Source organism: Mesorhizobium salmacidum (SeqCode) (genome assembly GCF_037179605.1).
GTDB lineage: Bacteria > Pseudomonadota > Alphaproteobacteria > Rhizobiales > Rhizobiaceae > Mesorhizobium > Mesorhizobium salmacidum.
Map to the genome: position 1 here is coordinate 114,219 of NZ_JAPYKS010000007.1, position 56,856 is coordinate 171,074.

Here is a 56,856-nt window from a genome sequence, read left to right on the forward strand (position 1 = left end):
CGAGAAATCAGCGCTCGATGCCGATCCGGCAATCGCCACGCGCGGTTTTTCGACGCTGACCGGGCATATGAAGGAAGCACAGTTCCCCTTCGCCGTGGCGCTGGCGGCATTGGCTGTCGACCGCAAGGCCGCCTACCCTGTTTTTGACGCTACGGCCGAAAAGCCATTCGAAGGCATTCCCGCGAGCGTCCTTGCGACGGCGATCGGCTATCACCAATTCGAGGGCATGGCGCTGGTCAACGCCGCCTGAGGCGGCGTTTCCCGATCATGCCGCAGAGATTAAGAGGGGCTCCCGGATGGCCAAGTTCAGAGATCACATGGGCAGGCCCGTTGTCGCCGTCACCGGCATCGGGGTGGTGACCTCGCTCGGCGTCGGCAAATCAGATAATTGGGCAGCGTTGACTTCGGGCAAGTCGGGCATCCACCCGATCACCCGTTTCCCGGTCGATCACCTCAACACGCGCATCTCCGGCATGGTCGACTTTCTGCCGTCGAGCTCCAAGGGAGCAAGCCTCCTCACCTACGAGCTGGCGGAAACCGCGGCGACGGAGGCCGTTGGCGAAGCCGGGCTGAATTCCGGTGATTTCGGCGGCCCTCTGTTCCTCGCCTCGCCACCGGTCGAACTCGACTGGCACGACCGCTTTTCGCTCTACAATTCCGACAAACAGGATTCCGGCGCCGAAAGGCTGCTGCGTGTGGCGCGCGGCCTGAAGGAGCTTGATGTCTTCGAAACCACCCAGTTCGGGTCGATCGCCGACCGGCTCGCCGACCGGTTCGGCACGCGCGGCCTGCCGATCACGCTCTCGACGGCTTGCGCTTCCGGCGCGACCGCCATCCAGCTCGGCGTCGAGGCGATCCGCCGTGGCGAATGCGACCGGGCCCTGTCGATCGGCGCCGACGGTTCGGCAACCGCCGAGGCGCTGATCCGCTTCTCGCTGCTGTCGGCTCTTTCCACTCACAACGACAATCCGGAAAAGGCTTCCAAGCCGTTTTCCAAAGACCGTGACGGCTTTGTATTGGCGGAGGGGTCCGGCGCTCTGGTGCTGGAATCGCTGGAGGCGGCGCTCGCCCGTGGGGCCGCCGTTCTTGGCATCCTCAGCGGCTGTGGCGAAAAGGCCGACGATTTCCACCGCACCCGCTCCAAGCCGGACGGTTCGCCGGCGATTGCCGCTGTCCGGGCCGCACTTGCCGATGCGGGCCTCGGCGAAGACGAGATCGACTATGTCAACGCCCACGGCACCTCGACGCCGGAAAACGACAAGATGGAGCACCTGTCGCTGTCGACGGTGTTTGGCGAGCGCATCGGCTCTATGCCGATCTCGTCCAATAAGTCGATGATCGGCCACACGCTGTCGGCGGCGGGCGCGGTCGAAGCGGCGTTTTCGCTGATGACGATGCGCGAAAGCGTCATTCCCCCGACCATCAACTATGACAATCCCGACCCTGCGATCGTGCTCGACGTCGTGCCGAACAAGAAGCGCGATGCACAGGTTCGCACTGTACTGTCGAACTCCTTCGGCTTCGGCGGCCAGAACACTTGCCTTGTCATGGCGCGGGAACCGGTCTAAGCGAGCCCTTTCCGCTTAACAGAACCGACAGGCTCCATGCGCGCACTGCAACTTATCGAGGACCGCCGCCTTGAAACGGTGGACCTGCCATCTCCGCCACCCCCCGCGCTTGGCGAGGTCACGCTGCGCATCAGGGCAGTGGCGCTGAACCATATCGACGTCTGGGGCTGGCGTGGCATGGCCTTCGCCAAGCGCAAGCTGCCGCTGGTCGTCGGCGCCGAGGCTTCCGGCGAGGTCGAGACGGTCGGTCCCGGCGTTTCCAGCCTGCTTCCCGGACAATTGGTGTCGATCTACGGCGCGCGCACCTGCGGCCTCTGCCGCGCCTGCCACGAAGGCCGCGACAATCTGTGCGAACATGTTTCGGGCGTTCACGGCTTCCATCTCGACGGCTTCGCGCAGGAGAAGATCAACCTGCCGGCGCGCCTGCTGGTCCCCGCCCCGCCCGGCGTGACCGACATCGGGGCCGCGGTAGCACCCGTTACTTTCGGCACCGTCGAGCACATGCTGTTCGACAATGCCAGGCTGCAGCCCGGCGAGACGATCCTTGTCCATGCCGGCGGATCGGGCATCGGTTCGGCGGCTATCCAGTTGGCCAAGCGGATGGGCTGCACGATCATCACCACGGTCGGCTCGAACGACAAGATCGACAAGGCCAAGGCGCTCGGCGCCGACCACGTCATCAACTACCGCGACGACCGCTTCGAAGGTGTCGTGCGCAAGCTGACGAAGAAGAAGGGCGTCGACGTCGTGTTCGAGCATGTCGGCACCGACACCTTTGCCGGCTCGATGCTGTGCCTGAAGCGCGGTGGCCGCCTAGTGACCTGCGGCTCGACCTCGGGCGTGTCGACGCAGATCAACCTGATGCAGCTCTTCCAGCAGCAGTTGAAACTGCTCGGATCCTTCGGTTGCCGCATGGAGAACATGGCCAACGCCATGCAGAAGATGGCCGCGGGGCAGGTCGCGCCTGTCATCGACACCGAGGTCGGCTTCGACGATATCGATGCCGCGCTGAAGCGCATGGAAGGCCGCGACGTCTTCGGCAAGATCATCCTGCGCATCGCCTAGAGCCTCGATTTCCGTGCTCAAGAAGGTTCGCCGGGATCTGACATTTCGCTATGGCAGACAACTGCGCCAGATGAATTACTGGCTTGTCGCGCGCGCGGCGATGATCATCATGTCGCTGCTGCGCCTGCTGCCGGTCGACAGCGCGCTGAATTTTGCCGACCGCACGGCTCGCCTCATCGGCCCAAGGGTCGGGCGCCACCAAGTCGCCATCGACAATCTGCGCAAGGCCTATCCGGAAAAGAATGATGGTGAAATCCAGGCCATCGCGTCCGACATGTGGGGCAACATGGCCCGCCTTGCCGCCGAATATATCTTTTTGGACGCCCTGTTCGACTATGACCCCGCCGGCGGCAAGCCGGGTCGGGTCGAGGTCAAGGGAACAGAGCATTTCGTCGAGATCGCGGCCGAGAAGCAGCCGCATATCGTCTTCACCGGCCATCTCGGCAATTTCGAGCTGCTGCCGGTGGCGGCCGCGACCTTCGGCATGAACATCACGGCGCTGTTTCGGCCGCCCAACAACCCCTACCTGGCCGACTACATCCTTTCGACAAGGCGGTCGACCATGGGAGGCTTGCTGCCTTCGATGGCTGGTGCCTCGTTCGCGCTAGCGGGAGTCTTGGAGAATGGCGGCAATATCGGCGTTCTCGTCGACCAGAAATTCTCCAACGGCCTGGACACCACCTTCTTCGGCCGTCCCTGCCAGAGCAACCGCGTGCTCGGCACCCTTGCCCGTCACTATGACTGCGATGTCTATCCGGCGCGTTGCGTCAGGTTGCCGGGCAACCGCTTCCGGCTCGAGATCGAGAACAAGCTGGTCTTGCCGCGCACCGCCGACGGCAGCGTCGACGTCCACGCCACCACCCAGATGCTGAACGACGTCGTCGAGCGCTGGGTGCGCGAGGATCCCGGCCAGTGGATGTGGTTCCACAAAAGGTGGGAGATCAGCAACTGGCGGCGAAAAAAGCGGCCGAACCCGGCTCCCGCCTCAGATACCTGAGCAAGCCGCTGGCGGGAACGTGAGTTCCTCCGCCAGCAGACAAAGCCAATATCAGTGAACCGCCAATTGCCTAATTGGTGACGACAATGCGCGTATTGCCGAATCCGACCTCGCGCACCATCGAATAGAATGCCGCGGCATTTGCCGTATGCAGCCTCACGCAGCCATGCGAAGCCGGGCGGCCGAGCTGCCTGACGGCGCCTGTTCCATGGATGGCATAGCCGCCATGGAAGAATACGGAATAAGGCATCGGCGACATTTCGTATTTGCGCGAATACCACATCCGCGCCGTGCGTTGCGGCCGGTAGGTGCCGCGTGGCGTGAAATAGCCTGGCCGAGCGGTCGACACGGCCCACCGATAGACCGAAGCGCCATAGCGGACCGTCATTGTCTGCGACGACACGTCGATATTCGCCACCAATGTGGCCGCCTCACCTGCGACCGATGCGCCAAACAGCGCAACAACCAATACTGCTGCCTTGAGAAATGACATTTTCATGCGATCAAACCCCTTTGATTGCCCCTTGCCTGCTCGCCATCACGTTCTTTTTCACCTTTTTAATGGCGGTGAACGGATAACACACAGTCCTTGATCAATTCGCCAATCCAAAGCAGCTAATTTGAACGATTTCCCGCGATAGTTGCCGCAGGGACACGTTGCACGGTTTGATCGACGGGCTTGCAAAACCACGGCGATCGCTGCTCAAATCGCGGCATGAACGAGCGACTCCTCAAGGCAATCGATATCAGGCGCGACGAGTTGGTGGCGCTGACCGCCGACCTGATCCGTTTTCCGACCGTCAATCCACCCGGCGAAGCCTACAGGCCATGCGCCGACTATATCGGTGCGCGGCTAAGGAAACGTGGCTTTGAGACCGAGTTCATCCGCGCCGAAGGCACGCCCGGCGACACCGATCGCTATCCGCGCGTCAATGTCGTCGCCCGTTTCGACGGCCGGTCACCCGGCGCCTGCGTCCACTTCAATTCGCATATAGACGTGGTTGAGGCCGGCGAGGGCTGGACCGTGGATCCCTTTGCCGGCGTCATCAGGGACGGCAAGGTCTATGGCCGCGGCGCCTGCGACATGAAGGGCGGCCTCGCCGCCTCCATCATCGCTGTCGAAGCCTTCATGGAAGTCTTCCCCGACTTTCCCGGCGCCATCGAGATCTCAGGCACGGTCGATGAGGAGTCCGGCGGCTTCGGCGGCGTCGCCCATCTGGCCAGGCTCGGCTATTTCTCGAAACCCAAGGTCGACCACGTCATCATCCCCGAGCCGTTGAACAAGGACCGCATCTGCCTTGGCCATCGCGGCGTCTGGTGGGCGGAGATCGAGACCAAGGGAGAGATCGCGCACGGTTCGATGCCGTTTCTCGGCGACAATGCGGTGCGCCACATGGGCGCCGTCCTGCGGGCCTTCGAGGACGAGTTGTTTCCGGCGCTCGACCGCAAGATCACGCGCATGCCGGTGGTGCCGGAAGGCGCCAGGCGCTCGACCATGAACATCAATTCCATCCATGGCGGCCAGACCGAGGATTTCCGGCCCGGCCTGCCCTCGCCCAACGTGCCCGATTCTTGCCGGCTGACCATCGACCGCCGCTTCCTGCTCGAGGAGGATCTCGCCACGGTCAAAGCCGAAGTGACCGGCATTCTCGACCGACTGAAGCGCGAGCGCGAAAAGTTCGATTATGAAATCCGCGACCTGATGGAAGTACTGCCGCTGATGACCGAGCGCGACGCGCCCGTGGTCAAGGCGGTGGCGCAAGGCATTCATGCAATCTTCGACCGCGAGCCCGACTATGTCATTTCGCCCGGCACCTATGACCAGAAGCATATCGCTCGCATCGGCTACCTCTATGACTGCATCGCCTACGGACCCGGCATTCTCGATCTCGCCCACCGGCCGGACGAGTGGGTCGGCGTATCGGACATGGTGGAATCAGCCAAGGTGATGGCGATCGGGCTCAACGTACTGCTGCGTGGCACTGCCACGGAATAACCCAGCATCGCGACAAGCTTCGACCTGCCGACAGAGCTGGCACAGCAAAAACATTCCCGGCCATCCTGCCCGGCAGCACGAAACGCAATTTACTCCCGCGCGAAATCACGCTTCTATCGCCCGGTTTGAGCACGTGTCCTGAACGCATGGGAGTTGCATGATGAGACTGTGGAAAACCATTCTGGCCGCGGCGCTCCTTGCGCTGGCCGCCGGAAGTCAGGCCTTTGCGGCCCGGACCGACCTGGTCATCGGCATTCCGCTCGAACCGCCCCATCTCGATCCAACCGCGGGCGCCGCGGCGGCGATCAAGGAAGTGCTCTACGCCAATGTCTTCGAGGGTCTGACCCGGATCGGCCCCAATGGTGAGGTTCTGCCGGATCTGGCCGAGGGCTGGACAATTTCCGATGACGGCAAGATCTATACGTTCAAGCTGCACACCGGCGTCAAATTCCACGACGGCGCCGATTTCAGCGCCGACGACGTGAAATTCTCGCTCGACCGGGCCCGCGCGGACAATTCGGTCAATGCGCAGAAGGGCCTCTTCGCGGCCATCGACAAGGTCGAGATCATCGATCCGGCAACGGTCAAGGTCACGCTGAAGAACCCGCAAGGGTCTTTCCTCTACAATATGGGATGGGGCGACGCGGTGATGGTGTCCCCCAAATCCGCCGATACCAACAAGGAAAAACCTGTTGGCACCGGCCCCTTCAAATTCCAGAACTGGGCCAAGGGATCATCGATCACTTTGGTAAAAGCCGACCATTACTGGGGCGCTCCGGTGTTCCTCGACAAAGTCGAGTTCCGCATCGTGCCGGATGCCGCGGCCTATGTGCCGGCGCTGCTGTCCGGCGACATCCAGGCCTTCCCCTTCTTCGATCCCGACAGCCTGGCACAGATCAAGGACGACCCGCGTTTCAAGGTGGTGATCGGCTCGACCGAGGGCGAGACCATCCTGGCGATCAACAACAAGAAGCCGCCTTTCGACAAGCTGCAGGTCAGGCAGGCGATCTCCTACGCGCTCGACCGCAAGGCGATCATCGACGGCGCCTCGGCCGGCCTTGGCCTGCCGATCGGCTCGCACATGTCGCCAGCCAACAAGGACTATGTCGACCTCACCGGCCTCTATCCGCACAATATCGACAAGGCCAAGGAGTTGCTGAAGGAAGCCGGGCTGGAGAACGGCTTCAAGGCGACGCTGAAACTGCCGCCGCCCAGCTATGCACGGCTGGGTGGCGAGATCATCGCCTCGGAACTTCGCGATGTCGGCATCAACCTCGAGATCATCCCGGTCGAATGGGCGCAGTGGCTGGACCAGGTGTTCACCAAGAAGGACTACGACCTGACCATCGTCTCCCACACCGAACCGAACGACATCGATATCTATTCGCGCAAGGACTACTACTTCAACTACGACAATCCGACCTTCGACAAGATAATTGCCGACCTCAACCTCACCTCCGACGAAGCCAAGCGCAAGGAACTGCTTGGCGAGGCACAGAAGATCCTGGCCGACGATGCCGTGGTCGGCTTCCTCTACGAACTGCCCAAGATCGGCGTCTGGGACGCCAAATTGCAGGGATTATGGGAGAACGCCCCGATCCAGGCCAATGATCTCACCAAGGTGAAGTGGAGCGAGTGAGGTTCGTTTCGTCATCCTAGGGCGTAGCAGGCGCGCAGCGCTTGCGCAGACCCTAGGATCCATTCCGTGACTTACGAGCACCGCTGCGGTGCAGAATCTGGGAGACGCGACAGTGGAGACAGAGAAACGCGATGCAGGTCTGGACCGTCGCGCGCTTCAACTTCCGTCACGGCATGGATCCTGGGGTCTCCGCGACGTCGCTTCGCTCCTGCTTCGCCCCAGGATGACGAAGTCGTGGTGAGCCGCCCTCAAAACAGAAGATGCGATGAGGCACCGGCGCGGCTTTTCCACGGGATCAATTCGGCCCCACGCCTTCCATGACAGCCTACCTCCTCAAGCGCCTCGCCATCGCCTTCGCAACGCTGGTCCTCGCCTCGATGGTGGTGTTCGCCGTGCTGGAGGTCCTCCCCGGCGACCCTGCGCGGCTGATGCTGGGTATGAATGCCAGCGCTGATCAGGTCGAACTCTTGCGCAACCAGATGGGTCTCAACGCGCCACTTGTCCTGCGCTACCTGCATTGGGCCGGTGGCCTGCTCAGCCTCGATTTCGGCCGCTCCTATACCTATTCGGTGCCGGTCATCGATCTCGTGCGTGAACGGCTCGCCGTCTCGCTGCCGCTGGCGCTGATCGCGCTGGCGCTCTCTACCATCATCGCCATTCCGGTCGGGCTTTATTCCGCCAGCCGGCGCGGACGGGCCGGCGACACGATTTCAATGGGCGTGGCGCAGCTTGGCGTCGCCGTCCCCAATTTCTGGTTCGCGCTGATGCTGATCTATATCTTTGCCGTCTGGCTGCGCCTGGTCCCAGCCGGTGGTTTTCCCGGTTGGGCAGCCGGCGCCTGGCCCGCGCTGAAATCGCTGCTGTTGCCGGCGGTAGCGCTTGCCCTACCACAAGCGGCGATCCTGGCGCGCGTCACCCGCTCGGCGCTGATCGAGGTGCTGAACGAGGACTATATCCGCACCGCCCGCGCCAAGGGCCTGCCCTATCGCGCCGTGCTGTGGCGGCACGCGCTGCGCAACGCCATGATCCCGGTGCTGACCATTCTTGGCCTGCAATTCGCCTTCCTGCTCGCCGGTACCATCATCATCGAGAATGTCTTCTATTTGCCCGGTCTCGGCCGGCTGGTGTTCCAGGCGATCACCCAGCGCGACCTGATCGTCGTCGAAAGCGTGGTCATGCTGCTGGTCGCCGCCGTCATTGCCGTCAACCTCGTCGTCGACCTTTCCTATGCGGCGGTCGATCCTCGCCTGAGGACCCGGCAATGACGCTGCGCATCGACATCCCCGAAGAGACGTTCCGCAGCATCCTGGCCAAGGCGTTTGGGAACGCCGCATTCGTCGCCGGCTTCGTCATCACGGTGCTGATCCTGGCAATGGCCATCGTCTCCTATGCCTGGACACCTTACGATGTGACAAAGCTGGTCATAGGGGACAAGACGCAAGGCCCCTCGCTGGCGCATTGGTTCGGCACCGACCATTTCGGCCGCGATATCCTGTCGATGATCATGGTTGGCGCGCGCAATTCGATTGCCGTGGCGCTGGTCGCCGTCGGCATCGGCATGGGGGTCGGCGTGCCGCTTGGCGCCTTCGCCGCGGCGCGCGGCGGCCTCGTCGACGAGGCGCTGATGCGCGTCAACGATCTCGTCTTCGCCTTCCCCGCGCTGCTGTCGGCCATAATGATCACCGCCATTTTCGGGCCGGGCGCCATCAACGCCATCATCGCCATCGGCATCTTCAACATTCCGGTCTTTGCCCGCGTCGCCCGCGCCGGCGCGCTTGCCGTCTGGCCGCGCGAATTCATCCTTGCCGCGCGCGCCGCCGGCAAGAGCAGCACGCAGATATCGATCGAACATGTGCTGCCCAATATCGCCACGCTGCTCCTGGTGCAGGGCACAATCCAGTTCGCGCTGGGCATCCTGGCCGAAGCCGGGCTTTCCTATCTCGGCCTCGGGGCGCAGCCGCCAATGCCGAGTTGGGGCCGCATGCTGTTCGACGCCCAGACGCGCATGGTGGTGGCGCCGTGGATGGCGATCTTCCCCGGCATGGCGATCGTCGTCACCGTGCTCGGCCTGAACCTCCTGGGCGACGGCATCGCCGACATTCTCGACCCGAAATCGCGGCGGCAGCGATGAGCCTGCTCGAAATCGACAATCTGTCGCTGACCATCGGCGACACGCAGGTCCTGAAGAACATTGAGCTCTCCGTCGCGCCCGGCGAGGTGATGGGACTGGTCGGCGAATCCGGCTCCGGCAAATCGATGACCGCGCTGACGGTGATGCGGCTCCTGCCCCATGCCGCACGTGCCACCGGGCGCGTCACATTCAACGGCATCGACATTCTGAGGGCAACCGAGGACCAGATGTGCGCCCTGCGCGGCGACGACATCGGCATGGTGTTCCAGGAACCGATGACAGCGCTCAATCCGGTCAAGACGATCGGCGAACAGGTCGCGGAAGGCATACGCTGGCACACCAGGGCAAGCCGTGCCGAGGCCGAGGAGCGCGCGCGAAAAATACTCGACCGCGTCGGTCTGCCCTCGGCAAAGTTCCCGCTGTCGCGCTATCCCCACGAACTGTCAGGCGGCCAGCGCCAGCGCGTCGTCATCGCCATCGCCTGCGCGTTGAAGCCGAAGCTGCTGATCGCCGACGAGCCGACGACGGCGCTCGACGTGGTGCTGCAGGCGCAGATCCTGGACCTCCTGCGCGACCTCGTTGTGGAGAACCGCATGGGCCTGCTGCTGATCTCGCATGATCTCGCTGTCGTGACCGAGATGGCCGACCGCATCACCATCCTGCGCCATGGCGAGGTGATGGAAGCAGGCGACACGGCGCGCACGCTCTCCGGTCAGCTTCATCCCTATACGCGCCAGCTGGCGCAGGCTTCGATGCATGTACCGACGCGTGCCAAGCCTCACCGTGTCGGGACGGACCAACCCTTGCTCCAGGTCGAAGGCGTCACCCGCGACTACCCCGGCCGCCGCATCTCGCTGTTCAGCCGTGCGCCGGCGATTCCCGCCGTCGACGACGTCTCCCTTTCGATGGCGCCGGGCCAGTCGGTGGCACTGGTCGGCCGCTCCGGTTGCGGCAAGTCGACCCTTGCCCGCATGATCCTGGCACTGGACCGGCCGGGTTCGGGCGCGATCCGGTTTCGCGGCGAAGCCATCACCGGCAAGAGCGAAGCCGAGCTGAAGCCGGCCAGGCGCGATATGCAGGTCGTGTTCCAGGATCCCTACGGGTCCTTCGATCCACGCCAGAAGGTCGAAAAACTGGTTGCCGAGCCGCTTCATGTCCTGGAGAAAAAACCGACGCGGGCCGAACGCCGCGAGATGGTGGCGCACGCGCTCCACGAGGTCGGCCTCGACCAACGCGACATGGACAAATACCCGCACGAGTTTTCGGGCGGCCAGCGTCAGCGCCTGTCGATCGCCCGCGCCATCATCACCCGCCCGAAACTGGTGGTCGCCGACGAGCCGGTCTCGGCACTCGATGTCTCGATCCGTGCCCAGATCCTCGACCTGTTCGCCGATCTCAACCAGAAGCTTGGCATCGCCTATCTCTTCATCACCCATGACCTTACCGTCGCCCGCGCCATCACGGACGAAGTGCTGGTCATGCATGACGGCAAGATCGTCGAGCGCGGCAGAACGAGCGAAGTGCTCGACCATCCACAATCCGAAGCCGCAAGGGCGCTGGTCACCGCCGCCCCGGATTTGCATCGCGCGATCGCTCGACGGATGCAGGAACAGGGCTGATGCATGTCGCCCAAAGTGGCGCCGCTTTGGTACCCTCTCAGATCATCTGGAATTTTCCGGTGGTCTTGAACCGGAGATAGGCGTCAACGCTGCGCGCCATGTTTGGCAGCATCTCAGGCAGGCTGTCGACCGTGAACCAGCCGACGGCGCTGCTCTCGTCGTCGGTGACGGCCGGCTCGCCTTCAAAGCGGCGCGTGTAAAACATCAGTGCGAAGAACTGCGCGCGATCGCCATTCGGGAACTGGAAGGTTTCATAATTGGGGTCGCAGCCGAACCCGAACGGCTCGACACCGCTGACGATCAAGCCGGTCTCCTCAAGTACTTCTCGGACCACCAGGGTTTCCAGGCCCTCGCCTTCCTCGGCATTACCGCCGGGCAAGCCCCACAAGCCAAAATCGATTCGTTTCTGCAGGAGAATGCTGCCGTCTGCGCGTTCGATGACGATACGAGCACCTGGCATCAGCACCAGACGGTCGCCGATCAGCACCCGCAATTGTCCGAGGTAGCTATCGGCAAAGCTCACACAAACAGCCCCTCGGCGCTGGCGATTGGTTGTCTCATGCAGTGTCAACCTTCCGGCTTCACCACATCGACCGGGCTGATGTCGAGCAAATCGAGCGTGCGGCGGAGCAGCCGCACCTCGGTTTCGGCCAGCTGCGAATCCGCCTTGGCGATCTCCGCCATATGCTGCGCCAATTGCTTGCGCCGCTCGACGTCGAGGTCACGGAACAACGCGATCGCCTGCGAGCCGTTGGTCTCGTAGCCGAATTCGTTGAGGTATTCGATGACGGCATCGATGCTGGTCTCCGGAATACCGAAGGCATCCTTGCAGATGCGCCGGAAGGCAACCATCTCGCTCTCGCTCACTGTGCCATCTGCCAGGATCATCCGGAACAGCATCAGCAGTTCCGCCGAGAGGACGGGATCGTCCGCGACCTTGCGCACGCCCGGGTCGCCGTCGAAGATCGAGCGTATCTGGTCCAGCAACGCGAATGCCATGAACGGCCCCTTTCCGATTCCTCTTCAATAGAATTAGCGCGGAATCGGCCTTGCGCAAACGGGGTGGTCGTGGTCGAACGCGCGCTATCTCAGCCGACCGGACATCTCGACAGATCAGATGATCGACCTCAGCATCCAGTCCATCGCCATGCTTGCCCTCGCGGCTTTTGCCGCGGGCTTTGTCGATTCGATTGCCGGCGGCGGCGGACTGATCACCATTCCGGCGTTGCTGCTTGCCGGTTTCTCGCCGGTCGAGGCGCTTGGAACCAACAAGCTGCAAGGCATGTTCGGCTCCGGGTCGGCGACGATCCACTATGCCTCGAAAGGCCATGTCGACCTGCGCCGGCAATTGCCATCGGCGCTGCTGGCACTTGCCGGCGGTGCCGTCGGCGCGTTGCTGGCCACGATCGTGCCCGGCGACCTGTTGCGCGCGGCCCTGCCGCTGGTGCTGATCGCCATCGCGCTGTATTTCGCGCTCAAGCCCAACATGAACGATGTCGACCGGGCCGAGCGCCTGTCGCCCTTCCTGTTCGGCGTGGCCGTGGTGCCGGCCATCGGGTTCTATGACGGCGTGTTCGGGCCGGGCGCCGGTTCCTTCTACATGCTGGCCTTCGTGACGCTCGCCGGCTACGGAGTGCTCAAGGCGACGGCGCACACCAAACTGCTCAATTTCGCTTCCAACATTGGCGGTTTCATCGTCTTTGCCGCCGTCGGCGTCATCTCCTGGAAGATCGGCCTGATGATGGGCGTTGCCCAGTTCCTCGGCGCCCGGCTTGGTGCCAGTCTCGCCATGCGCATCGGCGCCAAACTGATCAAGCCGCTGCTGGTCATCGTCTGCGTGGCTCTGGCGGTGAAGCTGCTGGCGGATCCGGCCAACCCGCTGCGTGTCATGATTGGTGTGTGATCACGCGCCTGTTACAATATCGCTGTTCGAATCATGTTGGAGGAGCCAGACATGAATCTCAGCGCGCCTACCCAGATTGTTTTCATCATTTCCCTGGTCATCGCCATCATCGGCATTCTTGCCGCGCTTGGCGTTTTTGCGTTCATTCCGCTCGCATCGGTGTGGATCGTGCTCGTCGCCTACATCGTGCTCGCCGCCGGCTGCCTGATGCGCGGCGCCTGACAAGTTTCCCTCGACAAGTGGGGACCGAGAGCGCCCGGCCAAAAGCCGGGCGTTTTTGATTTTGATGCGGGCTCTGCTAGATTTGGCTTGGCGGAAGGATGGCCAATGCCAATCGAGATGCAGCGCCGGAAAGAACTGGATCGCTCCATATCGGGGCTATTCGAAATGCGCCGGCGTTTTCCCGATCCTGCGCTCGAGGGCGTGGTCATCGACATCTGCGGCTATCGCGAGACGGCGGCGGGCCATTTCCGCAATGTCGAATACGCGTCGCTGACGGTGCCGTTGGTGATCAGCTTCGCCGAGCCCTTCGCCATCGGCCTCGGCAGGACGCCTGGTGACAATGACCGCTTCGCCAGTTTCGCCGCCGGCCTTTTTGCCGGTCCGGTAATGATCGAATCCTTCGGCGGCGCCTGCTGCATCCAAGTCAATTTCACCCCTCTTGGCGCACGCCGCTTCTTCCGCCTGCCGATGAGCGGCTTGACCGACAGCATGGTCGTGCTCGATGACGTGCTTGGCGCGGAAGGCATGGCGCTGCGCGAACAGCTCGGCAACGCGCCTGACTGGACGGCGCGTTTCGATCTTGCCGAGGCCTTCGTCGCCGCTCGTCTTGAGAGCGCCGCTGAGACGCCGCTGGAAATCGCCTGGGCTTATGACCGTATCATCGCGTCAGGCGGCCGGACCCGGATTGCATCGCTTGCCGAACGGCTGGGCTGGAGCCGCAAACACCTTGCCGACAAATTCTCCGACGCGACCGGCATTGGCCCCAAGACGCTGTCGCGAATCGTCCGCTTCAACCGGGCGCTCGGCCTGTCGAGGCAGCCAACCGCCGACTGGGCCGATATCGCCGCCGATTGCGGCTATGCCGACCAGGCGCATCTTGTGCGCGAATTTCGCGAGTTTGCAGGCGAGACGCCAACGGCACTTTCGGTCAGGTAACATTTCTTCAAGACGCTGGAACGGCCTTCGAACAGAGTGATGCATGTCGCCCAAATTTGCGCAGCAGTTTGGGACAACACATGCACAAACAGGGATTTATCGATCAACCCACGAAGGAGGTTCCCATGCCCGCCATCCCTGAAGCACCCCGGCTCTACCCTGCTTTGCGCTACAAGAATGCGGCAAGGATGATCGACTGGCTGGGCGAAGCCTTCGGCTTCAGCGTCCGTGCCCGCTATGGCGAAGGCGATGTCGTGCATCATGCCGAACTGGTCTTCGGCTCTTCGATGATCATGCTGGGCACGGTGCGCGACGACGACTACGGCAAGATGGTCGGCGAACCCGGTTCAGGCGGCGGCAAGTCGATCTATATCGCCGTCGACGATGCCGACGCCGCTTACGCCAAGGCCAGGAAGGCCGGCGCGACGATCATCCAGGAACTGACGAACCGCGATTACGGCAGCCGCGAATTCATCTGCCGCGATCCCGAAGGCAATGTCTGGTCGTTCGGCACCTACTGGCCGAAAGCAGATGAAAAGGCCTGATTTTGACCTTCAACGTGCCAGCGCGAAAATCGCATCGCAGTCGAGATGGTTCTCCAGCTCGGCCGCGACCTCGTCCAGCGCCCGCTCGACCTCGGCGCGGTAGTCGATGCCGCCGCCCCTGATGCCGAGGCTTTCGAGGAATTTTCCCCGAAAGGCATCGGCGCCGAACAGGCCATGCATGTAAGTGCCGATCACCTTGCCATCGGCGGAGATCGCACCATCCTCGATGCCGTTGATGATCGCCGACGGCCGCACGGTGTCCGGGCCGGTGGTGCGGCCGAGATGGATCTCATAGCCCTCGAGCGGCAAGTCAAACGGCACAGAGCGGGCACTGACATTGCGCACCGTCTTTTCCGGCTCCATCACCGTTTCGATATCAAGCAAGCCCAGCCCTTCGGCATCGGTGACGCTGCCTTCGATGCCGTTGGGGTCGCGCACCGTGCGGCCTAGCATCTGGAAACCGCCGCAAATGCCGATGACATGGCCGCCGCGCTTGCGGTGCGCCGCCAAATCCCGATCCCAGCCATTCTCGCGAAACTTCAGGAGGTCGCCGATCGTCGACTTGGAGCCGGGAATGACCACCAGCCCGGCATCGGCCGGCAGCTTCTTCCCCGGCGGCACGAACACCACCTCGACCTGCGGTTCGGCCTTGAGCGGGTCGAGATCGTCGAAATTGGCGATGCGGCCAAGCATCGGCACCGCCACTTTCAACGCGCGCGCCTCACCGGACGCCAGCCGCTCCAGCACCACGGAATCCTCCGATGGCAGCCGCGCCGCCGCCTTCAGCCACGGCACGACGCCAAAACAGCGCCACCCGGTGAATTTCTCGATCGCCTTCAGGCCATCATCGAACAGCGAAACATCGCCCCGGAACTTGTTGATGAGGTAGCCGACGATCATGCGCCTGTCCTCTTCCGGCAGGATCAGATGCGTACCGGCGACCGAGGCGATAACGCCGCCGCGATCGATGTCGCCGACCAGCACCACCGGCACGTCGGCGCGCGTGGCAAAGCCCATATTGGCGATGTCGCGGCTCCTGAGGTTGATTTCGGCCGGCGAACCGGCGCCCTCGACGATGACGAGGTCGGCGCCCTCGCCGACCTTGCCCCAGGAATCCAGCACCGCGTCCATCAGCCGGCCCTTCAGCGCCTGATAGTCGCGCGCCCGCGCTTCGCCGAACACCTTGCCCTGGACGATGACCTGGGCGCCGACATCGGTCTGCGGCTTGAGCAGCACCGGGTTCATATGGACCGACGGCGCAACCCCGCAAGCGATCGCCTGCAGCCATTGCGCACGGCCGATCTCGCCGCCGCCATGGTTGTTGTCACCGGGAATATCGGCAACGGCAGCGTTGTTCGACATGTTCTGCGGCTTGAACGGCCGCACCTTCAGGCCGCGATTCCTGGCGACGCGGCACAGCCCGGCGACCAGCACCGTCTTGCCGACATCCGAGCCCGTGCCTTGCAGCATGATCGCTTTGGCCATCAGCTCTGGCCCTGCGTTGCGGTTCCGGTGACCGTGGACTTCTGCGCCAACGGCCCGCCGTGCCAGATATAGAGCGCCAGCAGCGGTTCCTTGCCAGTCCGCATGGCGTGGTTGACATTGGAGGCGTGATGGACGACCTCGCCGGCTTCACGCGTGCGAAAACTGCCCTCGCCCATGCGCCATTCCGTACCGCCGGTCAGCGGAATGTAGATCTCCTCGGCGACGTGATGATGGTCGGGATAGACGATCCCGGGCCCAAGGATCAGCAGCCCGGCCGCAACCTCGTCATTGGCGAAATGGCCGCGCGTGCCGAACATTTCCAGCCAGCCATAATTGTCGATGAAATCTTTCCCGAGATCCGCTTCGCCGTAAGTCTGCCCCCAATGGAGGTCGTTGCGCCGCCGTGCCAGCAATTGCACCAGGGGTTTCGCGGCCATCGGCGCCAGCTCAGCCGCGCGATCGAGATGGCGCAGGCAACCAAGCGCATACGGCTCCAGATCGCGGGCCGGCATGTCCCAGCCTGTGCGCGCCACGGCCTCGCGCACCAGGGCGTCGTCGACGGAAGCAAGGTAGGCGTGGAACTGTTCCAGCAGTTCGTCGAATTTTGTCGTCACATCTTGCTCCGGCCATGCATTGGTGCACAGCCGCTCCGCGGCGGGTCGGGTTGCGCGGCGGCATCATTGGTCTAGATTGGTGCGCGCGCAAAGCCAAAAACGACAGGCCAGCGGGCTAGCTGGCCAACATATAGGGAGCACGCCATGGACGCCGCGGTCGATGCGAGCACCAGCCAGTTCGAACTCAACGAGGAACAGCGCGCCATCCAGGAGATGGCGCAGGCCTTCGCCGCCGATCGCGTTGCGCCGAATGCACTCGACTGGGACCGCAGGAAACACTTCCCCGCCGACGTGATCCGGGAAACGGGACCGCTCGGCCTCGGCGGCATCTATATCAAGGACGACGTCGGCGGTTCCGCACTCGGCCGACTCGACGCGGTGCTGATCTTCGAGGCGCTATCACATGCCGATCCGGCCTTTTCGTCCTTCATCTCGATCCACAACATGGTGGCCTCGATGATCGACCGTTTCGGCAATGAAGAACAGCGCCAGCGTTTCCTGCCGAAGCTCACCTCCATGGAATGGCTGGCGAGCTATTGTCTGACCGAGCCGGGTTCCGGCTCCGATGCCGCTGCATTGAAGACCCGCGCGGTGAAGAGCGGCGGCGACTATGTTCTCAATGGCGCCAAGCAGTTCATCTCGGGCGCCGGCGACAGCGATGTCTACGCCGTCATGGTACGCACCGGCGCCGACGGCCCGAAAGGCATCTCCACCATTGTCGTGCCCAAGGATGCGCCCGGCCTCTCCTTCGGCGCCAACGAGCACAAGATGGGCTGGCATATGCAGTCGACCCGCCAGGTCATCTTCGAGGACTGCAAGGTGCCGGCGGAGAACCTCCTGTCGGGCGAAGGCGCCGGTTTCGGCATCGCCATGGCCGGGCTCGACGGCGGCCGGCTGAACATCGCCGCCTGTTCGCTGGGCGGCGCCCAGTCGGCGCTCGACAAGGCGCTGGCCTACACGGCCGAACGCAAGGCCTTCGGCTCGAAGATCAACCAGTTCCAGGCGCTGCAGTTCAGGCTAGCCGACATGGAGACAGAGTTGCAGGCCGCGCGCATCTTCCTCTATGCGGCGGCCTCGAAGCTCGACCGCAAGGCGCCGGACGCCGGCAAATGGTCGGCGATGGCCAAGCGCTTCGTCAGCGACACCGGCTTCGACGTCGCCAACGATGCGCTGCAATTGCTCGGCGGCTACGGCTATCTGCACGACTACGGCATCGAGAAGCTGGTGCGCGATCTGCGCGTGCACCAGATTCTCGAAGGCACCAACGAGATCATGCGCGTGATCATCGCGCGCGCGTTGATCGGCCGCTGAAGCCAGCAAGCTCCGGGAGAGAGACAATGACCACCATCGCCTTCATCGGCCTCGGCAATATGGGCAATCCAATGGCCGCAAACCTGGTCAAGGCGGGCCATACGGTGCATGGCTTCGATCTGATGCCGGAAAACCTCACCATCGCGCGCGAGCATGGTGTCGTCGTCATGGCCAACGCGGCCGCCGCGACAAAGGATGCCGATGTGGTCATCACCATGCTGCCCGCCGGCAAGCACGTGCTGTCGGTCTATGAGGACATCGCTCCCAAGGCTAGAAACGGCGCTTTGTTCATCGATTCCTCGACCATCGACGTGGACTCGGCACGCAAGGCGCATGCAATTGCCGCGAAACACGGCCTGCTGTCGATCGACGCGCCGGTTTCCGGCGGCACCGGTGGTGCCACGGCCGGTACATTGACCTTCATGGCCGGGGGTTCCGACGAAGCTTTCGCCGCCGCCGAGCCGGTCTTGAACGCGATGGCCGGCCGCATCGTCCATTGCGGCGGTGATGGCGCCGGGCAGGCCGCCAAGATCTGCAACAACATGATCCTCGGCATTTCGATGATCGGCGTCGCCGAGGCCTTCGTGCTGGCGGAGAAACTCGGCCTGTCGCATCAGGCGCTGTTCGACGTCGCCTCGACGTCGTCAGGCCAGTGCTGGTCGCTGACCACCTATTGCCCGGTGCCCGGCCCAGTTCCCACTTCGCCCGCCAACAAGGATTACAAGCCGGGATTTGCTGCGGCTCTTATGCTGAAGGACCTGAAATTGTCCCAGGAAGCAGCGCTTGGCGCCGGCGCGGTGACGCCGCTCGGCGCCGAAGCGGCGCAGCTCTATGCCTTGTTCAACGCCCAGGGACATGGCGGCGCCGATTTCTCCGGCATAATTAATTTTCTGCGCGGCAATTCAGCGTAAGCGGCGGATTCCATAGAGCTTTTTCGGATATTCCCAGGGAAAGAGCGGCAAATTTAGATTTGCTTAAGCTCTCGATAACTCCGCGGTAACGATGTCCCTATAAAACGGATTGCGAGGCGGACATATCGCATCCGCCCGGCGCTCCGGATCAGGTCTCGCGTACCGGAGCCCGTAAGTTTCGCAAGTGTCTTCGTAGCGAAACGCCATGCGTATCTGGCAAAGCCGCGTTCCCGATGGGGCGCGGTTTTTGCGTTTCCGACCCCTTTATCATCGACGATCCGTCTATATTCCGATCGCCGCGCCCGGGATCGGCACGTGATCTTCATTGGTCAGCACGATCGGTGCATCGACGCCGTCCACGCGGACCACAAGCAGGCGCGTGGTCCAAGTGCCCGCATTGCGAACCAGATGGGAAAACACGGTGCCCTTGCCCGTGGCGCCGTGGACGGGAATGCTGAACTGGGCATCGCCCGCCCCATTCGCATTAACGTTGAGGTGGCCTCCGACCCAGAAATTGTCGGTCACATCGTCGCCAATGGCGGCCTTCACCCGGGTGTCGGCGCGGACGGCGTCCATAGTCATTCGGAAGGCGTCGCTGCCTTTGAGCACGAAGGGGATGCTGCCGACCATGGTCGCACAGCCGCCGATGCTGACCACCCAGACGGCAAGGCCGGCAATCGCCCAATTGCGCTGCGTCTTGCGGAACTGCTCGGCGTCGCGCCAGGCACGGTTCCGCCAGGCCCAGCGGCTGCCGCGCGCGCCGAGCACGAAGATCATGATGAGGTTGACGACGGGGATCAGCGCCAGCAGCGCGATGAAAGTGCTGTTGCCGATGCCCCAAATCCAGTTGAGGAAGAAGGCGCCCCAGTTCCAGCGATCGAGTTCGGCTGGAATTTCAGCCGGCTGGTTGAGCGGTTGTCCGGCCATGTTGTCCCCCATCGATGCGTATGCCGATCGGTTCTAGCGCATGACTTCGACGATGCGCAAAGAAGTTCCGCGACGCCCGCTTCAACCCTTTGTCGAAAGCCGGCGAAAATTTGCCTTCACGGCGCGGCCGGCCGGCATCAGCGCGGCACTGATCGACCGTTCGGCCGCGACGCCGTTGAAAAGCGACGACGTGCGGCCAGAAGAGAGCGCCCGATCAACGGACGCCCGGTTCCGTTTTACCGCTTGCGCAGGTCCGCCTGCGCCAGGTCGAGCGCCTTGCCGATGCGCTCGCAGGCCATGTCGATGGTGTCGCGGGTCCAGATCAGCGGCGGCGACAGGATCATCGTGTCGCCGGTGGCGCGCAGCATCATGCCATTGGCGATTGCATGATCGCGCACCGTCACCGCGGCACTTCCCGACGGCAGGAAGCGTTCCTTCGTCGCCTTGTCCTTGACGATCTCGATCGCACCCATCAGGCCGATCGAACGCACCTCGCCGACCAGATCATGCCCGGCGATACGCTCCTGCAAAGCCTTGGCGAAATACGGTCCGGTGTTGTTCCTGACGCGATCGACCAGGCCTTCCTGTTCGATAATCTCGAGGTTCTTCAGCGCCACGGCGCAGGCCACTGGGTGCCCCGAATAGGTGTAGCCGTGGTTGAACTCGCCGCCCTTCTCGACCAGCGTCGAGGCAATGCGATCGCCAACCAGCAGCGCCGAGAGCGGCTGATAGCCCGATGTCAGCGCCTTGGCCGTGGTGATCGTATCCGGTTCGATGCCGAAGGTCTGGGCCGCGAACCACTCACCTGTCCGGCCATAGCCGGTGATGACCTCGTCCAGCATCAAAAGCACGTCGTATTTGCGGCAGATGCGCTGCACTTCGGGCCAGTAGCTCGCCGGCGGGATCTTGACGCCGCCCGCCCCCATCACCGGCTCGCCGATGAAAGCCGCGACCTTGTCGGCGCCAGCCTCGATGATGGCATCCTCGACGGATTTTGCCGCGCGCAGGCCGAAATCGTGATCGCTTTCGCCAGGCAGAGCCAGCTCATAAGCATAGGGCATCATCACATGGACGATATTGGGCACCGCGCCGTTGAGCTGCTTGTGCATGGCATCCATGCCGCCGAGCGAAGTGCCGGCGATGGTCGAACCGTGATAGGCCATCTTGCGCGAGATGACGCGGTTCTTCTCCGGCTTGCCTTCCAGCACCCAATAGTGGCGCACAAGGCGCAACGCGGTGTCGTTGGCCTCCGAACCGGACGAGCCGTAAAAAACCTGGTTGACGTTGCGTGGCGCGATCTCGGCCAGCTTTTTCGACAACAGCACCGGCGTCGGCGTCGAACATTTGAAGAAGGAATTGTAGTAAGGTAATTCCTTCATCTGGGCATAGGCGGCCTCGGCCAGTTCGTCACGGCCGTAGCCGATATTGACGCACCACAGGCCGGCCATGCCGTCCAGCAGTTCCGTCCCTTCGGAATCGTAGATGAACGGGCCCTTGGCGTGGGTGATGACGCGCGCGCCGGCCTCACGCAGCTCCTTATGGTCGGTGAAAGGATGCAAGTGATGCGCGGCGTCGATCTGCTGAAGCTGCTTCAGCGAATAATTCTGATAGGTCATTGATTTGATCTTTCCTCTGAAATCATTCCGGCGTTGCCGGGGCGAATTCGTCAGAGGACGGCAGGTGGCGAATAACCAATACGGGCGCACAGCCGCAAAAGCTCGGCGCGCAGCGTGCGTGACGATGGCGTCACCGCGACCCGGAATGCGCGAGCTGATAATCTAGCGAGAGCCATGAAGGCACCTTAGAGCAAAGGGCGGTCGAGGTGAACCACCCTTTGCTCAAGTGGCGCCATGGCATGATGTCAGGCTTCGCCGCTCAGCGCCCGCTGCAGGAACACATACTTCATCGCCGTCTGCGCCGCCTGCGGCCGTCGGTCGCCGCGCCCGCCATGACCGCCTTCGGTCTCCTCGAAGAACAGCGTCTTGCCGTGTCCGGCTTCCTGCAGGCGGGCCGCCATCTTGCGCGCATGGCCCGGATGGACCCGGTCGTCCGCGGTCGAGGTGGTCAGCAGCACCGGGGGATAGGCGGCATCCGCCTTGACATGCTGGTAGGGTGAATAGGCGGAAAGCCATTTGGCGTCTTCAGGCTTTGACGGATCGCCATATTCGGCCATCCACGAAGCGCCCGGCGGCAGTTCGGTGTAGCGCAGCATGTCGAGCAGCGGCACCTCAATGATGACGGCGCCGAAAAGCTCGGGATGCTGCGTCAGGGAGGCGCCCGTCAGCAAGCCGCCATTGGAGCCGCCCTGGATGCCAAGCGAGGCAGGCGTTGCGATGCCACGCCTAACGACATCCTCAGCCACCGCGGCAAAGTCGTCGAAGCCGGTCTGGCGCTTGCCTTTCAGCGCCGCCTGGTGCCAAGCCGGGCCGAATTCGCCACCGCCCCGAATACACGCTTGCACATAGGCATTGCCCTTCTCCAGCCACAGCCTGCCGCGCACGCCGGCATAGCCGGGCAACAGCGGCACTTCGAAACCGCCATAACCGTAGAGCAGCGTCGGCACCGGCCCATTCTGGTCGCGCCGCCTGACGACGAAGTAAGGGATCATCGTGCCATCTTTCGAGCGCGCCTCGAACTGTTCCGAGACAAGCGGCGAGGCATCGAAGCGCGCCGGCTGCGACTTCACGGTGGCGAGCGTCTCGCCACCGTCATCGGACCAGATGATCGAACTCGGCGTCAGGAAATCGGTGAAGGAGAAGGAGACGGTGGAGCCGAAATGCTCGGCATGGCTGATGCCGACAGTGCCGTTTTCGGGCAGCGCGACAGGTTTCAGCGACCAGGCGTCGTCCCTACGCTCGCAAACGAGAACCTTGCCACGCACATTGTCCATCAGGTTGATGAACAGGCGGTCCTGCGTGCGGCTGATACCGGCGATCGAGACGCGATATGCCGGCGCCAGCAACGTCTCGATCGGACCAAAACTGCCGGTTTCGATCCAATACGCGAAATCGATCGAATAAAGCCCGTCCGGCTGGCATGCGGTGCCGTCCGGCGCCGTCCATGGCGCCCGCACTCCAAACACCAGTTGATCCCTAAAGAGCGCGGTGTCGGTGACGTCGTCGGGCAGGGGGATGCGGCGGTTCTCTCCCGAAGGGAGGCGCAGGAAACTGTGCGACGCGAAGAAGTTGAGTGTCCGCGCCAGAAACAGGTGACGCTTCTCGCCATCGAACTCGACCCCGGCGCCAACGGCAAGATCCTCGGTCTTTCCCTCGAAGATCGGCGTCGCCTCTTCCAGCCTCGTGCCGCGCTTCCAGAGCTTGACCACGCGTGGATATCCGGACTCGGTCTTGTCGGCCTCTTCGAATGCGGCCGAGACGATCACCGTATCCTCGTCCAGCCAGCCGAAGCCCGATTTCGAGGCCGGCGCCTGAAAACCGTCTTCGACGAAGGATTTGGCCGCGATGTCGAACTCGCGCATCGCGCTGGCGTCACCGCCATCGGGCGACATCGAGACCAGGCAGCGATTGAAATCGGGGTAGAGCCTGACAGCGCCGCCGAACACCCACTTTATCCCCTCCTTCGCCGCCAGTTGATCGAAGTCGATGATCGTCTCCCAGTCGGGCTTGTCGGTTTTGTAGGAAGCTATCGTCGTGCGCCGCCACAGGCCGAGCGCATTGTTCTTGTCCTGCCAGAAATTGTAGACATGGCCAGCGATTGCCGCGCCAACCGCGATATTGTCCTCGGCCGTCATCAGGTCGAGTGCCGTCTGGAAGGAAACCTGGTAGGATGGATCGCCCTGCAATTCCGCCACCGTGACCTCGTTCTGGCTATGCACCCAGTCGAGCGACTGTTTGCTGGTCCTGTCTTCCAGCCAGAGAAAGGGATCGCCGGCCTTCTGAGAGGGCTGGGCTTTGGTCGTCGAAAAGGTCATGCAGGTCTCCGGGGGATTCTGGGCGGCCTTGCCTACATCGCGTTGGCGGCGCCGACATTCAAGATGCGATATGGTCTTTTGCGGTCCGCATCACATTGCTTCACAGCACCCGCCGGCGGATGATCGTCGCCAAGGCCAGCGTAGCGCAGATCGCACCAAGCGTGACCGGCAGGCCGACCGCGCCAAACACATCCATCACCCCGCCGGTAAGCGGCGGGACCAGAATGCCGCCGACGCCCCACATCAGGGAGAATGCCGCATTGCCGGCAACCAGCGCCGAGCCGGTAAAGCGCTCGCCAAGCTCGATGATCGACATCGTGTAGATACCGTAGGACACCGCGCCCCAGACGAAGACGCTGGGCCAGATCAGCGGGGTATCGATCAGCACCGGCAGCAGCGCACAACCCAACAGCGTCAGCGAGACGCAGATGAAGCGCACCAGGCGGGCCGTCAGCCGCTCGGCCAGCAGGCCAAGCGGCACCTGCATGGCAATGTTGCCGGCAATCATGACCGACAGCAGCGCGGACATGCGAGCCTCCGCGATGCCATGATACGTGCCATAGACAGGCAGCAGCGCCAGCACCGCCTGCTCGAAGCCGGCGGCCACGACCACCGCCGACAGAAGCAGCCAGGCGAGAGGCATGAAACCCATCACCGAAACCTGATGCCCTGCCTCGTCCACCCTGGGCAGCCGCGGCAGAACCGATGCCAGGCAGAAGCCGCAGAGCACGAAGGCGCCAATGCCGACAAGGAACGGCGGCCAGCCTTCCGTGCCGACGGCAAGCAGGCAAAGCGGGCCGGTCGCGAAGCCAGCGGAAATGATCGTCGAATAGAGACCCATGATGCGGCCGCGCCGGGCCGGCGGTGCGAGCGCGATCACCCAGATCTCACTGAGCACATAGAGTGGGTTGGTCACTACGCCGATCAGGAAGCGCAGCGGAAACCAGAGATAGACGTTCTGCGTCCAGCCGATCAGCGCCAGCACGACAGCCGAGAGTGCGGCACAGGTGAGCGCCGTGCGCCCTGCCCCGAACCGCCTTGCCAGGCCAGGTATCAGTGGCGATGACAGGATGAAGCCGACAGGCGTCATTGCCGCCGACAGGCCGATCATCGCCGGCGAGACACCCTGGCGCTGCAGGATGAAGCTCAACAGCGGGTAGGACAGGCCCTGCGCGATGGCGAACACGGACACGGTTGCGATCACACCGGTGATCGCCGCCCACTGCATCGTCTCGTCGCTTCTCGTGTCCACCAAGTCCATGATCCATAATGCTGTCGTGGCTGCAGACTTAGCGGTTCGGTCAGACGTCTGTAAGCCCTGCGGCCCGAACGGACGCCCGGCTCCAGCCAGACCCTGTCAGGAGCCTCTGCGGCTGCCCGATCTAATAGACAGCGAAGGCTACCAGCAAAGCGTCGAGGGCGACAATCGCGGTGCCGGCTAACCTCCCTGCCGACAGGCCTCATTAGCTACGGGTTCGATCGGCGGAAAGAAAGGGCCGGCAAGCAAGATCCGCTTGCGCCAACGGATGGATGATCAAGGCGGATGTCGCGTCCACGCAACTGCCGTTCCGGCATGTCGCTTCCCTCGCCCTAGTGGTCGCCGCCTCCGCAATGGCCGGGCGGGCGCCGGTCCATTATGCCGCCCGTTATCGCATTCTACGAGGACCATCATGACCGCCGCCCTACAACCCTCAGAGCCGGCTTTGGCGCCCGACCGTGCCCGCCGGGGCGGTCGCGCCGGAAAGCGCGCCGGTGGCTCGGCCGCGTTCGAGCAGCCGGCTTTCCGCCAGCTGAAAAATCCGCTGACGCCGACCAAGCTGGTTTCCGAGGACGAGCTGGAATCGATCCACCTCGCTTCCTTGCGGGTGTTGCGCGAAATCGGTGTCGACGTTCTGCACGACGAAGCCCGCAGCATCATGAAGGCGCATGGCGCCGATGTGCGCGAGGGCTCGGAGCGCGTGCGCTTCGACAGCGACATGATCCTGGAGCTGGTGTCGAACTGCCCGTCCGAATTCACCATCCACGCCCGCAACCCTGCCCACAATGTGCGCTTTGGCGGCGACAATCTGATCATCTCGATGATGGCGTCGGCGCCCAATTGCTCCGACATCGATCGTGGCCGCCGGCCGGGCAACCAGCAGGATTATCGCAATTTCCTGCGGCTGGCCCAGATGCACAACATCCTGAATTGCACGGGCGGCTATCCGGTCGAGCCGACCGACATCCACCCGTCGGTGCGCCACCTCGAATGCATCCGCGACCTCGCCACGCTGACCGACAAGGTGTTCCACATCTATTCGCTCGGCAAGGAGCGCAATGTCGACGGCATCGAGATCACCCGCATCGCGCGCGGCATCAGCCATGAGCAGTTGCTCACGGAGCCATCCGTCTTCACCATCATCAACACCAATTCGCCGCTCAAGCTCGACGTGCCGATGATGGAAGGCATCATCCAGATGTCGAGCAAGGGCCAGGTCGTCATCGTCACGCCCTTCACCCTGTCGGGGGCGATGGCGCCCGTCACCATCGCCGGCGCGCTGGTGCAGCAGAATGCCGAAGCACTGTCCGGCATTGCCTTCGCCCAGATGGTCAGGAAGGGCGCGCCGGTCGGCTATGGCGGCTTCACCTCCAATGTCGACATGAAGTCCGGTTCACCGGCTTTCGGCACGCCCGAATACATGAAGGCGCAGCTGGTCGGTGGCCAGCTTGCCCGCCGCTACAACATTCCCTACCGCACCTCCAACACCTGCGCCGCCAACACGGTCGACGCGCAGGCCGCCTATGAAAGCGTGTTCTCGCTGTGGGGCGCGGTCCAGAGCGGCGGCAATCTGATGATGCATGCCGCCGGCTGGCTCGAGGGCGGTCTGCGCTGCTCCTACGAGAAGACCATTCTGGATATCGACCTCTTGCAGATGGTGGCCGAATTCCTGACCCCGCTAGACCTCTCCGAAGAGGCGCTCGGCTTCGATGCCATCCAGTCGGTCGGCCCCGGCGGCCATTTCTTCGGTACCCAGCACACACAGGACCGTTACAAGACCGCCTTCTATTCGCCGGTCCTCTCGGACTGGCGCAATTTCGAGACCTGGGCGGAAGCCGGATCGCCGACGGCGCTGGAAAAGGCCAACAAGGTCTGGAAGGAGCGGCTGGCGTCCTATGACGAGCCTTACATGGATCCCGCCATCCGCGAGGAGCTCAACGCCTTCGTCCAGAAGCGCACGGCCGAAGGCGGCGCGCCGACCGACTTTTGACCTGTATTGATTTGATGAATAGTCGACCCCCACTCCGTCGAGCTTCGCTCCCCACCTCTCCTCCGATCGGCGGGGGAGAGGAAAGGCGCGAGCTTAGGCCGTCTGGCGCCCTTCCTCTCCCTCCGGAGGGGGGAGAGGTGGCGCTGCGAAGCAGCGACGGAGTGGGGGAAGGCGCTCCCAGAACGCGCAGCCGCCGCAATGCTGGCACAACGCAGCGAGCGCGAAAGCTCCGCCAAGCGGGCAACCAAGCAGAGGCATTGCCTTGGCTTGAACTGAAAGCGCGCAAACTTGGCGGTCATCGCTTTACCCGTCAGCTCTCCATCGGCCCCTTCTACGCAGACTTCGCATGCCGCGAAAATCGGCTCGTCATCGAGGTCGATGGATCCCAGCACGCCGACAGTCCCTATGACCGCCGCCGCGACGATTTTATGCGCGCGCAGGGCTACTTGATCCTGCGTGTCTGGAGCCACGATGTCCTGAAACATCGTACTTCCGTCTGTGAGACCATCCTTGCCGCGCTTGATGGCAGGCTCTCCGAAAACATTGCTGCATCCGACCTGAACTTTGGTTTCACGCCCCATTCATTCGATTCAATCTCTTCAAAAACGGATCTATCTTCATGAAATCCCATGTAAAAGCGGTTGTCATCGGCGGCGGCGTCGTCGGCTGCTCGGTGCTCTATCATCTGGCCAAGGCCGGCTGGACCGACATCATGCTGATCGAGCGCTCGGAGCTCACCTCGGGCTCATCCTGGCACGCGGCCGGCGGCTTCCATACGCTGAACGGCGACCCGAACGTCGCCAAGCTGCAGGCCTATACGGTCCAGCTATACAAGGAAATCGAGGAGATCTCGGGCCAATCCTGCTCGCTGCACCTGACAGGCGGCGTGATGTTGGCCGATACGCCCGAGCGCATGGACTTCCTGCGCCTGGCCCACGCCAAGGGCCGCTATCTCGGCATGGACACCGAACTGATCACGCCGTCCGAAGCCAAGGCGATGTTCCCGCTGATGGACGAGACCAATTTCGTCGGCGCCATGTGGGATCCGGTTGAAGGCCATCTCGACCCCTCCGGCACCACCATCGCCTATTCCAAGGCGGCGAAAAAACTCGGCGCCGAAATCGTGCTGCGCAACCGCGTGGTCGACCTGACGCAGCAGCCGGACGGCACCTGGAATGTCGTCACCGAACAGGGCACGGTTCACGCCGAGCATGTCGTCAACTGCGGCGGCCTGTGGGCGCGCGAGATCGCCCGCATGGTCGGCGTCGAGCTGCCGGTGCTGGCCATGGAGCACATGTATCTGCTTACCGAACCGATGCCGGAGGTTGAGGAGTTCAACAAGTCGACCGGCCGCGAAATGATCGGCGTGCTCGACTTCAAGGGCGAGATCTACACCCGCCAGGAGCGCAACGGCATCCTGCTCGGTACCTATGAAAAGGCCTGCAAGCCGTGGTCGCCGGTCAACACGCCGTGGGATTTCGGCCATGAACTGCTGCCGCCCGACCTCGACCGCATCGCACCGTCGCTGGAAATCGGCTTCAAGCATTTCCCCGGCATCGAGAAGGCCGGCATCAAGCAGATCATCAACGGCCCCTTCACCTTCGCGCTCGACGGCAACCCGCTGGTCGGCCCGGTTCAGGGACTGACCAATTTCTGGTGTGCCTGCGCCGTGATGGCCGGTTTCAGCCAGGGCGGCGGCGTTGGTCTCGCTCTGTCCAACTGGATGGTCCACGGCGACCCGGGCTTCGACGTCTGGGGCATGGATGTCGCCCGCTTCGGCGAATGGGCCGGCCTGCGCTATACCAACGCCAAGGTGCGCGAAAACTATTCGCGCCGCTTCTCGATCCGCTTCCCCAACGAAGAACTGCCGGCCGCCCGCCCGGCGCAGACGACGCCGCTCTACGATACCATGCTCGCCAACAATGCCGTCATGGGTGATTCGTGGGGCCTCGAAACCCCGCTCTGGTTCGCGCCCAAGGGCAAGGAGCCGAAAGACGTCGTCTCCTTCCACCGCTCCAACGATTTTGGGCCGATCGGCGAGGAAGTGCGCGCCACGCGCGAGCGCGTCGGCGTCACCGAGATCGCCAACTTCGCCAAATACGAAGTGTCGGGACCGGGTGCGGAAGAGTTCCTCAACCGGCTGATGACCAACCGCATGCCAAAGGCCGGCCGCATCGTGCTGACGCCGATGATCAACGAGTTCGGCAAGCTGATCGGCGACTTCACCATCGCCAAGGCCGGCGAGGACCGCTTCATGATCTGGGGTTCGTCGGCGGCGCAGAAGTACCACATGCGCTGGTTCGAAAAGCACCTGCCCAAGGACGGATCGGTGCGCATCCACCGTTTCGACCAGACACTGGTCGGCCTCTCCATCGCCGGTCCGAAATCCCGCGACCTCTTGCAGAAACTGGTCGATGTCGACATTTCGACCAAGGCCTTCCGGTTCATGGATTTCCGTGAGATGGCGGTCGGCGGCGCGCCCTGCCTGGTCAACCGCATCACCTACACCGGCGACCTCGGCTATGAGATCTGGATGGCGCCAGCCTATGAGCGCCTCGTCTATAAGGCAATCAAGGATGCCGGCGAAGAATTCGGCGTCGTCGATTTCGGCATGCGCGCCTTGCTGTCGATGCGTCTGGAAAAGAACTTCCCGACCTGGTTCCGCGAGCTACGGCCGATCTACGGGCCCTTGGAAGGCTCGATGGACCGCTTCATCAAGCTCGAGAAGAACGACTTCATCGGCCGTGAAGCGGCCGCCAAGGAACAGGCGGAAGGGCCAAAACTGCGCCGCGTCTCCTTCATCGTCGATGCAGCGGACGCCGACGTAATGGGCGACGAGCCGATCTGGGCCAAGGTCAGCAAGGATTATGGCACGGTGGAAAAGCCACATGGCTACGGTGCGCCGCGCTTCGACACATCAGGCCAGGAAATACGCGGTTCAAAGGCCGCCGAAGGCGCGTCCGCCGTGCGCGGCATCGTCGATGGCGACTGGCGTGTGGTCGGCTGGGTAACGTCGGGCGGCTATGCGCATTACGTGCAGAAGTCGATGGCACAAGGCTATGTGCCGGCAGCCCTCGCCGAGGATGAAAGTGCCGGACTGTTCGAGATCGAGATTCTTGGATCCCGCCGCCCGGCCCGCATCAATGTCGAAGCGCCTTTCGACCCCAGCGGCGAGAAGATGCGAACCTGAGGTTTCGTCATGGATAGCGGGGCGCCAAAGGGAAGCTTCGGCCGCCACCGCAAGATCATGCCGTTTGTATCAGGCTCGATCGAAGCGTTGCGCGAAGCCTCCCGCGAGAAGGCGGCTTCGCTCAACCAGCATGTGCTGGGCTATGGTGCACAAGCTGAAGCGGAATGGGCGGCGGCAGGTATTGCCGCGCCCGACCTGTCGGCGATGCGAAAATACCGGCTCGAGCGCATCCGTGCCGAGCTGAGGCGCCGCGGCTACGCCGGCGCCTTGCTCTACGATCCCGTCAACATCCGCTACGCGACCGACTCTACCAATATGCAGCTCTGGGTCGCGCACAACCCGACGCGGCATTGCTTCGTCGCCACCGCCGGGCCGGTGGTGCTGTTCGACTACTTTTCCTGCGAGCACCTGTCAGACCATTCCGGCATCGTCGACGAAGTGCGGCCGGCGGTGTCGTGGATGTATCTCTACAGCGGCGAACTGACCGAGCAAAAAGTCCGCCGCTGGGCCACCGGTATCGCCGATCTGGTCAGGGAGCACGGCGGCGGCAACAGCCGCATCGCCGTCGACCACATCAACCCGGAAGGCGTCGAGGAACTGGCGCGCTTTGGTGTTTCAATCGGCAATGGCGAAGCGGTAATGGAGAACGCCCGCTTGTTAAAATCGCCGGACGAAATCCTCGCCATGCGCCGCGCAATCGTCGCTTGCGAGGCGGCCATGGGCGAGATGGAACATGCGCTCAAGCCCGGTATCTCCGAAAACGAATTGTGGGCCGAACTCCATCGCGGCAACATCGCGCGCGGCGGCGAATGGATCGAAACGCGGCTGCTGACGTCGGGACCGCGCACCAATCCGTGGTTCCAGGAATGTTCGTCGCGGAACATCGAGACGGGCGACCTCGTCGCCTTCGACACCGACCTGATCGGCCCCTACGGCTTCTGCGCCGATCTCTCGCGCACCTGGCTGTGCGGCGATACAAAGCCGACCAACGAACAGCGCGACCTGTTCCGCATCGCAGCCGACCAGATCGAACACAACATCGCGTTGATGCAGCCCGGCGTCTCGTTCCGCGACCTTGTCGAACGCTCAGCCATCCCGCCGGGAGACTGCTTCCCGACCCGCTACGGCGTGCTCTACCACGGCGTTGGACTGGCCGACGAATATCCAACCTTGCCACATGCCAGTGACTGGACGCCAGACACGCCCGATGGCGTGCTTGAACCAGGCATGGTGCTGTGCGTGGAAAGCTATATCGGCCGGCTGGGCGGCCGCGAAGGTGTCAAGATCGAGGAGCAGATCCTGATCACCGAAACCGGCAACGAGAAGCTTTCAACCTACCCGTTGGATGCGAGGCTGCTCGGCTAGTCCGGCAAGCGCTTCGCGCATCGAGTGCACGGTCTTTTCCGGCGTCGTCCTGGCAGTGATGTAAGGCAGGCCTTTGCGTCGTGCCGTCCAGCCGACGATCACGACCTTGCGCGCCGCCGGCTCGAAACGCTGCGCCAGCGTCCAGCTTTCGCAGTCGATCGCCGCGATATCCGCTCTGCCTTCGGCGACCGCCACGATCGAGTCGCGATGGCCGCCGCTTTCGCCGCTCGATGAAAATATGTCCAGGTTTTCGCCGGCCGCTTCAAGGTCGCGCGTCAGCGCGATGATGCCCGACATGGAATCGAGGCTGTTGAAGGTAAAGCGCCTGTCTCGGATGAGATCGAGCGGCAGCAAGGCCTTGCCGTCGGCGGGCGACCGAACCTCCGGTCCCTCGCCTGCCCGCATAACCAGCGCGCTCGAATAGAGTTCGCCCTGTCCGCCCTCATAGGCGTCATAGCTTGGCTGGCCAACCACCTGCACATGCCGGGACAGGCCGAGTTCCATCGGCCCCCAGCAGGCCTGCGCGAACAACAGTGCCGGATGCAGCCAGAGCTTATGGGAATCGAGTTCGTCCGGCGGCAGCGTCGCCGGATCGGGCGAGATGAGGTTGCCTTCGTCATCCCAAATGCCGCCCGACACGATCGGCAGGTCGCCATTGCGGCGCACGATGGATTGCGGTGCATCGATATCCTTCCGCCGGAAGGCATCGCGCAACGACGTCCATTGCGCATCGACTTCCCCACGCATTTCGGGCCAGTCGTACATTGGCAAAGCCGCAATCAATTCGCTCATGCCGATATCAAACCACGAAGTCCGGAGAAAGGATCGCAAAAACGCGGCGCCCAATCAGAATTGGCCGACACGGTATCCACGCTATCCGCGGATGCTATTCCTTGGGCGGCTCGGCCGGGACCGGCACCGTGCCAAGCCCATTGATGTTGCGCGCCCTGACACGCGGCTTGAACGCCCTGCCCGGCTCGGGCGCGCGCCGCAGAACCGGGTGCACGATCGGCTCCTTGGCCTTGAAGGCATAGGCTTTGACCAGCGCGAAATAGTTCGGGTAGGCATAGCCATTGTTCATCCGCAGCCAATCCTCGCGCCGGTCACGAAACAGCTTCGGTAGCCGGTACCAGGCGATGGTCGGGCTCTTGTGATGGACAAAGTGCAGATTGTTGTTGAGGAACAGGAACGACAGCGGCGAGCGCTCGACAATCACCGTGCGGCCTTCCGGATGCTCCGACCACTGATGCTCGGCATAGGTGCGGATCGAGATCAGCGACTGGCCGAGCCAGACCGGCACCAGCACATAGAGCCAAACCGGCATGCCGAACCCGAACTCTACGACCGGCAGCACCACGACAAGGCCGATCGCATGCAGCAGCCAGGCCTTGCGGATCGCCTTGTCTCCGGCGATCGCCTGCTTGGCGTCATCGATGAAGAAGCCGATGCAGGACAGCCATGGTCCAAGCACGAGGCGACCGGCCATGGTGTTGTTGATCTTCAGTACGAATTTCATCAGCGGCGGCAATTCTTCGTGATGCCACAGAGCCTTATAGTAGCTCTCGGGATCGTCCAGCGGATCGGTCAGCCGCTCGTCCGCATGGTGGCGCAGATGAATGGTCTTGAAGCGGCGGAACGGCCAGGCAAGGCCGATCGGCAGGAAGACGAAGGCTTCGTTGACGAGGGCGTTGCGGGTCGGGTGACCGTGCAGCACTTCATGCATGATCGAGGACTGCAGAGCCAGTGTAACGGCCATAACGACAAGAGCCAGGATGGGATAGGATGGCCAGAGGAAGAGACCGGCGGCGAACCATGTGCCGTAGCAAAAGAATGCGAGAACCACGGTCGGCCATTCGATGGCCGGTCTGCTGCTTCGCCGAATGCTCTTGCCAGTCATGCTATCGACCACTGTCCCTCAGTCGCCGGAACCCCAACTGGTTCCTGACAGCATTGTGTCAGGAGAAGTGATCCCACTCAACGCGACAAAGTGCACAAAATGTTGCGATTGCGCATTTTTGACCGCATATATTGCACATTGTAAACAGACTTAGGGATTCGTTTACGCCTCAAGCGCCTATTCACTTGGCTTGAGCGCAAATTTTTCCTCCAGAAGACAGGAGCAAAGGCATGGACAAGCGCGATCTGTCGACGATCTTCCGGGAGCGTCTGAAGCTCCTCCTGACAAGGTCCGACCTCAACCAGTCGGCTTTCGCGTCAGCAGTCGGCATCGATCGGTCGGCGCTGTCGCAACTGATGTCGGGCGCCTCGACGCGCCTGCCGCGCGCTGAAACGCTGCTCAACATCGCCGCCGAATTCAAGGTGTCGCTGGATTGGCTGCTTGGCCTCAGCCAGGACGAAGGCGTGACCGGCGAAATCCGCGAAAGCCTCGAGATCGAGGAAGCGCCCGACGGCTTCGACCGCACGCTGCTGGCAAAATGGTTCGCTGAAGCGGCCGGCACCAAGATCCGTTATGTGCCGGCCGGCATTCCCGATCTCCTGCGCACTCGCGCGCTCGTCGACTACGAGGCCAACATCACCAATAGGAGTCGCCTGGCGCAGGCCAGCGAGACGCAATACCGCATCGAATACAACCGGCGTCCGGAAACCGACATGGAAGTCTGCATGCCGCGCCACACGCTGGAGATTTTCGCCCGCGGCCTCGGTGTGTGGGACCGTTTCCCGGCGGCAGACCGCCAGCAGCAACTTGCCCATATGGCGACGCTGCTCGACGACCTCTATCCGACCTTCCGCCTGTTCCTCTACGACGGCCGCATGCGCTATTCCATCCCGCTCACTATCTTCGGCCCCTATCGCGCTGCCATCTATGTCGGAGACATGTATGTGGTGCTGAACGCCACCCAGCCGGTCCAGGCCCTGACCCGACACTTCGACAATCTGATCCGCGCCGCCGACATCAACCCGCACGAAGCGGCCGCTTTCGCACGCAATCTGGCCGGTATGTCGTTCGCAGCAGGCACTGTCTGAGCGCGCTGGATACCGCGGGATCGTCAGATCCGCCTCTATGCCTGCCATTCCGACGTCGCAATTTGATTGACTAGACATAAAGATTTCTTTATATCTTTATTCGAATTCCAGGACATGAAAGCCAATCCGATGACGATGCCCAATCCGATCGATGCGCTGCTGGCGGAAAAGGGTGTGCTGCTGGCCGATGGCGCCACGGGCACCAATTTATTCGCCATGGGTCTGGAGGCCGGTGAGGCGCCGGAACTGCTGAACGAAACCGCGCCCGACACCATCACCCGCCTGCACCAGAATTTTGTCGACGCCGGCGCCGACATCATCCTGACCAACTCCTTCGGCGGCACCCGCCACCGGCTGAAGCTGCACCATGCGCAGGATCGCGTGCATGCGCTGAACAAGCGGGCGGCCGAGATTGCGCGGGCCGTTGCCGACAAGGCCGGCCGCAAGGTGATCGTCGCCGGCTCGGTCGGCCCGACCGGCGAATTGCTGGTGCCGCTTGGCGCCATGACCTATGACGAGGCGGTCGACGCCTTCGCCGAGCAGATCGAGGGTCTCAAGGAAGGTGGCGCCGAAGTCGCCTGGATCGAGACCATGTCCGCTCCCGACGAGATCCGCGCCGCCGCCGAAGCCGCCATCCGCGTCGGCCTGCCCTACACCTATACCGGCTCCTTCGACACCGCCGGCCGCACCATGATGGGCCTGCTGCCGAAGGATATCCACGACGTCGCCGATGGCCTGTCGCAAGCCCCGCTCGGCGTTGGCGCCAATTGCGGAGTCGGTGCCTCCGACATTCTGGCCTCGCTGCTCGACATGACCGAGGCGAAGCCCGAGGCGACCGTCATCGTCAAGGGCAATTGCGGCATCCCTGAATTCCGTGGCACCGAGATCCATTATTCCGGCACGCCGGAATTGATGGCTGACTATGTCCGGCTCGCCGTGGATGGCGGAGCCAAGATCATCGGCGGCTGCTGCGGCACCTCGTTTCAGCATCTTGCCGCGATGCGCAAGGCACTCGACGCCCACACCAAAGCGGCTCGTCCGACGGTCGAAAAAATCGTCGAGCGCATCGGCCCGATGCGCAACAAGGTGGCGACGGCAAACACGGCCGAGACCAGCGAAGCCCGCCGCGAGCGGCGGCGCACCCGCGCCTGACGCGATTTCTTTTGCGGTTATTCGCTGTTGTCGGCGTAGCTCGACTGCGCCGACCTGAAATCGACGACATTGTCGCAGCGCATTGTTGCAAGCGCACCCGATGCGCCGGGATCGGCAATCTGCTCCAGCATGGCGCCGAAGCGGTCGTTGGTCAGTGCCGACATGGCGGTGTGACGGGCCTGCGCGACATCATCGCTGATGCGTCTGGATTCGGCTGACGGGGCTGATGAAACCGCCGAAGCATCCCGTGCCGGCGGAGTAGAGTTGGCGATGGTTCTGATCTGCAATTCGGGCCCCCTCAAGCCTTGGACATGACCGGTGTAGCGAGAGGAAATTGCGATCCGGTACCGGAAATGCAGCGCAATTTAACGATCCGGCGCGCTGCCCTAGGATCTGTTGGGATTCAGGTCAGGCCGAGCCGAAAACAGTGACTTTCGAGAACCGGAGCGGAGCGTACTCAAGTACGTGAGCACCGGAAGCGCAGGAAGACACTGTTTGCAGGCCGGCATCACCTGAATATCGACAGATCCGAAAAGAGACCGGCAAGGGAAAGTATCCCTCGCCGGCCTGCCTCACCCGCCCGTGGGCCGGTTATCAGAACGATCCCATCATCTGAAAGAAACCGGCCGTCATCGCCACTACCGGTTGCCGCCCAGCGCCGAGGCAAGGCGCACAAGCGAAAGGAACTCGGACCTATACCCAAACGGGTCGGCTCCTCGGGCGGCAGTGGCAATCTCCATGATCTTGTCGTAGCCGAACTTCGCGGTCGCATCCTCGTCGCGCAGCTTCTGGCCGAAGGCCGCCACCGCGACGGAGAAACGCTGGTCGGTGCTCGCCTGGTCGAAGGACGCCACCTCGTTGGCCGAGGTCACCGGCGTGGTGATCAGCTTCGAGACGTCCTCGTTCGGCAGCTTGTAGCGGATCTTGACGAAGGCATATTCGTCCGCATTGGCAACGCCGCCATTGTTCACCATGGCCTGGCCATAGCGTAGCGGATCGATCTGCTCGCCACCACCGCCCTTGGGCGTGATCTCATAAATCGCGGTGACCGAATGGCCCGAGCCGATATCGCCGGCATCGACGCGGTCATTGTTGAAATCCTCGCGGTTGAGCGCCCGGGTCTCGTAGCCGATCAGTCGATATTCGGAGACCTTGTCCGGGTTGAACTCGACCTGGATCTTCACATCCTTCGCGATGGTGAACAACGTCGAGGAAGCATCCTCGACCAGCACCTTCTCGGCCTCGGCCAGCGTGTCGATATAGGCGGCGGTGCCGTTGCCGTTCTGGGCAATGGTCTGCATCATCTCATCGTTCAGATTGCCGCGGCCGAAGCCGAACACCGACAGGAACACGCCGGTCTTGCGCTCGCTCTCGATCAGCCGCTTCAGGTCGTCGTCATCGGTCTGGCCGACATTGAAGTCGCCGTCGGTGGCAAGCATCACCCGGTTGACGCCGTCCTTGATGAAGGACTGCTGAGCAAGCTTATAGGCTTCCTTGATGCCGGCCTCACCTGCCGTCGAGCCACCGGGCCGCAGATTGTCGATGGCATTGAGGATCTTGTCCTTCTCGGCAATCTTTGTCGGCATCAGCACGGTGCCGGCGTCACCCGCATAGGTGACGATCGAGATGGTGTCGTCGGCCTTGAGCTTGCTGACCAGCAGCCGGAATGCCGACTTGAGCAGCGGCAGCTTGTCCGGTTCGTCCATCGAGCCCGACACGTCGATCAGGAAGACCAAATTGGCCTTCGGCTGCTCGGTCGGCTTGATGTCGAAACCCTTGATGGCGACATGCATCAGCTTGGTGTGCGTGTTCCACGGCGTCGGCATCACGCTGACTGTCGAGTTGAACGGCGTCGATGCCGAGTCCGGCCCCTTCCAGTCATAGGGGAAGTAATTGATCATCTCCTCGACGCGGACCGTATCGGCCTGCGGCAGGTATCCCTGCTTCAGCGAGCCGCGCACGAAGGAATAGGAAGCGGTGTCGACATCGATCGAGAAGGTCGAAACCGGGTCTTCCAATGCGGCGTGCACCGGATTGGTCTTGAAATCCTGGACGCGATCGCGGTTTTCCTCCTGCGGCGCGATCTGGTCGGCCGGGATGGCCGCCGGCTGCTGCGGGGCCACAAGCTTGGACTCAGCTCCCTGGACGCGACTGGCCCGCGCGGCATTGGGCGCGCTTGGCATGAGACCGGCAATCTCACCGCTGGGTGCAGGGGCCGGCCTGGAGGCTGGCAAAGTCCCATACTCCATCTCCTTGCCGCTGTAGGTCTTCAGGTCAAGCCTCGACGATACAGTGGGGCTCACCGGCGCGTTCGGTTGTGCTGCGCCGCCGGCGGCAGTCGATTCGGATTTCGGCGGCGCGGCCGACGCAAGGGCGTCGCTGGCATCGCGATCTTCCACATCCGCGCTGACCTTCTTGTCCTTCGCCGGCGCGGTGGTCACGGTCGGCTCGTTGATGGCCTGATCTCCCGGTGCCTGCTTGGCCAATGGCTTCAGCGTCGCCGGCTTGCCGGCCAGCGTCTCGGTGATCTTCTCGTCGCCGCCGAACGGCGACGGCTGTTCCCTCAGCAAATGGAAGGTGGCGTATCCGGCGATCGGCAGGGCGACGAGCCCGGCAATGGCCGGCGTGGCAATGAGTTTCTTTTGCATGATCTCGCTCCAGAGCTTTTGTGCTCGCTCTGTGAGACGAAGGCCGCCGACCGATCCTTGGGTGACGGCGGAAATATTCTGCTGGTCATAGGCGCGCAGGGCGGCCTCGAAGGCGCGCGCCTTCGCGCTCTCGCCGGGCGCCGGTATTGCTGCGTCGCGCAGCTTTCTGAGTTCGTTGTCGTCGACCATGGTCACACTTCCCCGGCTGAACGCATCACTGTCTTCAGCCGTTTCTTCGCTTCATGGATGTGCCAGGAAACCGTCATCTCCGAGATCGCCATCGCCTCGGCGGCGGCCGCGTGGCTCAGACCTTCGCCATAGACAAGCATCACGGCATCGCGCTGCTTGTCGGGCAATTGCCGCACCGCCGCCCACAGCGCCTCGGCAGGGTCTTCGCTCTCGGCCAGGGCCTCGCCCGAAATCAGTGCATGGACGCCATAGGCCTCGGTCTTGACCGTCTCGCGCGCGGTCTTGCGGATCATGTCGCGCGCGGCGTTCATCGTCATGGTATAGAGCCATGTCGTGAACGCGCCGCCGCCGCGATAATCGCGGATCGCCTTGCCGAGCCGGACGCAGACTTCCTGGGCGATGTCCTCGGCATCCGCCTTCCTGCCGCACCAGCGATAGGCAGCGCGATAGACGAAGTCGTAGTGGCGCTCCAGCAATTTGCCGAACGCCCCCCGGTCCCCGCCCTTCGCTCGGCCGATCAGTTCGGCGTCGGAGGCTTCGCTCTCATCCAGCATCATCGCCATCATTTGCCTGTTGGACGAAGGCTAATGGCTAATCCTTGGGGTGATGGAAAGATTCTTTTTGGAATTGGGACCTTTGCAGCTGGGGGCGGATTGAGATTCAGGTCAGGCCGGCCTCACCTGAATGTCAACATGCCTGGCCCGCCACCCAGCCCGACGACCACGCCCATTGGAAATTATAGCCGCCGAGCCAGCCGGTGACGTCGACGACTTCGCCGATGAAGAACAGACCGGGTATCGATTTCGCCTGCATCGTCTTCTGGTCGAGGCCGTTGGTGTCTACCCCGCCGAGCGTCACTTCGGCCGTCCGGTAGCCTTCCGAACCGGCTGGCTTGATGCGCCAGTCGTTGACCGCGGCCTCGACGGTTTTGATCTGGACCTCTGAAAGATCGGCAAGATTGCCGTCGAGCCCGGTTCGCTCGGCTATCGCCTGGGCCAGCCGTTTCGGCAAATGATTTGCCAGCACGGTCTGCACCGCTTGCCGGCCATTGTCACGTTTGGCGGCGCGGACGAACTCAGCCACATCCACGCCCGGCAGCATGGCGATGCGGATTTCATCACCCTCGCGCCAATAGGAGGAGATTTGCAGGATGGAGGGCCCGCTGACACCGCGATGCGTGAACAGCATCGCCTCGGAAAACCGCGTCTTGCCGCAGGCAATCTCGGCGTCGACGGCGTTTCCGGCCAGGGGCGAAAGTCGCTCAAGCGTTTTTGCATCGAAGGTCAGCGGCACCAGGGCAGGTCGTGTTTCGACGATGGCAAGGCCAAACCGTTCGGCAAGCTCGTAGCCGAAGCCCGTCGCGCCCATCTTGGGGATCGACTTGCCACCACAGGCCATAACCAGGGACTGGCAAGAGACCGCGCCGGTGGAAAGGGCGAGTTCGAACCCTTGCTCGGTTTTGCCGACCGTCTCAACGCGGGTCGACAATACCAGCTCGGCCCCCCTGCCACGCATTTCCGAGACCAGCATGTCGATGATCTGCCGCGCGGAGCCGTCACAAAACAGCTGTCCCAGTGTCTTCTCGTGATAGGCAATGCCGTGGCGTTCGACGAGCGCAATGAAGTCGCGTTGCGTATAGCGGCTGAGCGCCGAGATGCAGAAATGCGGATTCCTCGAGATAAAATTCTTCGGGCTCGTATGGATGTTGGTGAAATTGCACCGGCCGCCGCCGGAGATACGGATCTTTTCGCCAGGTGCCGCCGCATGATCGAGGATCAGCACGGAACGGCCGCGCTTGGCGGCCTCCACGGCGCACATCATTCCGGCGGCGCCGGCGCCGATGATCACGACATCATAGGATTGCATCAGGCTGATCGTTCCCGCATGACCCCGCGCCGCACTAGCCGGGCGAGCCGCTCATTCGGCCTTGATACCTCCAATGTGCCGCGCGGCCAACAGGGTGGCGAAGGCTCAGACCAGCGTTTCTGCGAACAATTCAGTCAATCGCTTCCAATGCCGCTCGGCGCCGGCTGCATTGAAGACGCCATGGTCGGACACGCACCAGCCATGTGCCATGCCGACATAATTCTCGATCAAATGGTCGACTTCAGCATTCCGCAGTGCCTCTTCCAGCCGCGTCGACTGCTCCGGCGGAAAGCTCCGGTCGACGCCCGCCATACCGACATAGACGCGCGCCTTGATGGAGGCCGCCTTGCGGTGCGGGCTGTCGGCGGCATCGCTGGCGAGATTGCCGCCATGGAAACTGGCGGCGGCCTTGATCGTATCTGGATAGGTCGCAGCGGCGTTGAGCGCCCGCGCTCCGCCCATGCAATAACCGACGGTGCCGATCGGCCCGGTGACGCCTTCGGCGGACATTGCCTCGAGAAACGCGCCGCTGTCGCTGATGGTCATCTCCTGCGTCGTGCCGGTGACCAGCGCCATCAGCGCTGTCTTGGTCTTTTCCACGGTGAAGGCGGTCTTGGCGTCGAACGGACCGTAAGGCGCATTGCGATAGAAGAGGTCCGGCACCAGCACCGCATAGCCCTCGCCCGCCAGCCGTTCCGCCATTTGGTCAAGCGCCGGCCGTGGACCGAAAGCGTCCTGATAGAGGATGATGCCGGCTTTGGCTGGAGAGACCTTGGCCGAGCGGAACAGGCCAGCCTTCGCCACGCCGTCACGGGTCTTGATCTGAAGGTCCTGCTTCGCCATTGCCTGCTCCGTTGATCAGATGCGCGATACATATCCGCGCAAGCGGCCACGGCAAGGCGGTTGCCTGAACCCGCCAGTCAACATTTCGTGGGACCGCGTGACGCGCTAAAGACCAGCGAACGCAGCCATATGGAAGGCCTGAACCTCTGCCGGATAGCGGTAGCTTGTGCCATAGGGGCAGGCATTGCGGTCAAGGCAACCGCCAGTGCGGCACGGCCCGCCATTCGCCCCGCGCACATGCGCCAGGCAGGGCTGGTAGGCGAATCCTTCCGTGGAATAGGCATCGATCGGACAGGATTTCAGACAGGGTTTCTCGACACATGCGTCGCAGAGGTGGATCGCCTCGCACGGCTCCGGAAGCGCTATCTCCTCCTCGAACAGCAACGCACCGCGATAGGCATGCCAAAGCCCGTATTGCGGATGCATGAGGATGCCGAGCGGCGACGGCTTCAGCCCCTCCGCCCGAACAGCCCATTGCTGGAACGGCAGGTAAGGCTTGTCCGACGGCGAAACGGCGCGCGCGCCAAACTTTTCTGCCACAGCGCCAATCACCTGCCGCGACCAGTTGTCGAGCGGATTGGCGATCGCCTGCGGCTGCTCTTCCCGCCAGCGCAGGAAATGCGGCCAGGGCGCGGCACTCGCTTGCCCCACCAGCAGGACGGACTTTGCCGGCGCGCCCGAGACGCCATGAGGGGCACCGTCGTGATGGGGGAAAAGAAAGCCGCCACGCAGGATGAGGCCGTTGGCGCCAAGCGCGGCCGTGATCTCCCCGATCATGCCGCGCACGCAATCATCCCTTCTTGTCCGGATCGGAGAAGGCGCTCCGCCAGACTTCCTTGTGGATGATGTTGGCGACTTTAGCCCCGCCTGACTCGGGCTCCTTTCAGGTGAAGGCGTCGGGCATCGACCCCTTCTTCTTGGCGATGAAGTCCTTCAGGGCTTCGTCAATGCCTTCATCAAGGTGCGGCGCCTCGTAAGACTCCAGCCAGCGCCGCGCCAGATCGTTGGCGCGCTGCGGCGCGGTCTTCTGACCCTCGGCCAGCCACTGCTCATAGGAGTTGTTATCGGCGATCGACGAGCGGTAGAAGGCGGTCTGGAAATTGGCCTGGGTGTGGTCGCAACCGAGATAATGGCTGCCCGGACCGACCTGGCGGATGGCGTCCATCGCTTGGCCGTTTTCCGAAAGATCGACGCCTTCGGAGAATTTTTGGGTCATGCCGAGCTGGTCGATATCCATCATGAATTTTTCGTAGCAGGACGCCAGGCCGCCTTCGAGCCAGCCGGCCGAATGCAGCACGAAATTGGTGCCGGCGAGAATGGTCGAGTTCAGCGTGTTGGCGCTCTCATAGGCTGCCTGTGCATCCGGCACTTTCGAGGCGCAGAGCGAGCCGCCGGTGCGGAACGGCAAGCCGAGACGGCGTGCGAGTTGTGCCGCGCCATAGGAGACCAGCGACGGCTCCGGAGTGCCGAAGGTCGGCGCGCCCGACTGCATGGAGATCGAAGAGGCGAAGGTGCCGAACAGCACCGGCGCGCCTGGCCGGATCAGCTGCGTGAACGATGCGCCGGCCAGCACTTCGGCCAGCACCTGCGTCAGCGTGCCGGCGACCGTCACCGGGCTCATCGCGCCGGCCAGGATGAACGGCGTGACGATGCAGGCCTGGTTATGACGCGAATAGACCTTCAGGGCGCCAAGCATGGTCTCGTCGAACACCATCGGCGAGTTGGCGTTGATCAGGCTGGTCAGCACCGTGTTGTTCTCGACGAAGTCGTCGCCGAAGACGAGCTTGGCCATCGCCACCGTGTCCTCGGCGCGCTCCGGCGCGGTCACCGAACCCATGAACGGCTTGTCGGAATATTTGATGTGAGCGTAGACCATGTCGAGATGGCGCTTGTTGACCGGCACGTCGACCGGCTCGCACACCGTGCCGCCCGAATGGTGGATCGACGGCGCCATATAGGCGAGCTTCACGAAATTCTGGAAATCCTCGATCGTCGCATAGCGCCTGACGCCGTCGAGATCGCGCACGAAGGGCGGACCATAGACCGGCGCGAAGACGGTCGCATTGCCGCCGATCTGCACCGAGCGTTCTGAATTGCGGGCATGCTGGGTGTAAATGGAGGGCGCGGTCTTCAAGAGCGAACGGCAGAGCCCCTTGGGAAAATGCACGCGCTCGCCCTTGACGTCGGCGCCGGCCTCTTTCCACAACTGCAACGCTTCCGCGTCATCGCGGAAAATAATGCCGATCTCTTCCAGCACCGTGTCGGTATTCTTCTCGATCAGCGCCAGGCCTTCCTCGTTCAGCACCTCGTAGACGTTGATCTTGCGCTTGATGTAGGTGAGCTGTGTGCCGGGGCCGCCGCCGGAACGCGCCGCGCGCCTTGCCGCCGCTCCGCCGCTGGCGCCGCGCCCACGCCGCGCGTTTGACGCTTCCTGGTCGACTGCCGCGTGTTCGCTCATGATCGCTCTTCCCTGAATATGGCCTGCCTGACTATGGCCGGTCCGTAACCGTTGCGGCCGCATGGCGCGGCTTTCGCCGGATCGTAGCCAAGCACCCTATTCGAAACGGCCCGTCCGCGCCAACGCCTGTCGCAAAATCGACAAGAAATCCGATAGATTTTCCAGTCGCTTTCCTTTTGCGGGAAGTCGCAAATCAGCTATGGATACCCGCCCGTTGCGGGTTAGGTATGAACGCCATTATTTTGTGCCTTGCGACACAGTCGCGATGCCGTGAGGAGCTGGATTAAAATGTCCGACGACGAGATCATCCTTTCCGAACTTTCCGACGACGAGTTGGTGCAGCAGATGCACGACGATCTCTATGACGGTCTGAAGGAAGAAATCGAGGAAGGCACGCGCATCCTGCTCGATCGCGGCTGGGTCCCCTACAAGGTGCTGACCGAGGCGCTGGTCGAGGGCATGCGTATCGTCGGCGAGGATTTTCGCGACGGCATCCTGTTCGTTCCCGAGGTGCTGTTGTCGGCCAATGCGATGAAGGCCGGCATGTTCATCCTGCGCCCTCTGCTCGCCGCCACCGGCGCGCCGAAACAGGGCAAGATGGTGATCGGCACCGTCAAGGGCGACATCCACGACATCGGCAAGAACCTCGTCGGTATGATGATGGAGGGTGCTGGCTTCGACGTCATCGACCTCGGCATCAACAACGCGGTCGAGAAGTATCTCGATGCGATCGAGCAGCACCAGCCCGACATCATCGGCATGTCGGCGCTGCTCACCACCACCATGCCCTATATGAAGGTCGTCATCGACACGATGAAGGAAAAGGGCATTCGCGACGACTATGTCGTGCTGGTTGGCGGCGCGCCGCTCAACGAGGAATTCGGCAAGGCCGTCGGCGCCGACGCCTATTGCCGCGACGCCGCGGTGGCGGTCGAGACCGCGAAGGACTTTATGAAGCGCAAGCACAACGTGCGTGCTTCGGCCTGATCCAAGGCATCAGGACGACGAAAAAGAAGCCGCGCCTTGCAGCGCGGCTTTTTTGTTCCCAGATGAAGGAGGTGGCTGCCGATCAATTGGCGACAGTGTCTTTGACCGCCCTCGCCGTCGATTTGACATCCTTGCCGACACCCCGAATGGTGTTGGCGCAGGCCGTGAGTGCAAGCGCGCAGGCAAGGATAACCATCGGCGCTACCCGTAGCAGTTTCATGGACGGTGTCTCCCTCGACAGATAAATTAACCCCGCAGCGAAAAGCCGGCTCGACTTGGTTAAGACAAAAAAAACGAAACCGAATCAGACAGACAGGCTGCTCGTCATCGCCTGCGGGATGATTGCGCGCGAGGTGTTGGCCGTCAAGGAACGGCTCGGGCTGGATCACCTCGAATTGACGTGTTTGCCGGCGGAATTTCACTTCTATCCCGACCGCATCGCGCCGGCCATGGACAAGGCGATCGAGAGGGCCAAGGCGGAAGGTTACAAGCAGATCTTCGTCGGCTATGCCGATTGCGGCACTGGCGGCCTGCTTGACCGCGTGTTGGAGAAGCATGGCGTCGAGCGCATGGCCGGCCCGCATTGCTTCGCCTTCTATCAAGGCATGGAGGCCTACGACAAGGTCGGCGACGACGACATGATGTCATTCTACATGACGGACTTCCTGTGCCGTCAATTCGATGCCTTCTTCATGAAGCCGCTCGGCCTGGACAAGCACCCGGAGCTGATCAAGGACTATTTCGGCAACTACCAGAAGCTGATCTATCTCGCGCAGACCGATGATCCGGAGCTCGACAAGGTCGCGGAAAAGGCCGCTGCCCTGCTTGGCCTTGCCTATGAGCGCCGCTCCACCGGTTTTGGCGACCTGACGCCAGGCCTGGCGCGGGCGGCCGCGAACGCCTGACGGCTCAGGTCCCGTCTTCGGCCGCCAGCGCCGCCAGCGCCGCCAGCACATCGGCAAAACTTGTCTTGCAGGCAAAGCCCAGCCTGTCCCTCGCCCGTGACGCGTCATAGACCCGGTCGATCGAGGAAAACATCGTCCAGCCTTTGCGCGCATAAAGTGCCGGAAATTCGGGAAAATAACGCGCCACGACCGATGGAGCGTCCGCGATCAAATCCGCGCAATCTCCGGGCTGGAACGGCGTTGGCGCACAGACGATGAAGATGTCGAAGCCGAGCTCCGGTGCCTTCTCCAATGCCGCGACATGCGCCTGCGCCGCGTCGTCCACCGTCAGCCGCCGAAACAGCAGTTCGTTCGCCTTGGTGTTGGCGTCCGACTGCTCGATCGCATGCGCCATGTCGTCGGGCTCGGGGAAGAAACGTGCCGTGCGCAGCACCACCACCGGCAGCCCGTGCCGGAGGTGGTAGAGACGGCAGAGATGCTCGGCGGAGAGCTTGGTCACCCCATAGATGTTGCGCGGCTCGGGCGACATCGCCTCCGTCAGCCATGCCGCCTTGCGTGCACCACCCTTGAAGCCGTCGCGTATCGCCTGCGAGATCATCAGCGAGGTCGTTGACGTGAAGACGAAGCGTTGCACATTGGCCGCCACCGCCGCGTCGAGCAGGTTTAGCGTGCCTTGCACATTGGCCGCGATGAAATCGCTGTTGGCGTGGCTTTCTATGTTGGGCTTGTGCAGCGCACCGCTGTGAATGATGGCCTCTATCCGGTTTTCCCCGACGGCACGCATGACGAGATCGCGGTCGGCAATCGAACCGACGATCCGCGTTTCGGCCGATGGAAGGGGATCGATCCCGATCACCTCATGTCCAATCCCGCGCAGGAGCGGCGCCAACGCGCTTCCCAGCCAACCCGACGACCCCGTGAGCAAGATTCGCATTCGTCACACCATGAATTTCGACCGTGACGCTGTTAAGCACGGATGACAGGCGCCAGCGACCCGGTAAGTTATGCCCCAGACAAAAACAGGGAATCCTTTGATGAACCTCCGCCCCTTGCTTGCCGTTGTCGGCCTGCTCTGCTGCACTTTGCCCGCCCTTGCCGACGGTCAGGTGCAGAAACTGATCACCGCCGCCGACAAGGCGCGGCTCGACAAATATGGCGATACCCGCAAGGCGGCGCTCGCCGAGGCAAAGGCGGGCAAACCCGCCGAGCTCAAGCAACTCGACACGCTGCTGGGCAAGCCGCTGGTCGCCTTCTCCGACAAGGATCTCACTGGCAATTGGCGGTGCCGCACGATCAAGGTCGGCGGACCGAGCCCGCTCGTCATCTATGGCTGGTTCAAATGCAGGGTCACCGATGATGGCTCCGGTTGGCGGCTGGAAAAGATCAGCGGTTCGCAACGCACCCAGGGCCGCTTCTTCGACGACGGCGACAAGCGCTCGATCTATCTTGGCTCCGGCTCCGTCAACGACGACCGGGCAAAGCCCTATGGCAGCGGTCCGCAAACCGACCAGGTCGGTTACGCCTTCCGCAACAGCGCCAAGGAATGGCGCATCGAATTCCCCGCCCCCTACTACGAATCGAAGCTCGACATCATGGAGTTCAAGCGCTGACCGGCGTCTTTGTGCCCTGGCAAGGCTTCCGGCATACCAAGGATTACGCCGCCTGCCCTAAGGTCCGGCCACATCAGCCGGTCCTTGGAGCACGGCAAGATCAATGGCGGCGTCGCGACGTTCGATCCAGGGCTGGCATAGAAACAATGGTACCACCCGACGATCTGGTTCTACGTCTGGACAGGGCTGAGAACCGGCATCTGGTAACGCATCCAGCGTCGGGAACAGCGCAAACTTCGCCGCCATTCCTGCTGCATTGACCCCGTCGCGACATGGGTCGCAAACGAATAAACCCGCCTTTCATTTTACGACATCCAAATGCGTCGCTTTTGAATGCGCGCGCGTCGTCCCATAACAAGCAGCCTTACGACGCTTGCGGCAATGCTCGGAATATCGAGGAGCGAGAATTCATGGCCGATCTTATCGTCGTCTACTGGCGCGACATCCCTGCCCAGGTCATCGTTAGGAAAGGCCGGCAGAACGCCAAGCGCGAATTGCCGTTGCGCTTCACCGAGGCGATCGACATGTGTGCCATGCGCACCGGCGCCGGTGGCACCGACGACTATCTCGCCGAATGGCGCAAGGCCGAACCGGTTCCGGTCGGTGACGATCTCGAAGCCGAGGTCGAAAAAGCATTCCACGAGCTCGACACGAAATACGACCGCGAGCGGCTGGTCTCTCTGGTCAAGGCGGGCGGAAAAGAAAATGTCTGACGAGAACCCGGCGGTTACCCAGGCCACGCTGGTCAAGAAGGCCGCGCCGAAATCCGACTACAAGCCAGCCGACGTGTCGCCGCAGCGCCGCGTACAGCGCTCGTTCGCGGTGAGACTATGGTCTGTTCGGCACTCGCGATTGCTCGAATGGTTTTATGCCCGTTTTGCCGACACGTTCCTGCTGCTGCATCCCTTGTGGAAGGGCATCGGCTACGGCCGTGTCGAGGCTCCAATCAAATTCGTTGAAAAGCGCGTCAAGGGCTTCATGTTCGACTGCCGCATGTGCGGCCAGTGCATCCTGTCCTCGACCGGCATGTCGTGCCCGATGAATTGCCCCAAGCAGTTGCGCAACGGCCCCTGCGGCGGCGTACGCGCCAACGGCAATTGCGAGGTCGAGCCCGATATGCCCTGCGTCTGGGTCAAGGCCTGGGAAGGTTCGCAGAACATGGTCAACTCCGACAGGATTCTCATCGTGCAGAAGCCGGTAGACCAGTCGTTGCGCGAAACTTCGGCCTGGCTGCGAGTGACTGCGCAGGCCGCGGCAGCCCGTGAAGCCGCCGCTGCCGCGAAGACCGGAGCCTCCGCATGATCGGCCGCCAGCTCGATGAAAATCCGGCCGGCATTCATTTGCCGCTCGATCCCCTGCCCGGCCACACCTCGCGCGGCCGGCTGGAGCGCGTGCTCAGGCGCGGCGAATTCGCGGTGACCACCGAGCTCAACCCACCCGACAGCGCCGACCCCGAGGATGTCTACAACAGGGCGAAGATATTCGACGGCTGGGTCGATGCCATCAACGCGGTCGATGCGTCCGGCGCCAATTGCCATATGTCCTCGGTCGGTATTTGTGCACTGCTGACCCGCATGGGCTACGCCCCAATCATGCAGATCGCCTGCCGCGACAAGAACCGTATCGCCATCCAGGGCGATGTGCTGGGCGGTGCCGCAATGGGCGTCGCCAACATGCTGTGCCTGACCGGCGACGGCGTGCAGGCCGGCGACCAGCCGGGCGCCAAGCCGGTGTTCGATCTCGATTCCATGTCGCTGCTGGAGACCTGCCGCATCATGCGTGACAACGGCAAGTTTCTGTCCGGCCGCAAGCTGACGACGCCCCCGCAGCTGTTCCTGGGCGCTGCCGTCAATCCGTTCGCGCCGCCCTTCGACTTTCGCCCGATCCATCTCGGCAAGAAGATCGCCGCCGGCGCGCAGTTCGTGCAGACGCAGTACTGCTTCGACGTGCCGATGTTCAAGACCTTCATGCAGAAGGCCCGCGATCTCGGCCATACCGAAAAGGTGTTCATCCTGTGCGGGGTCGGCCCCTTGGCCTCGGCCAAGACGGCAAAATGGATCCGCTCCAACGTGCCCGGCATCCATATCCCTGACGCCATCATCAAGCGGCTGGAAGGCGCCCAGGACCAGAAGAAGGAAGGCAAGCAGCTCTGCACCGACATCATCAACGAGGTGAAGGAAATTCCCGGCGTCTCTGGCATCCACGTGATGGCCTATCGCCAGGAGGAATATGTCGCCGAGATCGTCGATGAATCGGGTGTGCTGAAGGGCCGCCAGCCATGGAAGCGTGAGATCCGCCGCGACGACCAGATGGTCGCCGACCGGCTGGACCACATCCTGCACGACGAGATTACCGAAACCCAGGTGGATATGGTGAAGACCGCGCATTGACCCGCGCGGAACGACCACCATTCGCTTGATCGACAAGAGATAACGATATAAAGAACTCTTTATATCACGACGGAGAGATTTCATGACCCGGACCATCGTTGCCTCGGCGACACGAGAAATCATCATCGGCTTCGACCAGCCCTTCTGCGTGATCGGCGAACGCATCAACCCGACCGGCCGCAAGAAGCTCGCCGCCGAGATGGTGGTCGGCAATTTCGAGACCGTCATCAAGGACGCGCTGGAGCAGGCCGCCTGCGGCGCCACCATGCTCGACGTCAATGCCGGCGTCACTTCGGTCAACCCGAACGAAACCGAACCTGGTCTTTTGGTGCAGACGCTGGAAATCGTCCAGGGCCTGGTCGACCTGCCGCTGTCGATCGACAGTTCCGTCAGCGCCGCGATCGAGGCCGCGCTGAAGGTCGCCAAGGGCCGGCCGCTGGTCAACTCCGTCACCGGCGAGGAGGAAAAACTCGAAGCCATCCTGCCGCTGGTCAAAAAATACAACGTGCCCGTCGTCGCCATCTCCAACGACGAAACCGGCATTTCGATGGACCCGGACGTGCGCTTCGCCGTCGCCAAGAAGATCGTGCAGCGCTGCGCCGATTTCGGCATCCCGGCGCACGACGTCGTCGTCGACCCGCTGGTCATGCCGATCGGGGCGCTTGGCGATGCCGGCCGCCAGGTGTTCGCGCTGCTGCGCCGCCTGCGCGAAGAGCTCAAGGTCAACACCACGTGCGGCCTGTCGAATATCTCGTTCGGCCTGCCGCACCGCCACGGCATCAACGCCGCCTTCATCCCGATGGTGATCGGCGCCGGCATGACTTCGGCGATCATGAACCCGGTGCGGCCGCAGGAAATGGAAGCCGTGCGCGGCGCCAACGTGCTGAACGGCACCGACGAGAACTGCACCAAATGGATCAAGACCTACAAGGATTACAAGCCGGCCGAAGGCGGCCACGCGGTGGCGGCGCCGACAGCGGTCAATGCACCGGGCGAAGGCGGCGGCAATGGCAGCCGCCGGCGCGGCGGTCGTGAAGCCCGGATGGGCCGGGGATAAGCGCGCAATCGTGAATTCACCTGCAAACATTACCGATCCACTCGTGCTGTTCATGCCGTCAGGCAAGCGCGGGCGGTTCCCTGTCGGCACGCCGGTGCTCGACGCCGCGCGCCAGCTCGGCGTCTATGTCGAGAGCGTGTGCGGCGGACGCGCCACTTGCGGGCGCTGCCAGATCGAGGTGCAGGAAGGCAATTTCGCCAAGCACAAGATCACCTCCTCAAACGACCACATCTCGCCCAAAGGTCCCAAGGAAGAGCGCTACGAACGCGTGCGCGGCCTGCCCGAAAGGCGCCGCCTCTCCTGCTCGGCGCAGATCCTCGGCGACCTCGTCATCGACGTGCCGCAGGACACCGTCATCAACGCGCAGACCATCCGCAAGGATGCCGACACCAGGGTGATCGCCCGCGATACGGCGATCCGTATGTGCTATGTCGAGATCGAAGAGCCCGACATGCACAATCCATCAGGTGATCTCGACCGGCTCAAGATCGCGCTGATGAAGGACTGGGGTTTTAAGAACCTCGAATTCGACTTTTATCTGCTGCCGCAGGTGCAAGGCATATTGCGCAAGGGCAACTGGACCGCCACCGCTGCCATCCACAAGGATGCCGACAGTGACATCGCGCGCGTCATCGCGCTGTGGCCGGGCCTCAAGAACGAGGCTTATGGGCTGGCCTGCGACATCGGCTCGACCACCATCGCCATGCATCTGGTATCGCTGCTGTCGGGCCGCGTCGCCGCCTCGTCCGGGACGTCGAACCCGCAGATCCGCTTTGGCGAGGATCTGATGAGCCGCGTCTCCTATGTGATGATGAACCCGGATGGCCGCGAGGGCATGACGGTGGCCGTGCGCGAGGCGATCTCCGGCCTCGTCGACAAGGTCTGCGCGGAAGGCAATGTCCAGCGCAACGACATCCTGGATTCCGTCTTCGTCGGCAATCCGATCATGCATCACCTGTTCCTCGGCATCGATCCGACCGAACTCGGCGGAGCCCCCTTCGCGCTTGCCGTCTCGGGCGCCGTGCGCATCAAGGCATCCGATATCGGGCTGAAGCTCAACCAGGGTGCGCGCCTCTATATGCTGCCTTGCATTGCCGGCCATGTCGGCGCCGATGCGGCGGCGGTGACGCTGTCGGAAGGTCCGCATCGCCAGGACGAGATGATGTTGATCGTCGATGTCGGCACCAATGCCGAGATCGTACTCGGCAATCGCGCGCGTGTCGTGGCTGCCTCTTCGCCCACCGGTCCGGCCTTCGAAGGTGCCGAAATCTCCGGTGGCCAGCGGGCCGCGCCCGGCGCCATCGAGCGCGTGCGCATCGATCCCGACACACTGGAGCCGAAATACCGCGTCATCGGCTCGGAATTGTGGTCCGACGAACCGGGCTTCCTCGACAGCGTGCAGGCGACCGGCGTCACCGGCATCTGCGGCTCCGGCATCATCGAGATCGTCGCCGAAATGTATCTCGCCGGCATCATCTCGGAGGATGGTGTCGTCGACGGTTCGCTGGCCGCGCGCTCGCCGCGCGTCGTCGCCAACGGCCGCACCTTCTCCTACGTGCTGAAGGAAGGCGAACCCAAGATCACCATCACCCAGACCGACGTGCGCGCCATCCAGCTTGCCAAGGCGGCGCTCTATGCCGGCACCAAGCTGTTGATGGAAAAGCAGAACACCGAGCATGTCGACCGCATCCATTTCGCCGGTGCCTTCGGCTCCTTCATCGATCCGAAATACGCCATGGTGCTCGGCCTTATCCCCGATTGCGATCTCGACAAGGTCTCGGCCGTCGGCAACGCCGCCGGCGCCGGTGCCCGTATGGCGCTGCTCAATCGCGGCTATCGTCGCGAGATCGAGGAGACGGTGAGCCAGATCGAGAAGATCGAGACCGCGCTGGAGCCGAAATTCCAGGAGCATTTCGTCTATGCCATGGCGCTGCCCAACAAGGTCGACCCGTTCCCGAAACTGTCGGCGGCGGTGAAACTGCCGCCACGCAAGACGGTGAGCGAGGATGGCATCGCCGGAGATTCGGCACCGCGAAGGCGCTCGCGCGAAGGCCACGCCGCACGGCGCAGCCGCGACTGACAAACCGCTTCAGGCCATTGCGATCGGATTCATGTGTCTGCGGCCTGGGTAAGCGGGGTCTCTTTTCCGCGCTTGATGCCTTTGGGGCGTGAGGGGTGCAGCGCCCGGATGAGCGGCTTTTCAACGACCAGATAAAGCATCGCCGAGAACACCAGGCTGAGAACGACGATCAGCGCCGGCTGCAATGCCGGCAGCACGCCGAGCCGCAAGGTGATGCCCGTCACCGCGACGGCCACCAGGGCGTGCCAAAGATAGATCGAATAGGAGGCTTCGCCGAGGAAACTGAACAAGGCCACGGGCCTGAACGGCCGAGCGCGTTCGGCAAAGACCGCGCCCGCCACGATCAGCATGGCCGGGATGCCCCAGCGCAATACGCGCGGCATATCGGCGTCGACCAACGGGATGACGGCGAGCAGAAGAAACCCACCACCAAGCAGCGTCAGGGCCAGCCCAAACGAGAGCCGAACGTCCTGGAGCCACAGGCGTGCGAGAATGACGCCGGCAGCGAATTCGAGCACGATTGGGCTGGTGAAGGAACGCGCATATCCCTCGGGCAAGACAAAATGCAGCGCGACGATGATGGTGAGACTGCCGACGAGCACGCCCAGACGCCATCGTTCGCCCAGAAAAAGAGTCAAGGCGAAAACGAGATAGAACATCATCTCGTAGCTCAGCGTCCAACCCTGGAGGACGACGGGATGCAATGCGCCGTCTTGCAGAAGCGGCAAGAAGAACAGCGAGCGGCCGAGGCTCAGCGGGCTGAGCAACTGATCGTAAAAAAACTGTGGCTTGATCAGCATGGCTGCGGCAGTCATGAAGGTGACGATCCAGTAGAGCGGCACGATGCGGGTGATCCGGCGGCCGATGAAGCCCACTGGATCCGCCGGGCGGCTCGCCGTCGTCACCCACATGATGAAACCGCTGATCACAAAGAAGACGTCGACCCCGGCGGCACCGACAGAGAACGGGCCGTCGAACTGCTCGCTGACGTGGAAGCAGACCACAGCACTCGCAGCTAGCGCCCGCAGATACTGAATGCTGTGGATACTCGGCACGATGACCCCAGTCATGGTTTCCGCGTTGTGCTGCAACGCACACTTCTGCTGCTGCGCTGCACAATTACAGGCAGTTGCGGGGCGACTTGTCAACTATTTTCTATTCGAGTCGCAGCGCACCACCGCCCGAGGACGTCCGATTTATCGGGACCTGAAAACGACTTCGGCGCCTCGAAAACTCATTTGTATGCAATGTTTCCAGATTAGGCCGATCTGGAAACGAACGCGCTATTTTCGCGAAATCCATCCGATACATGGCAGGCGCATTTACCCCGCATCGAACGGCGGCCGAGAAGTCCTTGGCCACCGCCGTTCTTCAAGGGAGATGAAAATGTCGATGTTCGAAAATCTCGGCCGCTTCGGTGTGACCATCAGGCAAGCTCATGCCAGGAATAAGGCGATCCGCGCGCTGAACAGCTTGCCGGCGCATGTCCGGAAGGACATCGGATGGCCGGCATCGCCGCCGAATGATCCGCAGGCCACGCTCGCCTCGCTGCTTCTGGGTAGGACGCGCTGATGACCTTCACCGACAAATGCAAATTGCTCGGCTTCCGCCGGGGACCGCGTACGTCCCCGACGGCCAACAACCGGCTGCGCGCGGCACTTCTGCCGCGCCACTGATCACACCAGCGTGTGGACAAGGCGCTGATCTTGACATCTTTGGCCAGGGCACGATCTTCAAGAATGAAGGGGAATTCTCTTAGTCGGCTGCCGCCGAAGTCCGTGTATCCGCATGCCAAGTTTGAAAAGCCACGTCGTGTCCTTCGTGCTCAGGCACAGCCGCAAGCAGGCCTTTTCCAGCCCGGAAAACCTGCAGCGCTGGATAGCGGCCGCGCGCAAGACCGAGGATCACCGTCCGCCGGCCTTGCTGCAGCAGCGTTACGATATCCAGACGCGCAGCGTGGACGGGTTTCCGGTCTACGACATCGCGCCCAGGGCCGGAGAGCACAAGCAGATACTCTACCTGCATGGCGGCGCCTATGTCTTTGAGATCACGCCTTATCACTGGTATCTGATCGCCGACATGGCCGACCGGCTGGGCTACGGCATCACCGTGCCGATCTATCCCATCGCGCCCGAGCACAACTTCCACGCCATGTTCGGCATGGTCGGCGCTGTCTATCGCCGGATGCTCGAGGAGACAGAGGCGGAAGACATCATCTTCATGGGCGATTCCGCCGGCGGCAACATGGCCGTGGTGCTGACCATGATGGCGGCGGAAGAGGGTTTGTCCGTACCCTCGCGTCATGTGCTGATTTCACCCGGGCTCGACGTCTCGCTCGCAAACCCCGAAGTATTCGAGGCGGAGCGGAACGATCCATGGTTGGGCATTGCCGGTGGGCGAGAGGCAATCCGGCTCTATAGTGCCGGTATGGATCCGACCGACTGGCGCATCAGCCCGGTCTATGGCGATCTGTCGGTATTGCCGAAGACATTGCTCCTGACGGGCTCCCGCGATCTTCTCACGCCCGACAATCTGATCTTTGCACAAAAAGCCCGCACCGCCGGTGTCGAGGTGGAGTTGGTTTACGAGGAAGGCATGTTCCACGTCTGGCCGCTGATTGACATGCCGGAAGCGCGGCGCGCGCGCCAACACATCGTTGCTTTCCTGAACGAAAGCCCTTCGCCGATCGCCGCTTCCGCAGAGGCGGCGGAGCAGCGCCTTCGGTCCGAGTATCCCGGATGATCAGAACTTGCCGGTTTCCCTAAACACTTCGAAAGTCGCGCGGATGTGGTCGGCGACGGCCTTGACCGGTGCGCTGGCGTCCGGCGCCACCACCATGGCAAGATTGTAAGTGCCGATATCGGGCATGCCGTCCTTCGGGCAGAGTTCGACCATGTCGTTGCCGAGGAACGATCGCGGCAGCGGCGCGACCGCAAGGTCTGCCATGATCGCGGCTCGCTGGCCTGCGGTATGGGCGCTCATGTAAGCGACGCGATAGTTGCGGCCCTCGCGGCCCAATGCCTCGAGCGCACCGGCCCGCCAGGCACAGCCTTCTTCCCACAATGAGACCGGCAGCGGTTCGCGTAGATGCGCGCAGCCGCCCTTGGCGCCGGCCCACACGATCGGCTCGGTCAAAAGCACCTCGGCGCCAAGCGCGCTGGTCTTGTAGGAGTTCGTCAACAGCGTGATGTCGAGCGCGCGGTCGTCCATGCGCCGGCGCAGATTGCTGCTCTGGTCGATGGTGACGTCGACGGCGATCGAGGGATGCGACTGCGCGAAACGCTTCAGCACATGCGGCAGCACGCGCTCGCCATAATCATCCGGGGAGCCGAGCCGCACCACGCCGACAATATCGGGGATAATGAACTTCGACACCACCTCGCGGTTGATCGACAACAGCCGCCGGGCATAGCCGAGCAGCATTTCGCCGTCCGTGGTCAGCGTCACCGAACGTGCATCGCGCGCGAACACCGAGCGGCCGAGAATGTCCTCCAGCTTCTTGATCTGCATGGAGACGGCCGACGGCGTGCGGAAAACGGCATTGGCCGCGGTGGTGAAGCTGCCTGTCTCGGCAATCGCCACGAAAGTGCGCAAAACGTCGAGGTCGAGCAGCGGCAGCGGGTGATTGAGTGGGGCGTTCATGACGATCTGCCTTCAATTTTTCTGATACAAAGCATCATTCCATTTCGTTTGATTGAACATCAGATCAGGAGCATAGTCAACTCCATCGAAGCAGCATGCCGCCAAAAGCGGCACGAAACGACCACGACGCAGACCTGCATTCGACATGTAATGAAGCTGAAACAGACCTGACGTAATGCATTGCCGGCGCCTCCCGCGCCGCAGCAAAGGAGATCGAAATGTCTATCCTGTCGTCCCTCGGCCGCATCGCGACCGAATTCAACGCCGCCCGCGCCCGCTACCAGACCGAACGCGCCATCCGTTCCCTGCCGATCGAGTTGCAGAAGGATATCGGCTGGCCGGAAGCTTCCGACACCAAGACCGGTATTCGCAATGGCGTCGGAACCTGGGCTGGAGCAAAGTAGATCGTGTGTACCCCGTGCTGAAGGCCTGCCGCGCAAC

At 62.7% G+C, this 56,856-nt stretch carries 54 protein-coding genes (1 of these 54 cut by a window edge); 32 read left to right on the top strand and 22 right to left on the bottom strand.

Annotation, left to right across the window (positions count from 1 at the left end; genetic code table 11):
• The 4 genes in view from O7A60_RS11690 to O7A60_RS11705 are tightly spaced (at most 46 nt apart) and all read left to right on the top strand, a layout consistent with a single transcriptional unit that may run on beyond the window.
• Positions 1-250: the 3' portion of a beta-ketoacyl-ACP synthase gene (locus O7A60_RS11690; protein WP_337106387.1), read on the top strand. 941 nt of this gene lie to the left of the window's left edge; the window shows 250 of its 1,191 coding nt (coding positions 942-1,191); its start codon lies off the left edge, out of view; it ends in the stop codon at positions 248-250.
• A 46-nt stretch (positions 251-296) separates the two neighbouring features.
• Positions 297-1,568: a beta-ketoacyl-ACP synthase gene (locus tag O7A60_RS11695; protein ID WP_337106389.1), complete on the top strand. Its 1,272-nt coding sequence runs from the start codon at positions 297-299 to the stop codon at positions 1,566-1,568.
• 36 nt (positions 1,569-1,604) lie between these two features.
• Positions 1,605-2,633 (top strand): zinc-binding dehydrogenase, encoded by a 1,029-nt coding sequence (locus O7A60_RS11700; protein WP_337106390.1) that lies wholly within the window; start codon positions 1,605-1,607, stop codon positions 2,631-2,633.
• A 13-nt stretch (positions 2,634-2,646) separates the two neighbouring features.
• Positions 2,647-3,630, top strand: coding sequence for a lipid A biosynthesis lauroyl acyltransferase (locus O7A60_RS11705; protein WP_337106391.1), 984 nt, complete (start codon positions 2,647-2,649; stop codon positions 3,628-3,630).
• Between the two features lie 70 nt (positions 3,631-3,700).
• Here O7A60_RS11705 and O7A60_RS11710 read toward each other — a convergent pair whose 3' ends face one another.
• Positions 3,701-4,129 (bottom strand): L,D-transpeptidase, encoded by a 429-nt coding sequence (locus O7A60_RS11710; protein WP_337106392.1) that lies wholly within the window; start codon positions 4,127-4,129, stop codon positions 3,701-3,703.
• A 216-nt stretch (positions 4,130-4,345) separates the two neighbouring features.
• Between O7A60_RS11710 and O7A60_RS11715 the strand changes: the two genes are divergently transcribed.
• The 5 genes from O7A60_RS11715 to O7A60_RS11735 all read left to right on the top strand — a co-directional run bounded on the left by O7A60_RS11715 (position 4,346) and on the right by O7A60_RS11735 (position 11,015).
• A complete protein-coding gene (locus O7A60_RS11715; RefSeq protein ID WP_337106393.1) occupies positions 4,346-5,626 on the top strand; it encodes an acetylornithine deacetylase/succinyl-diaminopimelate desuccinylase family protein in 1,281 nt (426 codons plus the stop codon).
• Between the two features lie 160 nt (positions 5,627-5,786).
• Entirely contained in the window at positions 5,787-7,265 is a 1,479-nt protein-coding gene (locus O7A60_RS11720; protein ID WP_337106394.1) for an ABC transporter substrate-binding protein, read from the top strand.
• Positions 7,266-7,582: 317 nt separating this feature from the next.
• Entirely contained in the window at positions 7,583-8,530 is a 948-nt protein-coding gene (locus O7A60_RS11725) for an ABC transporter permease (RefSeq protein ID WP_337106395.1), read from the top strand.
• Complete coding sequence (locus tag O7A60_RS11730) at positions 8,527-9,396, top strand: ABC transporter permease (RefSeq protein WP_337106397.1); 870 nt, start codon at positions 8,527-8,529, stop codon at positions 9,394-9,396. The genes O7A60_RS11725 and O7A60_RS11730 overlap by 4 nt, the downstream gene beginning before the upstream one ends.
• A complete protein-coding gene (locus tag O7A60_RS11735) occupies positions 9,393-11,015 on the top strand; it encodes an ABC transporter ATP-binding protein (RefSeq protein WP_337106398.1) in 1,623 nt (540 codons plus the stop codon). The genes O7A60_RS11730 and O7A60_RS11735 overlap by 4 nt, the downstream gene beginning before the upstream one ends.
• 37 nt (positions 11,016-11,052) lie before the next feature.
• On the opposite strand, the gene O7A60_RS11740 is transcribed toward O7A60_RS11735, so the two are convergent.
• Both O7A60_RS11740 and O7A60_RS11745 read right to left on the bottom strand, forming a co-directional pair.
• Entirely contained in the window at positions 11,053-11,538 is a 486-nt protein-coding gene (locus O7A60_RS11740) for an NUDIX domain-containing protein (protein WP_337106399.1), read from the bottom strand.
• A 44-nt stretch (positions 11,539-11,582) separates the two neighbouring features.
• Positions 11,583-12,014 carry a TerB family tellurite resistance protein gene (locus O7A60_RS11745; protein WP_337106400.1) on the bottom strand — a complete coding sequence of 144 codons (432 nt, stop codon included), beginning with the start codon at positions 12,012-12,014 and terminating at the stop codon, positions 11,583-11,585.
• Between the two features lie 118 nt (positions 12,015-12,132).
• Between O7A60_RS11745 and O7A60_RS11750 the strand changes: the two genes are divergently transcribed.
• The 4 genes from O7A60_RS11750 to O7A60_RS11765 all read left to right on the top strand — a co-directional run bounded on the left by O7A60_RS11750 (position 12,133) and on the right by O7A60_RS11765 (position 14,621).
• On the top strand, positions 12,133-12,918 hold the full coding sequence (locus O7A60_RS11750) for a TSUP family transporter (protein WP_337106401.1): 786 nt from the start codon (positions 12,133-12,135) through the stop codon (positions 12,916-12,918).
• Positions 12,919-12,969: 51 nt separating this feature from the next.
• On the top strand, positions 12,970-13,140 hold the full coding sequence (locus tag O7A60_RS11755; protein WP_084636692.1) for a hypothetical protein: 171 nt from the start codon (positions 12,970-12,972) through the stop codon (positions 13,138-13,140).
• Between the two features lie 105 nt (positions 13,141-13,245).
• Entirely contained in the window at positions 13,246-14,076 is an 831-nt protein-coding gene (locus tag O7A60_RS11760) for a helix-turn-helix domain-containing protein (RefSeq protein WP_337106402.1), read from the top strand.
• A gap of 125 nt (positions 14,077-14,201) precedes the next feature.
• Positions 14,202-14,621 (top strand): VOC family protein, encoded by a 420-nt coding sequence (locus O7A60_RS11765; protein ID WP_337106403.1) that lies wholly within the window; start codon positions 14,202-14,204, stop codon positions 14,619-14,621.
• A gap of 9 nt (positions 14,622-14,630) precedes the next feature.
• Here O7A60_RS11765 and O7A60_RS11770 read toward each other — a convergent pair whose 3' ends face one another.
• Complete coding sequence (locus O7A60_RS11770) at positions 14,631-16,106, bottom strand: cobyric acid synthase (RefSeq protein WP_337106404.1); 1,476 nt, start codon at positions 16,104-16,106, stop codon at positions 14,631-14,633.
• A complete protein-coding gene (locus tag O7A60_RS11775; RefSeq protein ID WP_337106405.1) occupies positions 16,106-16,720 on the bottom strand; it encodes a dimethylsulfonioproprionate lyase family protein in 615 nt (204 codons plus the stop codon). Before O7A60_RS11775 ends, O7A60_RS11770 begins: the two co-directional genes overlap by 1 nt.
• Before the next feature lie 144 nt (positions 16,721-16,864).
• Here O7A60_RS11775 and O7A60_RS11780 point away from each other — a divergent pair, with 144 nt between their 5' ends.
• A complete protein-coding gene (locus tag O7A60_RS11780) occupies positions 16,865-18,031 on the top strand; it encodes an isobutyryl-CoA dehydrogenase (RefSeq protein WP_337106406.1) in 1,167 nt (388 codons plus the stop codon).
• 26 nt (positions 18,032-18,057) lie between these two features.
• The gene (gene mmsB, locus O7A60_RS11785; protein WP_337106407.1) at positions 18,058-18,942 is read left to right on the top strand and encodes a 3-hydroxyisobutyrate dehydrogenase; all 885 of its coding nucleotides are present in this window, start codon (positions 18,058-18,060) and stop codon (positions 18,940-18,942) included.
• A 282-nt stretch (positions 18,943-19,224) separates the two neighbouring features.
• On the opposite strand, the gene O7A60_RS11790 is transcribed toward mmsB, so the two are convergent.
• The 4 genes from O7A60_RS11790 to O7A60_RS11805 form a co-directional block, all read right to left on the bottom strand.
• Positions 19,225-19,869 (bottom strand): cytochrome c oxidase assembly factor Coa1 family protein, encoded by a 645-nt coding sequence (locus O7A60_RS11790; protein WP_337106408.1) that lies wholly within the window; start codon positions 19,867-19,869, stop codon positions 19,225-19,227.
• Between the two features lie 236 nt (positions 19,870-20,105).
• Positions 20,106-21,485, bottom strand: a complete 1,380-nt coding sequence (locus tag O7A60_RS11795; protein WP_337106409.1) for an aspartate aminotransferase family protein — start codon at positions 21,483-21,485, stop codon at positions 20,106-20,108.
• 245 nt (positions 21,486-21,730) lie between these two features.
• On the bottom strand, positions 21,731-23,800 hold the full coding sequence (locus O7A60_RS11800) for a prolyl oligopeptidase family serine peptidase (RefSeq protein ID WP_337106410.1): 2,070 nt from the start codon (positions 23,798-23,800) through the stop codon (positions 21,731-21,733).
• A 100-nt stretch (positions 23,801-23,900) separates the two neighbouring features.
• The gene (locus O7A60_RS11805; protein ID WP_337106411.1) at positions 23,901-25,061 is read right to left on the bottom strand and encodes an MFS transporter; all 1,161 of its coding nucleotides are present in this window, start codon (positions 25,059-25,061) and stop codon (positions 23,901-23,903) included.
• A gap of 409 nt (positions 25,062-25,470) precedes the next feature.
• Here O7A60_RS11805 and O7A60_RS11810 point away from each other — a divergent pair, with 409 nt between their 5' ends.
• The 4 genes from O7A60_RS11810 (at position 25,471) to O7A60_RS11825 (ending at position 31,603) form a co-directional block, all read left to right on the top strand.
• Positions 25,471-27,048 (top strand): trimethylamine methyltransferase family protein, encoded by a 1,578-nt coding sequence (locus O7A60_RS11810; RefSeq protein ID WP_337106412.1) that lies wholly within the window; start codon positions 25,471-25,473, stop codon positions 27,046-27,048.
• A gap of 137 nt (positions 27,049-27,185) precedes the next feature.
• The gene (locus O7A60_RS11815) at positions 27,186-27,671 is read left to right on the top strand and encodes an endonuclease domain-containing protein (RefSeq protein WP_337106413.1); all 486 of its coding nucleotides are present in this window, start codon (positions 27,186-27,188) and stop codon (positions 27,669-27,671) included.
• Entirely contained in the window at positions 27,668-30,238 is a 2,571-nt protein-coding gene (locus O7A60_RS11820; protein ID WP_337106414.1) for a GcvT family protein, read from the top strand. Before O7A60_RS11815 ends, O7A60_RS11820 begins: the two co-directional genes overlap by 4 nt.
• 9 nt (positions 30,239-30,247) lie before the next feature.
• Complete coding sequence (locus O7A60_RS11825) at positions 30,248-31,603, top strand: M24 family metallopeptidase (RefSeq protein WP_337106415.1); 1,356 nt, start codon at positions 30,248-30,250, stop codon at positions 31,601-31,603.
• Here O7A60_RS11825 and O7A60_RS11830 read toward each other — a convergent pair.
• Both O7A60_RS11830 and O7A60_RS11835 read right to left on the bottom strand, forming a co-directional pair.
• Positions 31,568-32,395 carry a phosphate/phosphite/phosphonate ABC transporter substrate-binding protein gene (locus tag O7A60_RS11830; RefSeq protein ID WP_337106416.1) on the bottom strand — a complete coding sequence of 276 codons (828 nt, stop codon included), beginning with the start codon at positions 32,393-32,395 and terminating at the stop codon, positions 31,568-31,570. The genes O7A60_RS11825 and O7A60_RS11830 overlap by 36 nt on opposite strands.
• A 94-nt stretch (positions 32,396-32,489) precedes the next feature.
• On the bottom strand, positions 32,490-33,500 hold the full coding sequence (locus tag O7A60_RS11835) for a fatty acid desaturase (protein ID WP_337106417.1): 1,011 nt from the start codon (positions 33,498-33,500) through the stop codon (positions 32,490-32,492).
• Positions 33,501-33,730: 230 nt separating this feature from the next.
• Between O7A60_RS11835 and O7A60_RS11840 the strand changes: the two genes are divergently transcribed.
• A complete protein-coding gene (locus tag O7A60_RS11840) occupies positions 33,731-34,588 on the top strand; it encodes a helix-turn-helix domain-containing protein (RefSeq protein WP_140502648.1) in 858 nt (285 codons plus the stop codon).
• Positions 34,589-34,717: 129 nt separating this feature from the next.
• Positions 34,718-35,740 carry a betaine--homocysteine S-methyltransferase gene (gene bmt / locus O7A60_RS11845; RefSeq protein ID WP_337106547.1) on the top strand — a complete coding sequence of 341 codons (1,023 nt, stop codon included), beginning with the start codon at positions 34,718-34,720 and terminating at the stop codon, positions 35,738-35,740.
• 17 nt (positions 35,741-35,757) lie between these two features.
• Here bmt and O7A60_RS11850 read toward each other — a convergent pair whose 3' ends face one another.
• From O7A60_RS11850 to O7A60_RS11880, 7 genes are all read right to left on the bottom strand, one after another.
• Positions 35,758-36,027, bottom strand: a complete 270-nt coding sequence (locus O7A60_RS11850; protein ID WP_337106418.1) for a hypothetical protein — start codon at positions 36,025-36,027, stop codon at positions 35,758-35,760.
• A gap of 351 nt (positions 36,028-36,378) precedes the next feature.
• Positions 36,379-38,577 carry a YfbK domain-containing protein gene (locus O7A60_RS11855; RefSeq protein WP_337106419.1) on the bottom strand — a complete coding sequence of 733 codons (2,199 nt, stop codon included), beginning with the start codon at positions 38,575-38,577 and terminating at the stop codon, positions 36,379-36,381.
• 2 nt (positions 38,578-38,579) lie between these two features.
• A complete protein-coding gene (locus tag O7A60_RS11860) occupies positions 38,580-39,140 on the bottom strand; it encodes an RNA polymerase sigma factor (RefSeq protein WP_337106420.1) in 561 nt (186 codons plus the stop codon).
• Between the two features lie 124 nt (positions 39,141-39,264).
• Entirely contained in the window at positions 39,265-40,443 is a 1,179-nt protein-coding gene (locus tag O7A60_RS11865; RefSeq protein ID WP_337106422.1) for a BaiN/RdsA family NAD(P)/FAD-dependent oxidoreductase, read from the bottom strand.
• Positions 40,444-40,548: 105 nt separating this feature from the next.
• Positions 40,549-41,286 (bottom strand): dienelactone hydrolase family protein, encoded by a 738-nt coding sequence (locus O7A60_RS11870; RefSeq protein WP_337106423.1) that lies wholly within the window; start codon positions 41,284-41,286, stop codon positions 40,549-40,551.
• A 105-nt stretch (positions 41,287-41,391) separates the two neighbouring features.
• Entirely contained in the window at positions 41,392-42,063 is a 672-nt protein-coding gene (locus tag O7A60_RS11875; RefSeq protein ID WP_415926821.1) for a hypothetical protein, read from the bottom strand.
• A gap of 106 nt (positions 42,064-42,169) precedes the next feature.
• Entirely contained in the window at positions 42,170-43,744 is a 1,575-nt protein-coding gene (locus tag O7A60_RS11880) for a trimethylamine methyltransferase family protein (RefSeq protein WP_027145896.1), read from the bottom strand.
• Between the two features lie 288 nt (positions 43,745-44,032).
• On the opposite strand from O7A60_RS11880, the gene O7A60_RS11885 reads away from it, so the two are divergent.
• Positions 44,033-44,731: a corrinoid protein gene (locus tag O7A60_RS11885; RefSeq protein ID WP_140502640.1), complete on the top strand. Its 699-nt coding sequence runs from the start codon at positions 44,033-44,035 to the stop codon at positions 44,729-44,731.
• Positions 44,732-44,813: 82 nt separating this feature from the next.
• Here the strand turns inward: O7A60_RS11885 and O7A60_RS11890 are convergent, their stop codons facing one another.
• Positions 44,814-44,951 (bottom strand): entericidin A/B family lipoprotein, encoded by a 138-nt coding sequence (locus tag O7A60_RS11890; RefSeq protein ID WP_140758252.1) that lies wholly within the window; start codon positions 44,949-44,951, stop codon positions 44,814-44,816.
• A 55-nt stretch (positions 44,952-45,006) separates the two neighbouring features.
• Between O7A60_RS11890 and O7A60_RS11895 the strand changes: the two genes are divergently transcribed.
• Positions 45,007-45,636 carry a DUF1638 domain-containing protein gene (locus O7A60_RS11895; protein ID WP_337106426.1) on the top strand — a complete coding sequence of 210 codons (630 nt, stop codon included), beginning with the start codon at positions 45,007-45,009 and terminating at the stop codon, positions 45,634-45,636.
• 4 nt (positions 45,637-45,640) lie between these two features.
• On the opposite strand, the gene O7A60_RS11900 is transcribed toward O7A60_RS11895, so the two are convergent.
• Positions 45,641-46,570 (bottom strand): NAD-dependent epimerase/dehydratase family protein, encoded by a 930-nt coding sequence (locus O7A60_RS11900; protein ID WP_337106427.1) that lies wholly within the window; start codon positions 46,568-46,570, stop codon positions 45,641-45,643.
• Positions 46,571-46,670: 100 nt separating this feature from the next.
• Here O7A60_RS11900 and O7A60_RS11905 point away from each other — a divergent pair, with 100 nt between their 5' ends.
• From O7A60_RS11905 to O7A60_RS11930, 6 genes are all read left to right on the top strand, one after another.
• Positions 46,671-47,246: a DUF4893 domain-containing protein gene (locus tag O7A60_RS11905; RefSeq protein WP_337106428.1), complete on the top strand. Its 576-nt coding sequence runs from the start codon at positions 46,671-46,673 to the stop codon at positions 47,244-47,246.
• A 410-nt stretch (positions 47,247-47,656) separates the two neighbouring features.
• Entirely contained in the window at positions 47,657-47,959 is a 303-nt protein-coding gene (locus tag O7A60_RS11910; RefSeq protein WP_337106429.1) for a virulence factor, read from the top strand.
• On the top strand, positions 47,952-48,548 hold the full coding sequence (locus O7A60_RS11915) for a methylenetetrahydrofolate reductase C-terminal domain-containing protein (protein WP_337106430.1): 597 nt from the start codon (positions 47,952-47,954) through the stop codon (positions 48,546-48,548). Before O7A60_RS11910 ends, O7A60_RS11915 begins: the two co-directional genes overlap by 8 nt.
• Positions 48,545-49,636: a methylenetetrahydrofolate reductase gene (locus O7A60_RS11920; RefSeq protein ID WP_027145889.1), complete on the top strand. Its 1,092-nt coding sequence runs from the start codon at positions 48,545-48,547 to the stop codon at positions 49,634-49,636. The genes O7A60_RS11915 and O7A60_RS11920 overlap by 4 nt, the downstream gene beginning before the upstream one ends.
• A gap of 82 nt (positions 49,637-49,718) precedes the next feature.
• A complete protein-coding gene (locus O7A60_RS11925) occupies positions 49,719-50,693 on the top strand; it encodes a methyltetrahydrofolate cobalamin methyltransferase (protein ID WP_027145888.1) in 975 nt (324 codons plus the stop codon).
• A complete protein-coding gene (locus tag O7A60_RS11930) occupies positions 50,644-52,773 on the top strand; it encodes an ASKHA domain-containing protein (RefSeq protein WP_140502636.1) in 2,130 nt (709 codons plus the stop codon). The genes O7A60_RS11925 and O7A60_RS11930 overlap by 50 nt, the downstream gene beginning before the upstream one ends.
• Before the next feature lie 29 nt (positions 52,774-52,802).
• On the opposite strand, the gene O7A60_RS11935 is transcribed toward O7A60_RS11930, so the two are convergent.
• Positions 52,803-53,843, bottom strand: coding sequence for an acyltransferase family protein (locus O7A60_RS11935; RefSeq protein WP_337106431.1), 1,041 nt, complete (start codon positions 53,841-53,843; stop codon positions 52,803-52,805).
• Positions 53,844-54,159: 316 nt separating this feature from the next.
• Between O7A60_RS11935 and O7A60_RS11940 the strand changes: the two genes are divergently transcribed.
• Complete coding sequence (locus O7A60_RS11940; RefSeq protein ID WP_027145886.1) at positions 54,160-54,345, top strand: hypothetical protein; 186 nt, start codon at positions 54,160-54,162, stop codon at positions 54,343-54,345.
• Between the two features lie 216 nt (positions 54,346-54,561).
• Positions 54,562-55,515, top strand: coding sequence for an alpha/beta hydrolase (locus tag O7A60_RS11945; protein WP_337106432.1), 954 nt, complete (start codon positions 54,562-54,564; stop codon positions 55,513-55,515).
• On the opposite strand, the gene O7A60_RS11950 is transcribed toward O7A60_RS11945, so the two are convergent.
• Positions 55,516-56,415, bottom strand: a complete 900-nt coding sequence (locus O7A60_RS11950; RefSeq protein ID WP_015317416.1) for a LysR substrate-binding domain-containing protein — start codon at positions 56,413-56,415, stop codon at positions 55,516-55,518.
• Between the two features lie 218 nt (positions 56,416-56,633).
• Here O7A60_RS11950 and O7A60_RS11955 point away from each other — a divergent pair, with 218 nt between their 5' ends.
• Positions 56,634-56,819: a hypothetical protein gene (locus O7A60_RS11955; RefSeq protein WP_337106433.1), complete on the top strand. Its 186-nt coding sequence runs from the start codon at positions 56,634-56,636 to the stop codon at positions 56,817-56,819.
• Positions 56,820-56,856 lie beyond the last annotated feature (37 nt).

Coding starts and splice junctions, on each gene's coding strand:
- O7A60_RS11695 (WP_337106389.1), top strand. CDS start 297: ATGGCCAAGTTCAGAGATCACATGGGCAGGCCCGTTGTCGCCGTCACC.
- O7A60_RS11700 (WP_337106390.1), top strand. CDS start 1,605: ATGCGCGCACTGCAACTTATCGAGGACCGCCGCCTTGAAACGGTGGAC.
- O7A60_RS11710 (WP_337106392.1), bottom strand. CDS start 4,129: ATGAAAATGTCATTTCTCAAGGCAGCAGTATTGGTTGTTGCGCTGTTT.
- O7A60_RS11715 (WP_337106393.1), top strand. CDS start 4,346: ATGAACGAGCGACTCCTCAAGGCAATCGATATCAGGCGCGACGAGTTG.
- O7A60_RS11720 (WP_337106394.1), top strand. CDS start 5,787: ATGAGACTGTGGAAAACCATTCTGGCCGCGGCGCTCCTTGCGCTGGCC.
- O7A60_RS11725 (WP_337106395.1), top strand. CDS start 7,583: ATGACAGCCTACCTCCTCAAGCGCCTCGCCATCGCCTTCGCAACGCTG.
- O7A60_RS11730 (WP_337106397.1), top strand. CDS start 8,527: ATGACGCTGCGCATCGACATCCCCGAAGAGACGTTCCGCAGCATCCTG.
- O7A60_RS11735 (WP_337106398.1), top strand. CDS start 9,393: ATGAGCCTGCTCGAAATCGACAATCTGTCGCTGACCATCGGCGACACG.
- O7A60_RS11745 (WP_337106400.1), bottom strand. CDS start 12,014: ATGGCATTCGCGTTGCTGGACCAGATACGCTCGATCTTCGACGGCGAC.
- O7A60_RS11750 (WP_337106401.1), top strand. CDS start 12,133: ATGATCGACCTCAGCATCCAGTCCATCGCCATGCTTGCCCTCGCGGCT.
- O7A60_RS11755 (WP_084636692.1), top strand. CDS start 12,970: ATGAATCTCAGCGCGCCTACCCAGATTGTTTTCATCATTTCCCTGGTC.
- O7A60_RS11760 (WP_337106402.1), top strand. CDS start 13,246: ATGCCAATCGAGATGCAGCGCCGGAAAGAACTGGATCGCTCCATATCG.
- O7A60_RS11765 (WP_337106403.1), top strand. CDS start 14,202: ATGCCCGCCATCCCTGAAGCACCCCGGCTCTACCCTGCTTTGCGCTAC.
- O7A60_RS11770 (WP_337106404.1), bottom strand. CDS start 16,106: ATGGCCAAAGCGATCATGCTGCAAGGCACGGGCTCGGATGTCGGCAAG.
- O7A60_RS11780 (WP_337106406.1), top strand. CDS start 16,865: ATGGACGCCGCGGTCGATGCGAGCACCAGCCAGTTCGAACTCAACGAG.
- mmsB (WP_337106407.1), top strand. CDS start 18,058: ATGACCACCATCGCCTTCATCGGCCTCGGCAATATGGGCAATCCAATG.
- O7A60_RS11790 (WP_337106408.1), bottom strand. CDS start 19,869: ATGGCCGGACAACCGCTCAACCAGCCGGCTGAAATTCCAGCCGAACTC.
- O7A60_RS11795 (WP_337106409.1), bottom strand. CDS start 21,485: ATGACCTATCAGAATTATTCGCTGAAGCAGCTTCAGCAGATCGACGCC.
- O7A60_RS11800 (WP_337106410.1), bottom strand. CDS start 23,800: ATGACCTTTTCGACGACCAAAGCCCAGCCCTCTCAGAAGGCCGGCGAT.
- O7A60_RS11805 (WP_337106411.1), bottom strand. CDS start 25,061: ATGGACTTGGTGGACACGAGAAGCGACGAGACGATGCAGTGGGCGGCG.
- O7A60_RS11810 (WP_337106412.1), top strand. CDS start 25,471: ATGACCGCCGCCCTACAACCCTCAGAGCCGGCTTTGGCGCCCGACCGT.
- O7A60_RS11820 (WP_337106414.1), top strand. CDS start 27,668: ATGAAATCCCATGTAAAAGCGGTTGTCATCGGCGGCGGCGTCGTCGGC.
- O7A60_RS11825 (WP_337106415.1), top strand. CDS start 30,248: ATGGATAGCGGGGCGCCAAAGGGAAGCTTCGGCCGCCACCGCAAGATC.
- O7A60_RS11830 (WP_337106416.1), bottom strand. CDS start 32,395: ATGAGCGAATTGATTGCGGCTTTGCCAATGTACGACTGGCCCGAAATG.
- O7A60_RS11835 (WP_337106417.1), bottom strand. CDS start 33,500: ATGACTGGCAAGAGCATTCGGCGAAGCAGCAGACCGGCCATCGAATGG.
- O7A60_RS11840 (WP_140502648.1), top strand. CDS start 33,731: ATGGACAAGCGCGATCTGTCGACGATCTTCCGGGAGCGTCTGAAGCTC.
- bmt (WP_337106547.1), top strand. CDS start 34,718: ATGACGATGCCCAATCCGATCGATGCGCTGCTGGCGGAAAAGGGTGTG.
- O7A60_RS11855 (WP_337106419.1), bottom strand. CDS start 38,577: ATGGTCGACGACAACGAACTCAGAAAGCTGCGCGACGCAGCAATACCG.
- O7A60_RS11860 (WP_337106420.1), bottom strand. CDS start 39,140: ATGGCGATGATGCTGGATGAGAGCGAAGCCTCCGACGCCGAACTGATC.
- O7A60_RS11865 (WP_337106422.1), bottom strand. CDS start 40,443: ATGCAATCCTATGATGTCGTGATCATCGGCGCCGGCGCCGCCGGAATG.
- O7A60_RS11870 (WP_337106423.1), bottom strand. CDS start 41,286: ATGGCGAAGCAGGACCTTCAGATCAAGACCCGTGACGGCGTGGCGAAG.
- O7A60_RS11875 (WP_415926821.1), bottom strand. CDS start 42,063: ATGATCGGGGAGATCACGGCCGCGCTTGGCGCCAACGGCCTCATCCTG.
- O7A60_RS11880 (WP_027145896.1), bottom strand. CDS start 43,744: ATGAGCGAACACGCGGCAGTCGACCAGGAAGCGTCAAACGCGCGGCGT.
- O7A60_RS11885 (WP_140502640.1), top strand. CDS start 44,033: ATGTCCGACGACGAGATCATCCTTTCCGAACTTTCCGACGACGAGTTG.
- O7A60_RS11890 (WP_140758252.1), bottom strand. CDS start 44,951: ATGAAACTGCTACGGGTAGCGCCGATGGTTATCCTTGCCTGCGCGCTT.
- O7A60_RS11900 (WP_337106427.1), bottom strand. CDS start 46,570: ATGCGAATCTTGCTCACGGGGTCGTCGGGTTGGCTGGGAAGCGCGTTG.
- O7A60_RS11905 (WP_337106428.1), top strand. CDS start 46,671: ATGAACCTCCGCCCCTTGCTTGCCGTTGTCGGCCTGCTCTGCTGCACT.
- O7A60_RS11910 (WP_337106429.1), top strand. CDS start 47,657: ATGGCCGATCTTATCGTCGTCTACTGGCGCGACATCCCTGCCCAGGTC.
- O7A60_RS11915 (WP_337106430.1), top strand. CDS start 47,952: ATGTCTGACGAGAACCCGGCGGTTACCCAGGCCACGCTGGTCAAGAAG.
- O7A60_RS11920 (WP_027145889.1), top strand. CDS start 48,545: ATGATCGGCCGCCAGCTCGATGAAAATCCGGCCGGCATTCATTTGCCG.
- O7A60_RS11925 (WP_027145888.1), top strand. CDS start 49,719: ATGACCCGGACCATCGTTGCCTCGGCGACACGAGAAATCATCATCGGC.
- O7A60_RS11930 (WP_140502636.1), top strand. CDS start 50,644: ATGGCAGCCGCCGGCGCGGCGGTCGTGAAGCCCGGATGGGCCGGGGAT.
- O7A60_RS11935 (WP_337106431.1), bottom strand. CDS start 53,843: ATGACTGGGGTCATCGTGCCGAGTATCCACAGCATTCAGTATCTGCGG.
- O7A60_RS11940 (WP_027145886.1), top strand. CDS start 54,160: ATGTCGATGTTCGAAAATCTCGGCCGCTTCGGTGTGACCATCAGGCAA.
- O7A60_RS11945 (WP_337106432.1), top strand. CDS start 54,562: ATGCCAAGTTTGAAAAGCCACGTCGTGTCCTTCGTGCTCAGGCACAGC.
- O7A60_RS11950 (WP_015317416.1), bottom strand. CDS start 56,415: ATGAACGCCCCACTCAATCACCCGCTGCCGCTGCTCGACCTCGACGTT.
- O7A60_RS11955 (WP_337106433.1), top strand. CDS start 56,634: ATGTCTATCCTGTCGTCCCTCGGCCGCATCGCGACCGAATTCAACGCC.